A 44,126-nucleotide genomic window follows, 5' to 3' on the forward strand; every position below is an offset into this window, starting at 1 on the left:
ATACCTATATTGTATCTGTGCTTTTATCTTCTTTTTCCCTGCGGAAGACTTTCTGAAAGAATTTAAATTGCGATTTATTCATTTTCTTGTTTCGTTGCTGTTTTTCGGAGCTATCTACTGCATACTGTTTATCACCATCTTTTTGATTAATGCTATTTTTGATCTTGATATCGTCTTTACCGAAAGTATTATTTTCCGCATCACTAATGCAACAGCCACAATCATCGCCCTTACTGTGTTTGCCGTATACCGGTCAAAGCCACTCATACACTCAAAGTTTTTTACCCTAATGTTTCAAAAACTGCTACCGGTTTTGCTCGTGCCGCTCAGTATTCTCGGTCTTATATATCTGATAAAGTATGCGCGTTTCCCGTATTCTACCGAGGGAATACCTTTCCCATTATACTATCTTGTACTCGGCAGTATCGTGATCTGTCTTTTGATGATTCAGCATTTTAAAGACCGGCAAGGTATTGTGCGGCTGATGCTCGGTCTCCTTGGTATCGCATCACTTTTGTTTATTGTCGCTTTGCTGCGCGATCGAGCAATCAATGCTTGGAAGTATGGAGGAATCGGCTTTAGCGTATCCGATAAACCGCCGCTGCACGAAATCGAAATCAACAGCCTTTTAGCGGTGTATTTTTTTTATGCAACATTAAGCGGGAAAAATATAACATCACAGCTCCGCACCGTAACGGCGCTTATCACGATTATCCTCTTTTTGCCGGTAGTAGGCTTTTACAATTTTGCTTATTTTGGACAAAAAGATATCATAAAAATCCACAGCGCTTTAGAGGAATTTATACTGGAACGAAACCGTCAGACTACTAATGATAGTGATAACACACCGCGTTTTGAATATTTTTCTCAACATTATCCTTTAGAAAATGAACCGCCGGAAAATGTTGATCGAATTATCGATACCGGCGAATACGATGCAGTTCTTGTAAAAGTTCAACTGAAGTTAGATACGATCCCCGCTTCTTCTATTCCTCGTCATGCGCAATGCCGGTATAAACAATTCTTATTTTCGATCGAACCGGACGGAAAATCGGTAAAAATAAGCGATGAATCTGATGGACAGATCGTAATGCTTGATTTTTATACACGGATAAAAACCAACAGCACAAAAGCCGAAAAGGTATCGGACAAGACACCTTTCATCTACGAAGATCAAAAGATGAAGATTATCGTTCGCCATGCTTTCTATTCCGAAAACCAATCCGCGCGCATTACCTTCGATGCTTATATCAAAAAGACACCGGTCATGCCGCAACGGTAAGTAACAACTCAATCAGATACGGCAATCCGTATGTTCGTAATTATTCTAAAGTACATAAAAAAAATGCCGATTATTGGAATAGTGGAGGGATCGGTATGGTATCGAATTATGTACCGTTGTCATCATTGTCTTATGCGGCAATGACGAGTATTTCGGCCGGAGGGCGTGCATATCTTCCGGTCGATACAAAACAAGTTGTTTATTCTCATTTTCAATATGTTTCCGGGGTACCGCGCACGAAGGATCAAAACGGTGTCAGTATCGGGAAGCTGAAGATTTTAAATACACTCATCGATCAGCTGGTTAGAATGCGCGAGAATGAACGGGAAAACAAGCTGTTAACGGCTAATCCCGATGAAAAAACGCTGGATGCGATGATTGAATATGTCAACACTAAAATCCATACGGAAATAACGCTTTCAAAGAACACCGGATATACTTCCGCATTGCCGGAATCGGCTTATTTATTGGATCTGACAGCTTAGATACAGAGACGTTTTCTCACAAATAGCGTTAAACGTCTCATCTGTATGTTTTATCTTTTCTAAAGAACTTGCGATTTTTTTCATAAAAGAGTAACATAGCGGACATGGACGTCATCGCGCGGTATCCTGAATTTTCTCCGTTATCCCTTGAAGCTGTACAAGCAATTAAAAACGATTTACGGTTGCTAAAGGACGGTATTTCGGAGTTAACCTTCGGAAGTTTGTATTTTTTTAGGAATTTTTATAAATATAAGATAAGCAGATTTAATGAGCATACCCTGCTCTTTTTGGGGGAAGAGAAGCAAAAACAGTTTTTTTTCACAATTGGGGCACCTCTTCCTATTTCTACGATTAAAGAACTGTACAACGATTGTGCTTACTGGAAATTAATCTCGGAATCCTATTTAAGTAACAATGAGTCGCTTTTCCAAAATTTTAAAGCCTCCCCTGCAGAAGACAGGGACAATTTCGATTACCTGTACACCCGCCTCTCGTTGAGTACGCTTTCCGGCAAGCAATTACATAAAAAAAAGAACCACATAAACGGATTTTTACACAACTATCCGGACTTTACTTTAAAAAAATTGGATTCCGATACAAAAAAAGACGCATATAAAATCTTAGATATCTGGGCAACGGAACAAACCGATCTCCAAGATACCGATTACGAGGCTGCACAACAGGCTTTAGCATTACCGTCGATAGAGAATTTTCTTAGTCTTATCCTCTATGTACAAGGTGTGCCGGTGGCATGGTGTTTAGCTGAATTAGCCGGTCAAGGGTCTATCGCCGTTGTCCATTTTGAAAAAGCACGAACCGATTTTCGAGGCAGCTATCAATACATCAACTATGCCTTTGCACAATCGCTTTCCGAACAAGTCGTGTACATCAACCGCGAGCAAGATTTGGGAGACGAGGGGCTGCGCCATGCAAAAATGAGCTACAAGCCGGAAGGTTTTGTTAAAAAATACCGGCTTGATAAAGGAGCGCTTTGAAACTATGAAGTTAGTCAGCACTCGAAACAGCAACATCACTGTTTCTTTTAAACATGCAATCTTTGATTGTATGCCTGCCGACGGCGGTTTATATGTTCCGTACTCCGAACACGATTTACGATCGTGGATATTACACATGAATGAGCAAACGACCTTTTCGACCATAGCGGGTTCGTTAACAGCCGCATTGCTCAAAGAAGAGATTAGTCCGGTTATCTCCGAGCGGATTGCGGCGGCGGCGTTCCAGGGATATAGCCCACGGCTCCGTCAGCTTGATGACCGCCTGTTTTTGCTGGAGCTGTTCCACGGCCCGACCGGCAATCATCGGGACTTCGGCTTTCTATGGCTCGCCTCTGCATTGGAACATCTGCTGACAATAGATGAAAAAAACGCCATCGTAATTGCCTCCAGTACCGGAGCAGGCGGTAGGAGCATGGCGGCGGCATTTGGAAACAAAAAGCATCTTAAATTGATTATCCTATACCCAAAGGGCTATGCAAGGGGACTAAAACCCGAGCATTTATTCCAAAACGGCGGATCCGTTTATCCCGTAGAGGTTGAAGGTGACACTGCCGCAGTCGAAAACCTTATCCGCTCTATTTACCAAGAGCGGCAGCTCATAGAAGAGTATAACTTAACACTGGCAAATACCGTCAACATCGGGCGTATTCTGCCGCAGGTGTTTTTCTATATGTTTGCGTTTACCCGTATAAAGGCACGGACTGCGGGGGAAATATTCTATGCGGTTCCGTCGGGCAACTACGGTAATCTTGCAGCCGGCTTATATGCGTGGAAATTTTGTTTACCGGTAAAAGGTTTTATTACCGATGCGACGGAAGCGCTGAATTGCGACGAAACCGGAAGCTGCCGCTGTGTTGCTTCTTCAATCCCGCTTGCGGAACGCGGCCCTGCCGACCCTGCTGTTCCTTCCAGTATCGAACGACTTGAACAAGTTTTTACGCTCAGCCCCGCTATTATGAAATCGATTATTTTCCCGGCGCCGGTTTCGGATGCAGAAGCACAAACGCTTATCAGCGATTCCTATCGGCGCTATGGCATCATGTTCGATACGGCAACCGCCCATGCATACTCAGCGGCGCAAAACCGAAATATATTCCGGCAGCGAAGTGGGGAATCTCTCGTGTTGGTCTCGAAGGATCATCCCGCCTTTGAAAGTGAAATTCTTACCCGGATATGCGGCGAATCCCCGATAATACCCGAATATCTGCACGGTATTGATACGCCTATTCCGAATGTGCCGCTCATTAAAGGAACAAAAGAAGAGCTCATCAAAATTCTCAATACAATAAGTGAGGTGCAATAATGCCATACAAATTAGACGGTGCAAAATTCCCTACGTTGGAAGACTTAGTCGAAGCGCTCTATCCGCTCTATGCTGACAAAATGAGCGAAGAAGAATTTAAGAAATATGCGGAAGAAAACGCCGAAAAGAGTTAAGACAGAGTTGTTGTAATCGGTCATTTTTTAGAAATGTTTGGAGATTATAATGAATTACTATCACGATTCCCCCAAGAGAAGCGCTGCATGGTTCATCTTATGCTGCATTACGGCGTTTATTCCGGCTTTCCTCTTTGCAGCGCAAAAGCCTGCAACCGAATCGGCACAGGGAACTCTTTCCGGCGACTACGTTATTTACCGCGATTATTCTTGGAAAGCCCCTACATGGATAGGTTTTTTGTACTATAATGATGAAACCTACGGCGCTTTTATTCGTACCGACGATCCCGAAAATCCCCGTACCGTATCTATCTTGTTTAGCGGAAAAATCGAAAAGGGGAAATTATCGTTAACCGGTCAACAGATTATTTCTTCCATTACGCCTGATGATACGTTGAGTGTTAATTATTTGATGGAACTTTTGCCTAAACTCTATGAACTTAAAACCTTTCCCCGCGCCGGGAAAGCGCCATTCGGCACGGCAACGGTACGTAAACAAATGGAAGAATTCGGCGGCGCAGTTACACTGGACTTTCAGTCTTTTGTTCCGCTCTTTCATCTTAAAACAATAACCGGCGCAAAAAAAGAACCGGTTTTGGAATTAACCGAAATCGGCTCTATTAACGGCAACGGAGAATCCGTGTTTTATGGTTACAGCCCTGCAGAGCCTAAACAGGGAACAAATACATTTACCCTTAATAAAACGGCGAAAAAAGAAACGGTAACCGTTTCGGGCATATCGCTCCATTTAGATAGCCAGTGGAAAAAAATCGCTGACAATTCATTCCTGTGCGGAAATACGGCGTTTTTAACGGTAAGTACGGTCAATATACCACCGGCAGAAAGCGGGAATAAGTTATCCGTACCCGAACAATTACTTCGATTATTGACCGCCTCAAGCCCCTTTGCAAAAGCGTTGCTGCCATATACGACTATCCAAGGAACGCAGACGGCCTTCACCCTTACACAGTCTATATACGATGTCGAATCGAAACAAGTTTCAAAAGATATAAAGCGGTGTATTAAAAACAAAGACGGCAGCTTTATGATTATCAGCCTAACGGTGAATAGCCATGCTTATAGCGCCGAACAAGCCTATTTTAATGGACTTTTTTAGTTTTTGTGCTATACTGCAACAGAGATGATAGGTCATTTACTTTTTGATATTGATAATACGCTCTATTCTGCATCGAACCTGATGGAACGGAGAATCTCCGAGCGGATGTTTCAATTTATTGCCGATTTTCTGTCAGTACCGCTGGAAGAGGCCATAAAACTGCAACATACACGGCGGCACAACTACGGCACTACGCTTGAATGGCTTGAGTGTGAATATCATTTCAACGATAGAGATACTTATTTTGAGGCCATACACCCCGCTTCGGAGATTTCCGAATTGCAGCCTGATCCCAAATTACGGAGTTTTTTAATTTCGTTACAACTGCCGATGACGGTTTTGACCAATGCGCCGATGGCACACGCGGAGCGGGTTTTGGACTTCTTTAATATCAGGGACTTATTTCTCGGCGTTTTTGACATTTCTTATAACCAAGGCAAGGGAAAACCGCAGCCGGATGCCTTTATCAAACCGCTTACTGAGGTACATAAAACAGTTGCGGAAACATTATTTTTGGATGATTGCCCCGCTTACGTTCAAGGCTTTGTTCAAATCGGCGGGCAGAGCGTACTAATCGACGAAAAGGAACAATGTACGGATTTTACCAAGACGTCCGGCATTCCTTCGATTAAGTCGATTTACGAACTGCCGCCTCTCTTGGAGCGACTTTCCGTATAGCGAGGTAGTAGAAACCGGTAAATTCCGGTAATAGGCTCTATAATATTTGTGATTATATAAAGTGCGCCCTAAAAATCCGGTTGGATTTTTAGAGGTTTCTACAATTTTTAGGAGGAAAAAATGGACGGTTTGGTACTAAAAAACATGCTTGAAGAGCTGCGACCGCTATTTGAACGGTATGCAAGTAAGGATAATATTATCACTGAAGAAAATGTACACAAACTGGAAAATCCTCATATCCGTTCAATCTTGGAATCTGCCGTACAGAAGCTCTTATTGGACGGCTCAAGACTATACCCCGAAGCACATATCATCGAATTTTTAAATGCAATCAAAGCCGGAAAGAAGGGAATTATCCTTTCCGAACACTACAGCAACCTCGATTTACCGATCTTCTTATATTTAATGGAACAAACAGGGGATGCGGGAAAAGAACTTGCCCATCGCTCTATCGCAATGGCCGGGATGAAGCTTACCGAAGAAGATCCGCTGATAGCAGCTCTTACCGAAGGGTATGAGCGCATTGTCATTTATCCGAGTAGAACGCTTGCCGGCATTACCGATCCCGTACAACTGGAAGAAGAGAAAAAACGGAGCCGCACTATCAATATTGCCTCAATGCGGACATTAGAAGAAGTGCGGAAAGAAGGAAAAGCCGTTATCGTATATCCGGCAGGCACCCGCTACCGCCCGGGAAAGCCCGAAACAAAACGGGGTGTCCGCGAAATCGACTCATACATCCGAACCTCCGATGTGATGATGTTGGTTTCTATTAATGGTAACTGTCTACGCATTTCGGATGATCCCGCCAATATGCTTGGCGATATTGTTTGCCAAGACAAGGTTGTCATAGAGGTCAGTCCCGTTATCGACTGTAATGAATTCCGTGAGCGTGCCAAGCAACGCTGCCATGAAGGAGACGACAAAAAACAGGCTGTCGTCGATCTTGTTATGGAAGAGCTTGAAATTATGCACAACCGAAACGCATAGTGTAGCCGAATTTCTCCTTACTTGACAGGAAACCGGAAAATCATTATCGTACAAGAAGATACTAAGGATATAATCCATTGGAGGTGATTCTGTAAGTGGCAAGTATCGTTATCGATGATTCCGAAAACCTTGAAAAAGCGATTAAGCGTTTTAAGCGCCAAGTTGAAAAAGAGGGAATTATCCGCGAGTGGAAAAAGCGCGAATACTATGAAAAGCCGTCTACTATTTTAAATAGAAAGAAGAAAGCTCTTCAGCGCAAATTAATGAAAAAAAACCGCAAGTCATATGATTCAAAATCATACTAATTTTTAACAATCATCAACAAAGCCGGTTTATCGATTCTAATTTTTATTTATAATGAATTGATAATCGGCTTTGTAATCTTTCTACAAAAAAGCCATCCATATATTTTCAAACACAGTCGGATGTGTTTGCTTGTTGTGATTGTTTTAATCCATAAAATCGCCTATACTATTCTCAACCATCCTCCAAGCTTGTAAAAGGACTTTATTATGGAATATTCAATAGAAAAGTTTGAAACCGGCTACCTTATGGTTAACACATGGGTGTTCCCGTTGAACGAAAAGAGTGTTGCCGTCATCGATCCTGGCGGATTAAGTCCCGAATTATCCCAGTATTTAGATAAACTTCATCCTACTCACCTTGAAATTATGTTGACACACGGACATTTTGACCATGTCGGCGGCTTACCGGCCTTAGTAAGAAAATATTCCGATTACCGCTTGTGGATTCACGAAAAAGATGCCGCATATCTTGGAGCGGCCGGTACGGAAACCCATTTTAAAAGCTTTGCTCCGCTCCATGTTCAAAAACTGATTGAACCGTTGGAAAAGCATCCGCTCCCCGACCCGACAGATTTTTATAAAGAGGGCGATAATGTAAACGGCTTTACCGTGCTGTACACCCCCGGGCATACGCAAGGCTCTATTTGCTTGTGGAGCAAAGAAGCCGGTATTCTTTTCAGCGGTGACACTCTTTTTTACGGTTCCCGCGGCAGAACCGACCTACTCGGCGGTAATGAGATGCAGATATGCCAATCACTCAAGCGACTTTTTACTGAATTACCGGGAAGCACGCAGGTGTATCCGGGACACGGCTCCAATACGACAATCGAATTTGAAAAGAAATATCAAGGGGCGTACGTGTAAAGTTGACCTTTACCGCATGACCTTGTTGAGGAGTTCCTGATAGCTGTCAACTACATCATAAACAACCTCACCACTACTGATTGCTTTGAAATGTTCACGGGCACAGTGAATTTTTGACTCCTCAATCAGGCGGAGCTGCATTGAGGACATGGAACCTTTCGTTTCAGCAACAAAATAGATATGCTTTACGGTTCCTTCGTAAAATGCAATCGCCCAGTCAGGATTGTAGTGGCCGACCGGTGTGGAAATATAGAAACCATCCGGCAGCTTGACATAGACGGCAACATCTGTGTTGGTATCCAGATCAGTCGCAAAGTCATGCTCATTACTGGAATCAAATACGATATGATCGTACAGATGCTTCTGCACTTTCATTGCGTTTACGCCTAACTTACCTTTCATCGTCGGCTCGGTGAATATCTCCGTACTATAGTGTTCATCCAGAATACTATAGGTAATATGCTGAATAATTGCTGTGGCCTTCTCGTCGTTGATGAGCGCCGCCGCCTTGATAATAAATTCTTCCGGATTATCTTTGAATTGATCAAATACTGTTTTTTCAATACCGGCCAGAATCTTCACAACAGCTTTTCTTGTCAGTCCGGTTTCTTCAACGAGTTTACCGATCAAGTCGTATTTTACGCTGGAGGAAGCGTGAATCTTTCGCGAAGCATCGTAAACAGCAGATTGCTCTTTTACAAAAGACTCTCCACTTAACAGTGCATCCTTGGATTTTATTTCTTCTATCGTACCGGTCTCAACCTTGAAGAAGATTTTTGATACGCGCAGCTTGCGGTTCAGACAGGTAATTGCTTTCTGTACCAGCTCATCAGTGTCAAAGTCAACAACATAAACGGACTTGGGACTGATACGTTCCCAAAGCGCCTTGAATTGCGGCATAGCAAGTTTATCGGGATCAAGTTGAAGTTCCACGTTTTTGTCACGGGCATTTTCAAGTTTCATCGCGTTACTGTCATAGATAGAATCCACGATCTCCAAAACGGCATCAGCACAGTCGGCTACTTCCTCAGCGACCTGAATGCTGCCGTTTGCCTTGTCGGCGTAGTATTTATCTGTAAGAGCGCCTTTCTTGTCAACATAGCCATTAACGACCATATCAAAGTAGATAGCCTGCGCCATGTCATTGTCAACCACCTGCTCATTCCCATTTATATCTCTGATGACCTTTTCCTTAAATAAATCTGCAGTAATAGCCACAGGGCGTCCAGCCACAGCATCCGCGAGCTCGCTCTGCAAGCCTTTGGCGAAACTGTCATAGCTTTCACTGGCAATAACGGTCAGTACGTTAATATTGTGTACATCATTCCCGAGGATATTGGCATCCATTCGTTCACCGTCTTGATTGACACAAAGACGCAAGCCCCGGCCAACCTCCTGCCGTTTGCGCACGTCACTGGAAGACTGCTTCAAGGTACAAATCTGGAATACATTTGGGTTGTCCCAGCCTTCCCGTAGGGCTGAGTGGGAGAAAATAAAGCGAACAGGGGAGTTCTTAGGATCGCGATCCAATAGTAGCTCCTTGTTCTTCATAATCAGATCGTAAGCGTCAATATCGTCAGAAGTCTTTTCAGTTTTGTCCGAAATCTTACTGTCGGTCAGCTTGCCTTTTTTATCAATGGAAAAGTAACCGGCATGAGTGTCTTGCGGCTTGATAGAATCCAGATAGTTCATGTATTCATTGTCGCCAAATTCACGCTGTATGTTTGCAAGAATATCAGTGTATTCCTCCTCAAACATATCGGCATACATACCATTGTAGGGCTTGCCGGACGCATCATACTGCTTGTATTTAGCAACCTCATCAATGAAGAACAGAGAAAGCACTTTGATGCCTTTATGGAATAATTGCCGCTCCCGCTCAATATGAGAAAGAATCGTTTCCCTGATCTGAATACGGCGCAGCTGCTCCTCGCTGACCTTACCGACAACGTCTCCAGCGAAAATTTTGATGCCGTTCAGGAACTCAACGTGATTGTCACGGCCATCAATGAACTTCACAACAAAGTTGTCTCTGTATTCCTCCATGTTGTTTGAGTTATCATAGAGGTTGAATCCGATACCAACCTTCCTCGTAACTTTCCGGACACTGACAGCCCCCTTGTAGTCAAACTGAATGGTAGCGGTTGGGTCTGCTTTAGAAAGGTTGATGCTTTCCAAATATACATAGCCCTCAGTCGCGGTGCTTCCGGTTTCAGTAATGCCTTTCACAGAAATTTTTTTTACAAGCCGCTTATTGTAAGCTTCCATGGCGTCCAAACGATAAATCATGTTATAGAGGTTGTCGGACTTGTGAGTAGCAGAATAACGCAGCGTCAGAAGCGGGCAAAATTCCTTCAACCGCTCTTTTGTTTGCTTGCCTTCCACAGATTGCGGCTCGTCAATAATCATAACCGGATTTGTCTTTGCGATAATCTCAATCGGTCGGCGGCTTCGGAACTCGTCCAGTTTCATGTAGATACGCCGGGCATCTTTTCCCCTGGCATTAAAAGCTTGAGAATTGATGATCATTACATTGACTGAACTATCAGAGGCAAAACGATCAATCTCCGTGAGCTTGGCAGAGTTATAGATAAAAAAGCGAATTTTCTTTCCATATTCTTCCGCAAAATGCTCCTGCGTTACCTGAAAGGACTTATAAACACCTTCGCGGATAGCAATACTGGGAACAACTACGATGAACTTGCTCCAGCCGTAGTGTTTGTTCAGCTCGTACATGGTTTTGATATACGTATACGTTTTTCCGACGCCGGTTTCCATTTCAATTGTAAGGTTATATCTGCCTTCGAGCTTTGGAGACGGCGCAATCTGATTCGCTCGCTGAATCTTTTGCAGATTCTCTAAAATACGTGCATCAGAAAGCGCCGGTATAATCCGTTCATTGCGCCATCCGGTAAATTTTTCTTCTTCGTCAAGTTCAATCTGATAGCTGCCATCGCCTTTATCCATCATATACGAAGGAGTAAGATATGGTTGTCCCGCAAACACGTCAACAACCGCTTTTGCAGCATCAGCCTGGAACTTCTGATGCTTAAATTGTAATTTCATGCGGAAGCTCCTTTCTTAAATGACCTTCACACGTTTGGTAATATCGTTTGCATCCTCCGGCATATAAAGCTTGAAAATTTCAAACACATTGATTTTTTCAGGACTGGATGCAAAGCTGGAATCGCGGAAGACAGCGCGGAGCGGCTTGCGTTTGGCAATTTCTTTAACCACGCTTTCGGGAATATTGGCATCAAAGCAAGCAATGAGGTCGCCACCGTTATAGGTGTGGACAGCGCAACCGTCGATCTGCTCGGACTTGTATGGCAGAGACAGCGGCAAGCCCCAATCAAGCAAGCAGCCAAATAGTAGATCGAGATCGGTACGGTCATCCTTGATGTTGGATTCCAGACCTGCGAGCATGTCCTGACTGTATTCTTTCGGGGAGTAGTAAACGTCTTTCATATTGGTATTGTCCAGCTTGAAGACACGGAAGCCGATGTCAAGGTCTTGTGCAGTCTTAGGGTTTTCAGACTTAATCTTGTCTCCGGCACGGCGGATACGTTCTTTGCCGACTTCGCAGATGGTATGAGGGACGCCAATAAAGTCCAACAACTTAACCGCGTTTTGAGCAACCTTTTTAGCAGTTTCGTCGGATTCCTTCTGTGGATCAATCGTTTCAGGAAGCTGGACAAGGATAAACTTGCGATGCTTGTTCTCTTCAGCATCAGCTAAAAATATTGCATGCGCAGTTGTTGCGGAACCAGAGAAAAAATCCATAATTATATCGCCATCATCAGTTCTGCAAAACTGGATAATACGCTGGATGATCTCTTCATCTTTCGGATTTTCAAACACTTTGTCACCCATTAAAGCTGCAAGACGTTTAGAAGCAGCGCGCCCATCCTGATAAAACACACTGTATGGAACACTATATTCTCTATCTTTCAGATAAGACTTTAAGGTGGGGACGCCATGTTCATCTTTTCCAAAGTCGACCCGCCCTTGTGCGATCCACTCTTTCATGGTTGCTTCATTGGTTAGCCATCCACGCGATGGGATTTTTACTGGTTTTTGGGTAACAGGATGAAAAACCTGATATTTGGGGCCGCCGCCGCCAGGCCAGGAGATATTATCTGCGAAGAAGATACCCTGCTCATCTACTCTGTCATAATGCGAATGATCCTTTGCAGGATGTCCGTCAGCCAGTGTTTTGTACCATTTTCGCAACTCTTTTTCGATCGAGCTGCAATCATTACCATACGTTTGTTTCAGACGCTCATATTCAGCATAGATATCTGTAAGGCCATGTTTCTTTTCACGCCATAAAATCTTGTGTTCTTTTATCCATAGCGCATCTTTGAAGTAACACAGAATATATTCATGGGAAACGGAAATATATTTAGAATCGTTTTTTCTACCAGCAGACCAAATAAGCTCGGCGATAAAATTACTCGCGCCGAACACTTCATCACAAATTGACTTTAGCGTACTTACTTCGTTCTCATCAATGCTTATGAAAATAACACCGTCTGATGTAAGAAGATTTCTCGAAAGTAGCAAGCGAGGGTAGATCATTGAACACCAATCTGAGTGAAATCTGCCGTTGGTGTCTGTGTTCTTGAACATTCTATTTCCAGCATCATCTATTGCCTCGCTTTCTTCCGAGTAATCATCAGACGCCATAGCAAAATCATCTCGATAAATACGATCCTTTCCTGTATTGTACGGCGGATCAATATATATCATTTTGACCTTGCCGAGATAACTTTCCTGCAAAAGCTTGAGAACTTCCAGATTATCGCCCTCAATATAGAGGTTTTCGGTAGTGTCCCAGTTTTTGCTTTCTTCCAGACAGGGGCGCAACGTTTTGCGGATTGGCTTGTTGGCTTCCACGATAGCTGCTTTCTTGCCAACCCAGGTAAACTCGTACGTTTCGGCACCGTCCACTACATCAGGAGAGAGCATCTGTTTCAGTAACTCAAAATTGACTGCCCGCTTGTACACCTTTTTTTCCGGCGTGCTGCGTTCCTCGTCCAGCATTTCCGTGATGCAGTTCGGGAACAGGGCTGCAATGCGGTCTATGTTTTGTGCCGTCATATCCGGCGATTCCATGTATAGTTTATTCATTAGAAATTCCTCCGTTATTGTCGTTTCCGAATATTTCTGTCTCTAAACGCCTATATACATCCATATCCGGTGTAATTAACGGAGCAATGGTATCACGAATGAATGTATCCGCATTGTTTCCACATTTTGTAAGTATAAGACGCTTTTTTAATGCGTTATAAATCTCCCCGCAAGCAGACTTGTAGTCATCCGGCGCATTTTTCCTGCTTGTTGATGCAGCAAGTGCTTCGCATTTTTCACGTATACATTCCTCGTATTCTTCAGGCTTCCCAACTGAGTTACATAATTTTCTGATTACTTCATCATCAAGCAGATAGGATTCAAGGTTTCGTTCTCTTAATACTTTAATACCCTTTTTAGCAAGGTCGTAAATTTCTCGTTGACTACGGTCATCACGATCAACTATTTTAATGACTTGAGTATTTTTAAGTAGTGTCCCTATAATCTCTCCATGCGTTTTCTCAATATTTTCTATGTCATTACATGAGCCGCCGGAAATGAAGAACGCTTCCGGGTGAGTATCCGCAAAAATAGTGGTGTAGACCGTCTTGTCAAAATCCTTGCGTTTTCCACCATTAGGGTCGCCTTCACAAAACACGATTATCTGCGGCAGTATCAGTTTTGCAAAATCTCCAAAAGCAAGTTCGTAAAACTTATCCATGACCGCTTTTCCAATCCTTGCAGGACGAATTACTTGATCCGTATCAAAATCCCTCCCGCCAAAGTCCAAAAAGGCAACAGTACCCGGCTGTTCTTTTTCGATTTCTTCTGCTTCTTGAAGCATGCCAATTGAGTGTGTCGAAATCCATAATTGTGATTGACCCGGGATAAGCACATACAACTCTCGCAACACCTTCCCTTGCAGTTTGGTGTGCATGTGAGTTTCGGGTTCATCAATACAGTAAATAGCGTCAGGATAGTATTTAGACTGAACAACCATATCCAGTATCAGATCGAAAGCAGCTTTTTCTCCTGCCGAAAGGTTGCAATAGCTGAAATCTTTGGTGATTCCTTTTGTAAAATAGAAGGATCCGTTTTGAAGCGGATCACCGACCGATGAAAGCTCCAAATCTTCGAACACACGTTTAAGGGCTGTTTTGATTTTTCCAATCAATTCATCACGCAGCGTAGCAACGGTTTTGGTATCATTCTTATTATCAAACACGCCTACGATGGTATTGGTAATAAGCCTCTGATAGTTTGCAGAAACCGTTTGGTCGTTCTCGATAAGTGATTTCAAGCGGATTGAGTTGGTAGGGACTTGCTGTCCCTGCATGGAATCTATTTTAAAATCAGGCTCGTTTCTATATGCGCTTCGAAAATAGAAATGTCCTCTTATATTGTCATTGTTACCGACACTTTTTGGTAGCGTCAAATCGTAGAAGTCAATGCTCACAATTTTTGACGCATGATCGAACCATCGCTCATAGTTGAAATCATCGGTATTGCCGGTTTTGCTAAGATAATGGTAATCGCCGATATTACTGTATCCGGCGTATTTATAATAATGGTTCATTGACTCCATAAACGATGTCTTTCCCGAACCATTCTGACCAACTAAGACCACCAGTTTAGCTGTTTTAGGAATGTCCTCAACCAGCAGATGGGTAAACCGCTTGAAATTATTCAGTTCAATTTTTTTTATCTTCATTTGATTCTTTTAACCTCATTTCTTAACAGAGGACTTGTAATGATTCTGAACCCAGTATAGTGAGTATAGATATTATACAATCGAATTAGCTAAAAATAAATACAATGTAATTCATAATTTTTAATTAACCTTTCTGAATTAAGTTTGACATCTGCTGTTGCAACTGTAGATACAGAGATATTGAAAAATATCCTGTACGATTGCTCTCGATACAAGCCCTGCATCCCGTTTCTATATTCGGCCGTCAACAACTTTCAGAATCTGTGCCGCGGTTTCAGTCTTGAGAAATTTTCGCAATCCGGCAGACTTTTGAGCGCGTTGTTTAACGATTTTCATAATTGCTGCGAGGTCATTGATATAGCCTTGGTTGTTAAAGGCTGAAATTTGTTGCAGCATTTCATATTTCTTTTCGGCAAGTTCGATGAGCATACTCTCCAGCTGGGCTTGCATCGGCTGACGAAAAGCCTCGTAAATAAGTGCCGTGATCGCCCCATACTGCTTTGCCAAATAATAATCGCCTTCGAATCGGCTGTTACGGGTGTTATGCGCCGGAACCGTATTTTTTGCATTGGTTAATAAAATAATGATAAGATGTTCGACAGGATCGATAATGGTAAGTGTTCCCGTCCAGCCGGTATGCCCGAAGGTTCCGGCAGAGGCAAGGGGAGAAAAAGCCCAAGTATATTCCTGCGCTCCCTGCCGCCGCCACCCGAACCCGATGCTTGAAACAAGCGCCTGTTGCGCCGTAAAATATCCTGCAACGGACGGATCAAAAAAACGCTTGACACCATATCCGCCCTTATTCAGCATTACTTGAGCAAGTACTGCAATACTTTCCGCATTTGCAAACAGCCCCGCATGCCCGCTAATCTCTTCCATCGCCGTATATGCTTCCGAATCGTGAACAGTTCCATGAATGAGTTCAGTTGTTTGCGCACTATTAATAGCAGCTTGGGTGCGCGGTTTTGCACGGATTTCCGTTGCTGCAATCTCATCGAGTATAAAACCCTGTCGGAGCGGTGTAAAACAAATTCTATCCAACTCAAGCGGGCGGTAAAAATTGTCGGCAACATATTCGGCAAGCCCCATCCCCGTTACCTTTTCAATAATATAGGTGAGTAGCATATAATTGATATCCGAATAGAGCACCGTTTGCCGCGGCAGATACACCAACGGGGTTTCCATAATCAAGTCAAAGGTATGTTCGCGGTAGCTTTTTTCTGAAACATTTTTAAGTTTCTTAATTTTCTGCGAATACGCCCTTCCGGCGGGAAGCCCCGATTGATGAGTAAGAAGATCAAAGATTGTAATATCGGCTTTGCCTTTTATTTTACTTTTCTTAGCATCAACAAATTGCGGGAAAAAATGGTGAACGGTATCGGTGAGCGCAAGGCGCCGTTCGGAAATCAGTTTTTGAACGGCGAAATTAACCGCATACATCTTTGTATTGCTTGCAAGGTCAAATAAAGTCTTTTCCGTTACCGGAATCACTTCGTCAAGCGGATTCCCCTCGCTGTCAACCCTGCTGATGGCGCCGTAAGCGCTGTTCTTAATCATCATGCCGTCTTTAATAATGACAAGCTGAGCGCCGGGAAACCCCGCTTCCGTTTCAGCAGTCAGGAGTTGATCGACTATTTCGAGCGTTTCGGCTGAATACGGTGCATCTTTCTGTTGTTTTTTTAAAGCCTCCTGCGAATTGGAAAGCGGCAAAATAACAGGGTAGGGTATCTTTACCTGTAATGAAGGTTGTTCTTGTGCCATACCGTTTCCGGCAGGAGTAAGCGCCGCAATATAGAGCATATTTCTACCGTTTTTGATATACGGTGATGCATCAAAGCACATCGGTTTACCCGTACAGATGGATTGTGTCGGAACTTTTTGATTATTGATGTACAAATCGAAAGAAGCAAGCCCCTGTGCCCAAAAATAAATATAAGCCTGCCCTTTATACGCGGTAAACGCAAGATAGTTATTCGGTAAAATAGAATCGTCGTATTCCTTCATCGGAATCGGAAACGTCTGTTCCGCTTGCATTTGTGTATCTGCAGAAAATACTGCTTCAATCATTCCGGCATCATCGGTAGGCAATACGCTGTCGTGTTTACGGGCAGAGGCAGAAGCGCATCCCAAAAGGCTCAACAGAAAATATGAAATAACAACCGATACAGCAAACGGCCAAAGGAACAATCTAAGGGAAAATCGGGAAGGCTTCATATCCGGCATCCTTTAACCGGAGCCCCATATCTCCGGCAGCGTTCTCTTTAACAAGTACGGCGAAATAAACAGTGCCGCTGGGACGCATTTCTTCTTTTATAATGGGAGTAAAATGTTTTTTTTGCAAATCAGTGGCAAGCGCTTCCGCATATTTTTTTGTCTTATAAAATCCAAGCTGATAATAGGAAGGCTTAGCCTGTGTTTCGGAACCCGCTGCCGGTTTTGAGGGTTGAGCAGAAGCAGCCTCAGTTTTTGATGCAGCGCTCGATTGCGGTGAAGCTTTTATCGCTTCCGATGACGTGCCTGTTTTAGAGACTGTGCTTGTTTTAGAAGCGGTGCTTCCGGCGGCCGGTTTTTGCGCAAGTCCGCTCCTTGGCATTAAGTACCAAAAAGTTGACGGCTGTACGGTAACGGTTCCATTCACCGCCGCCGCTTCCATACCGGCAGGGTACTCTTTCAGCAGCCGCTGCTTTGCATCCTCATCACCATTGACCCACCAGAGTGTAAACAGCAATGCAGGATGATATTCCGAAAAAGCCTTTTTCTTAGTATAGGCGGTAATGAGGGGTACAGCTCGATCAGCCCGGTCTTCGGCGAGCAGTCTCCACGTATCATACACGGCGGCTCTCCGGTAATATGGATCTTCATCGCTCACCGGTAGCGCGGCGGCGATTTCACTTAACAGGCTTCGGGCAGAATCCATACTGCCGTCGCAAAGCAACACACGAACCGCATCCAATAAAAGCGCAGTTTTTTTATCGGTAGTATCGAACCCCGCCGCCTGCCGGTAACAGTCCGCCGCATTGGAATAATTCCCGTTATGTTGTTCATACTCTGCCAACAGCGTCAGCGCTTGAACTTTTGCCTGAGCATTCGGGAGTGTCGCCAAATTCTTTTCAAAAAATTGCCGGACAGCCGCATCTGTCTTTTGTGCAAAGGCTTTTTGCGCCAAAGTTTGCACAGCGGGCTGCAATGCCGGTTCCGAAGATTCCGCAAAGGCTCCGGTACCGGCATTTATCATCATCATTACTCCGGAGATAATGATAAAAAAAAGATATGGTTTTCTAAATCCTAAACAGCAGCTACGCATCCTGCTTTGCCGTCCCGTTCTCTTCGGAATGTTTCTTTTTCCCGAACCAACGGCGTTTTTCAGGTTTTAATTCAACTTTTTCAACATCATGGTACAAAGCCGCTTGCTTTTCAGCCTTCTTCATTTTATGACGGCTACTGATAAGAAAGGGCAAAACCGCAATATTCCCAAGCAAAAATGCAAACAGCATACTTAAAAAAATCGGCACATCTTTAAATACGTAAAAAATGACGGAAATATCGCAACGGTTCGATAGATTAAAGCCCATAAACAGCACAAGCATCAGCATTACAATAATAAAATACACTAACTTTCCCGGCATTATATCCTCCCATGGAATTCCTTATACGACAGGGACAGCCCTAAACGTTTTCCCTTTTACGGATTGTAATTGAACTTTCATAAAATGTCCAATATGTTTCGGATCACACTTTTCCGCAAGCACAGTCATCTCCCCCTGTTCGGTATGTCCGAACAATTCATCGGGATTATTTCTCGACTGCGATTCAACCAACATCATAACGGTTGAACCAACCCGTTGCTGCATTTTAAGATCGGTAATATGTTGCTGTAAATCGATAACCTGTTGCAGCCGGTTAATCCGCTCGACATCGGGAATCCGGTCGGGAAAATCGTACGCTTTGGTTCCTTCACGCGGGTTATAATGATACATAAAAGCCGAATCAAACTGCACCGTCCTCATCAAGTTGAGCGTTTTTTCAAACTCTGCCTGTGTTTCTCCCGGAAACCCGATTAAAATATCGGTTGTCAGTACAATATCCGGTATCCGTTTACGGAGCTTTTCAACAATAGTAAGGTATTGCTCAACAGTATAGCAGCGATTCATTCGCGCAAGAATTTCGTTGGAGCCGTTTTGTACCGGCAAATGGAGCGATTTACATATCCGCGGATCCGCCGCCATCACCTCAATCAGCTCATCCGATAAATCTTTCGGATGACTTGAGATAAAGCGTATCCATTTAATAACGTCCTGTTCGGCACACGTCGCTGAAACGGCACGAAGCAAAGACGGAAAACTCACCGCTGCTCCCGTGGCAGGGTCAACTCCGTGATACGAATTGACGTTCTGCCCCAACAGCGTAATTTCCCGAACATTCTTTCCGCTTAAAAACCGAATCTCATCCAAAATGCTTTCAACCGGACGGGAAATTTCCCTCCCACGGATATACGGCACAATGCAGTACGTACAAAAATTATTACAGCCGTTCATAATCGGGACAAAGCTTTGAAAAGCCCCTTCGGTATACGAACATTTGGAAAAATGATAGCGCTGTTCATTGCTGGACTGCGGACTAAGCGCCGTCAGCTCAGCGATACCTTCCTTCGTGCCTGCCCAAAGCGTTTCCCTTTCAACTGCATCGAAGATTGCTGTAAATTGATCCCGTTCAAACATCCCGACGACATAATCAAGCAGCGGGAATTTTTCCTTTATCTGATCATGCAGCCGCTGTGCCATACAGCCCATTAAGACAATCGTAAAATTCCGCTTCTTTTTCATTGCAGAAAAAAGACCGAGCCGCCCGAATACGCGGGTTTCGGCGGTTATCCGCACCGAACAGGTATTCACAATCAGCAAATTGCAGTGCTGTATATCTTCGGCAGCCTCCCAGCCGCGTTCCCGCAAGAGCTGTTCCAATGCCGCAGACTCGGCAAAGTTCATTTGACATCCATACGTTTCAATAAAGTATTTCAAAATATGTATTCCTAAAATTATCTATAAAATAAATAAGGCAGCTCTCAACACTGAGTTTTTTAGCGATGCCTAATATAAAAAGTTTTCCACCTTACCGACGATTTAAAAAGCGATGCAATTTTAATGCAAGATTATCATATTTCCAACGGAGGACGCTCCCTTTTTCAAGGGTTTTGTTTGCAATAAGCGGAAATTCGGCAAGCACCAGCGGTTTCCCCTCATCTTCCGTAAAGAATTGCACCTTTCCGATTTTTTCTCCTGCTGTAATGGGAGCGGCGAGCGCACCGGGCACGAGTATACGCAAATGAATTTCAGCGGTATTCTCTGCTGTACCGTTTAATTCAGTACCGGAAAGAGGAACGGTAAAAGCTCCGCCATTTCCGCCCGGATCATCCGGCAGCGGCAGCAGCGCCGTTCTGTTAGCCTGTTCTTTTGCCCCGACAACGGGAATAGCCGGAATATCCAATGGAAAATTCTGTGCATATCTTGTGGAAAAGTGAGAAAACGCCCATTCCATCAATATTGAGCAGTTCTCTTCCCGTAGTGCCTTCCCTTCCGCCATACTTTTACCGGCGCCGCCTAAAATAACCGCAATAAACCGGATACCGTTCCGCTGTGCGGTAAGCGCAATATTAAAACCGGACTCATAAATAAACCCCGTCTTAATGCCGTCGCATCCGTCCAGTTTACCCAACAGCGTATTTGTCGCCGGCTGGCGGATAATTGTTTGCGCTTTAAGCATATTATGCGGCTGCGGATAGCTGAATTCCCGCAGCGAGTGAAACTGTGCAAGGTGGTCGGGGTATTTCCGCACATACACTGCACAAAAACGGGCAAAATCACGGGCGGTTGTGCGGTTATATTCACTCAAGCCGTTTGCATCCTCAAAGCGCGTATTTTGTAAACCGAGCGCTGCGACGGCTTCATTCATCTGCCGAACAAAGGTCTCCACAGAGCCTGCCGTATAAATTGCAAGCGCCACCGCCGCGTCATTACCGGAAACGACCGCCATACCCCTCATCAGCTCCTCAACGGTTACCCGCTGATTTTTTCCCAAAAACATTAGCGATGACCCCGATGGAATATTTACCGCCCACGATTCTGCAGGCGGCGTGATAGTATCGGTCAAGCTGATTTCTCCCCGCTCAACAGCCTGCATCACCGTGTACATCGCAACCAATTTTGTTAATGAAGCAGGAGGAATACTTTGATCGGGATTTTTTTCGAATAAAAGAGCTCCACTCGCAGCGTCCATCACAACAGCGGAACGAGCGCTTATTGCAGCCGGTTGCGGAATACCTTGCGTACAAGGTGCAGGATGTAATAAAGGAGGTGTATAAAAAGATCTGCGAGCTTCGTTTCCAAGGGAATCGCGAGCAGCGGTTATATCTGCGCCGAAAGCCGCGTCCTGTCGAGCTTGTTCTTCCGGCAGGATAGTCAGTAATTGCGTACCGCGAACATACAGCGCAATGCCCGAAGCGACAATCCAACCGGCCGCTACGGCAACGGCTATGAGAATATAAAAACCGATTCTATGGGATTTTGTATTAGTCATGTACAATTATTATAGAAGCTGCAATCTTTCAACAGCGCAGCGTTAATTTAATAGACCGGCAGGGTTAAGCGTTGCTCCGTTCCGATAGACGGTAAAATGAAGGTGCGGGCCGGTGCTCATTCCGGTATTTCCGACCGTTCCAATCTTTGAAGACACGGAAACAAAGCTGCCTTTGGAAGTAAGAATTGTATTAAGGTGTCCGTATAAAGTTTGATATCCTGAATGATGGCGGATCATAATGTAATTTCCATACACGGTACTGTATCCGGTCGCAATAACCTGCCCGTTTAATGCCGCATAAACAGCGGTTCCTTTAGGAGCTGCCATATCCATACCGTTATGAAAGCTTCGCTGACCGCTGAGGAATGGATTATCCCGCCAGCCGTAACGAGACGTGATATAATAACTGCTATGCAACGGCCTTCGGAAAAGATCACCGTTGATTTCCTGCAAGGTAGCCCAATCAAGTTTGGCATCGGGCAAAAAGATAATAGAGGCCGTTTCTATCGTGTTATCGGTAAGCGTATTTATTGTTGCAAGTTTTTCCAAGGAAATTTTATATTTGTCGGCAATAGATTCAGGCGTATCGCCTTTTTTTACCGTATAGGAAATACCATCAATAGATGGTATCTTTAATATTTGACCGATTTGAAGTGTCCGCGTATTTTTGAGTTTATTAAGGCTGATAATCGCATCCTGACTTACCCCGTATTCGGCAGCGATGGTGCCGACTATATCACCTTGTTTAACCGAATATGCCCGATAATACAAGGACTGAGGAGCAGGAGACACCTCATGTTCTTCCGGTAATTCAGCAGGCAGAGAGGTGCCGCCGCCTACACCATGGTCAAAAGCGTCATTTTTGCCGCTATCGGACAACCATAAAACGAGGAATACGGAAGCGAAACATATAATACCAAAAATAAAAATACGCGTTACTTTCATTTTAATAATCACTTAGGCCTATTATAGTAATTATACCTGGCATTGTAAAAAAATCAAGGGAACTTTTGCAAATATGCGGGGCATCTACTGCGTTACTGCGCAAAAATTAATCCTCAACGTATCAAAGATACGCCTGCGGTTAATTTTTGCTCGCGCCTTGTATCTGCCTCGCCTATTTGCAAAAGCGCTGGATATGCAGACCACCACGTACGGCGTAACAATGAGGTCAATTTTTGGACTTGCCACGGATACTCTTCCTATATGATACAAGGTAGTCGATAAACGAGCCGACCGACAATAGGGCGGCAATCCAGTAAATACCTTTGTTGATAATAATCATCATATCGGTAACGATTTTTTCTGCAAGCGAAAATGCAATTAGCAGTTCAATAAGCAGCGTAAAACCTTCGGCAAGAATATAGCATACCGTTTTAGTCTTACCTCCTTTTTTCGCACCGATGGTAATACCGTTGCCCCGTGCAAGCATCCGTAAAAATAAAATATTCAATTCGCGGTATAAAATAATGATAAAAACAGGAAGCGGCACATAACCGGACAGCATAAATGCCAACAGTACGGTCAGATTTGCAAATACATCTGCAAAAGGATCGAACAACTTACCGAAATCGCTCACTTGTTTCAATTTACGGGCATAATACCCGTCTAAAAAATCGGTAAACTCCATATAAATAAACAGCGGTATAAGAATAAACATCACCGTTTGTTCCGATATTCCTACATAGCGCGGAAGATAATAAATACAAATAAAAAGAGGAGCAGCAACCATTCTTGTTGCGGTAAAAAAATTTGCAATATTCATAATTTGACTATCCAATATCGACACGGCTTTATCACATTATCTGCTTGTTATACCGAGCCTTTCTGTTATTGATTATCGGCAGTAATTCACAAAAAAAAAGCCGTCTGATATCAAGAGACACCTGTTGATATCAGACGGCTTTTTTCGTAATTTTTTACGCTTACTTTGCCGGTTTTTCAGCTGCAGGGGGTAGGATTTCCAATAATTCAACTTCAAAAACTAACGTTGAATTAGGCGGAATAACCTGCGAAACACCGCGTTCTCCATAAGCAATTTTAGAGGGGATATAAAGCTTATATTTTGAACCGACTTTCATCAGCTGTAAACCTTCCGTCCAACCCGGAATAACGGCATTTAACGGAAATTCAACGGGATTCCCACGGTCGTAGGAGCTGTCGAAAACCGTACCGTCAAGTAATGTTCCTTTATAATGTACTTTTACCGTGTCGGTTGGCAAAGGTAAGGGGCCGGTTCCTTCGGTAATAACTTCGTATTGCAGGCCGCTTTCGGTTGTCTTTACACCGTCATTTTTTGCATTTTTTTCAAGGAATTCTGTTTCTTTTGCCAAGTTTTCCGCTGCCTCTTTTTTATGAGCAGCTTCGCTTGCCCGCTGTAATACCTTCTGTGCAGCAGCAACATCTACTTCTTTGTTCTTTTCGACATCCTTTAAACCTTTCACCAATTCACCGTAATCGACATCCAGTTTAAAGTCTTTAAGCGATGTTCCCATCATAACACCAAACGCATACCCGACTTCTTTTTTCGTCGGAGGAGGAAGCTCTTTTCCTTCCTCTGTTTTTGTTTCTTCCGCGTTAGTGCCTGCTGCCGGAGCAGCAGTCTCGGCTGCCGATTGCTTTTTACAGCTTACTGTAAAAGAAAACACAAGAAGTGCCGCAGCAATAATCGATAGAATCTTTTTGTTCATTTTTCACATCCATAAATAATAAAATTAGGTTTTATGACGATACTAACAATGACTAAAAAAGTCAATGTTTTATGGTAGAAATGGAGAAAAAATGCGGCTACTTATTGTTTGTATTATATATGCTATCGCAGTCACGGTTCTCGGTTCAATTGCCGTCAAAACCTTTTTAAATATAAAAACGAAAAATGACCCGCTGCAGCGGCAGTACTTTTTTACCGCACTTATCTTCTTATTTCTCTTCATCATTTCTTTTATTGCAATCCTTTTAAAGCTGAAAGGCGATATACTTATCGGCAACGGCTCAGGTTCAGATATCTTTATAGGGTATTCCGATAAAACCGGCTATGGTCTTATTGGTTTTATCATCTTAATTATCCTTGGAATAGCAGCAATCGTCTTATTTGATCGGTTCTTCCTCAAACGGAGATCAAAAACCGAGCAAGAATACCGCACACGTCGAAAATTAGCAATCGCTATCGTCATAATTCTGATAGGAACGGTCGCAGCACTGAAATTGATTTGGTAATAAGCACGGTTTTATTCGTACGGAGGATTTTATACCGCCGTTTTTCTACCGCCACGGATGGCGGTGGCTCCATACAGTAGCGATGTTTTGGTATATCCACAACATCGCAATCAAAACTATACACGGATGTATGGTTTTGACAAAGGCTCCGCGCCGAGGATGTTGATTGAAATTTTATCTATGAAACTTGAACGGATTCTTGAAATCATTATCTACTTATTAAATCATGAAAAAGTCTCTGCAAAATACTTAGCCGAGTATTTTAATGTATCGGTGAGGACTATTCAGCGTGATATGGCGAGTATCGCTGAAGCCGGTATACCGGTGTATACATTAGGCGGAAGGTACGGCGGTTATGCCGTTTTAGAACATTATAAAATAAAGAACCTCACCGTCAAAAACAGCGAACAGCAAATCATTGTCAATGCGTTGGAAAGCCTTGCAACGTCATACACAAACGAGAGCTTAAACTCTTTAATCAAAAAATACAATGCAATTATTGAAAAAGGAGACGGGCGAAAAGTCTTTTGGGATTTTAGCGTTACAAAAGAAAATAAAAAAGTACAAGATTTCAATCTGCTGTTGGAAAAAGCGATAAGCGATAAAAAATATATCGCATTCGATTACCGTAATTCAGAAGGAAAAAGTTCGCATATTTGTGCGGAACCGCTTGCCATTCATTACAAATGGTATGCGTGGTATTTGTTTGCATACCTTAAAGAAACAAAAGAGTATCGAACTTTTAAAGTTGCACGGATTCAAACGCTTGCCATTTCAAAAGAAACTGCCGTTGCAAATCACGGTGATATACAGCAGAGGATGAGAGAAGCCGAACTTGCGTATTACAAGACCTGCATTGATATAGAAATCGTTTTTTCCGAAGCGGAAATTCCACTCATCGAAGAGTATTTTCCCGACTCCGTTATCGAAACACTGCCGTCTCAAAAATATAAAACCCATATCCGTGTTCCTGCAAAAGAACGGTTGTGGAAGGCCTTACTCCTCAGCTTCGGGAATGCAGTTACCGTCGTATCTCCAAAAGATTATCAAGCGGAACTTGTAAAAACAGCAAAAAGTTTTTTAGCTAATTACGATAATACTCAATTTTGCTTATGAAATGAATAAACACGCTAACGTGCTCGGAGGTGCTTTATGTTATATATTATTTTACTATTAATGTTCCTTTCATTCGCCGGCGGCGGTATTATAATTAGAGAATTAAAAGCATACGACTTAATAGCGGGGTACAATACTATGCCGGATGAAGAAAAGGCACAATATGATATTGAATCGGTCGCAAATCAGTTAGGTATACTATTATATTTTTTTGCGTTATTAGCTGCGATTGTAATGATATTGTTTTATTTTGCTCACCTTTCTTTACCAATGAAAGAGCTAATAATGTTTTGCTATGTAGCAATTATTTTGTTTATACTAGGTATAGCTATGTTAGTATTTAATAAAAAAAATATTCGTAAAATTCTTCCGGTTTTCATTATTTACAATGTTGTTATGATAGCATCATTAATACCGACTTTCTTGAAGCTGGTAAAAAAACTTTTGTAAAAAAATGTAATTTTTTTATCCAATTACGACAGATAGCTGTCGCCGTGCTGTGATAGTATTTGGTGCAATTTATTTTAAGGCAGATACGTAGTCAAGGAATGCCCATCTGTGGATATTCCTGAACTGCGAGTTTTGAACGGAAGGTTCAAAACATCGCTACTGCCGGAAAGAGTGTACAGCGTAATGAAAAGATACCTTCCACTATTAAAAGCCTATTTTAAAGGTTCCCTTATGAATCTACTGGAATATAAGTTTGATTTTATAAGCGGCGGAACTTTTGAGCTGGTGTGGCTGTTTATGTATATCATTTTTATAGACACGATTTTTATTCATACCAACACGATAAACGGGTGGGATAAATATCAAATGCTGATGTTGACTTTTCAGGGCGGCTTGACGGACTCTGTGTTTACTTTTGCGATAGTATCGGGATTAAAAAGACTGCCCGAAATGATCAATACCGGTACCTTGGATTTTATATTATTAAAACCGTTAAATCCACGCTTTAATATTTCATGCCATGCATTCGACATTCCACAAATAAAAAATATCGCCATAAACACTATCGGTTTGATATATTGCCTTATACATTTGAATATTCCTATCACACCGTTAAAAGGAGTGATGTATATTCTGCTTTCACTGAATGGCCTTTTTTTAATTTATTCGATTATGTTTATATTGATGAGCCTTGCTTTTTGGTTTATGCGGATGGATATTGTTATGGGGATAGGCTCGGAATTAATTACTATTGGAAATAAACCGATGCAGATATATCCGAAAGTGATTCAAAAAATTTTAACCTTTGTTATTCCCTTGTTTGTTTGCTTTAATTTCCCTGTTCTGTTCATCGTTAAACAATTATCTGTACGCGCTATTTTCTATGCTTTTATCTTAAATGTACTATTTTTGTTATTATCGAATTTTATTTTTAAAAAAGGAGTAAAGCGTTATGTCGGATCAGGCAGTTAGAAGCGAAAAGATTATTGTTGCAGAAAATATTTGCAAAAGTTATACGTATTATAAAAAAGAGGCAGGGCTGAAAGGCAGTATTAAAAACTTGTTTAAACGTGAAAAATTGTATAAGCCTGCGGTAAAAAATCTTTCTTTTCAAATTAATCAGGGCTCGATAACGGGGTTAATCGGTTTAAACGGCGCGGGAAAAACGACGACCCTTAAAATGCTATCCGGTTTAATACTTCCGACGACAGGAAATCTGAGTGTCTTGCAATATAATCCCTTTGAAAAGAAAGAAGAGTATCTGCGGCAAATTTCGATGGTGATGGGGAATAAAAGTCAACTTTGGTGGGATCTGCCCGCCATCGATTCTTTTGAACTTAATAAAACAATTTATGAAATTGAAGAGGCCGAGTATCAAAAAACGCTGCACACAATGATTGAAATACTCGGTGTAGAAAAACAGGTAAATGTTCAGGTGAGGCGGCTGTCGTTGGGGGAACGGATGAAGATGGAATTGATAGCGGCTTTAATTCATAAACCGAAACTCATTTTTCTTGATGAACCCACAATAGGCCTTGATGTCATTACGCAATACAACATACGGGATTTTTTAAAGCACTATTGCAGTACGTATCATGCGACGCTTATATTAACAAGTCATAATTTTAACGATATTGTTTCCCTTTGCAGCGAATTGATTTTGATAAATAACGGAGAAAAGATATACTCGGATTCTTTTATTAATTTTAAAAACACCTTTCTCAATCAAAAGTATTTTATCCTCAAATTAAAATTTCCGACAGCTGAAAAAATAATAACCATGCTTCAACAAAAAGGAGTCGGCACTGCAGAAAAAACAGCTGACGATACGGTAAAAATTTCTGCGGATTCAACTGAAAGTTTGGATATACTAAAAAATATTTCCAATGAGTTTATTGAAGATTTAAGCGATATTACCATTGAAAATATATCCATGGAAGACGTTATCAGAAAATTGTACAGGGCAGATGAGTGATTTTTTAAGACACTATTTTTAATTCACTATAGGAAAAAATTATGAATACCTATTATAAAATTTTTAAGATAAGCTTAGCAAATCAATTGGAATACAGAGCTAATTTTATTTCAGGATTTTTGTTTTCGCTCGTTCCTTTTACCGTTAATGTCTTATTGTGGCTTGCCGTTACTGCTCAGAGCAGCACCATTCCTCTTGAAGCAAACGGAATAGTGTCGTATTACTTTTTAACGTTAATTACATACAATATTACTTCGACAACTTCCGTATTCAAAATTTCAGATGATATAAGACTCGGTTCTCTCAATCAGTATCTGATAAAACCGTATAACTATGCATTGTATCAACTTGCCGTCGATTTACCGTATCGTTTTGTTTTTATTGTTATGAATGCCCTTCCGATTACGGTTTTATATTTTGTGCTGCACGGATATTTTATATTTATGTTGTCCGTATGGAAAATTGTCTTTTTTGCAGCTTTTTTAGTTACAGGGTATCTTATCAACTTTTTAATTGATTTTTTGATAGCACTCTATAGTTTTTATTTTTCTCGAGTTTCTTCACTGTATACCTCAATACGGGTACTTAAACATATTTCCGCCGGTATTATTTTCCCGCTCGTTCTTTTACCAAAATCCGTATTTACCTTTTTAAAAAACCTCCCCTTTGCCTTTATCTCTCATATTCCGGTAAGCCTTTTACTTGATGATATGCCGATGCATTCCGCTCTTTTTTCTTTATGCAAAGCATTCGGCTGGATAACAATCCTTGGTATATCGTGTACAATGGTGTGGAAAAGAGGGATGAAAGTCTATTCTGCCTATGGAGGATAGTGTTTCAGGAACAATTTATCATATATCTCTTCAATATTGATACCCTAATCTTGACATTGTAAAGATTTTTAGCTATCATCTTAACAATGTCAAGATTAGAGAGGAAGGTGTTTATGTGTGAATCGAATCTGCCGTATCATCGCAAGGATCTAAAAAATCTATTAATTGAAAAGGGTATCGAAATCGTCAATACCGAAGGCTTGCAATCTTTTTCGCTAAGAAAAGCTGCCGCAGCTTGCAAAGTCAGCCATGCTGCTCCCTACAGTCATTTTCACAACAAAGAAGAATTACTTAATGCAATGCAGCTGCATATCACCAAGCGTTTTTCAAAAGCACTCAAAACGGCTATCAGTGAAAATAAAGATACTGCCGGATTGTTAAAAAATCTAGGTATAGCCTATGTTTCTTTTTTTATTGAAAATCCCGCCTATTTTCAGTTTTTATATTCCAAATCCGATATAAAGGTGGATTTAACGTTATCTATACCAGATGAGGAAAATTATAGCCCTTATATTCTGTATAAAAATAACGTTCTGTCATTACTCAAGCAAAATAAATATCCGAAGGAAAAACAAAATGATATTTTAATAACAATATGGGCTTTTATACACGGGCTTACAGCGTTGGCGACAATGAAAAATGTCTACTACGACAAAAACTGGAAAGAAAAAATCATCGATTTTATGGATTTACTTGAACCGTCTTTTTTAAAATAACGGCGCATGGAATAGTATATGAACGGAATTTATTTCAGTGGAACGGGCAATACAAAATATTGCATGGAAGTATTGACAAAAACGACAAATGGCAAAGCTGTCAGTATAGAAGCACCCGAAGCGCTCGAAGTCTTACGCATATCGAATGAAATTGCACTGGGTTACCCCATTTATTTTAGCGATATTCCGCGTATTGTAAAAACATTTATTTTTGAACATGCCGATATGTTTTGCGGAAAGCACGTTTTTGTTATTGCGACGATGGGACTTTTCAGCGGCGATGGAGCGGGCATTGCAGCACGGCTGCTTCAAAAATACGGAGCCGTCATTATAGGAGGTCTACACATACGTATGCCGGACTGTATTGCCGATGTAAAACTATTGAAAAAAAAGCCGGATGAAAATACCGCACTCATATCGGCAGCGCAAAAAAAGATTATACAAACGGCGGAATGTATAAAACACGGAATATACCCAAAAAATGGTTTATCTTTTTTACACAGAATTGTAGGTCTGTTCGGACAACGCCTATGGTTTAAACGACATGCAAAAAAACTGAGCGAACGACTCAATGTCCGAATGGAGCGCTGCATCGGCTGCGGAATATGCGCGGCAAATTGCCCTTCAAAATCATTATATATCGAAAACAATAAAGCTGTATTTTATCCCGGAAACTGCACGATATGTTACCGGTGCATAAACAACTGTCCCGCAAAGGCGATCACACTTATAGGTACGGATGTATTCGAACAGTGTCGTTTTGAAAATTATATAAAGGAAGATATACTATGAAAAAAATATTTACTATATTTTTCTGTATGACGTTTCTCGGTTTGGTGTATTCCCAAACAACGCAGAACGAAACGCTTTATGACGTAGAAATCGTCATCACCGATATAACAGAAGATTCGGGAACGTTAGTTATAAGTATTCATAATTCGGCTGAAAGTTTCAACAAACGGCTTCCATATCAAACCGTCAAGCTAACGGCATATAAAGAAAAAGCGGTTTATCACATACAACTAAAAAGCGGTGATTACGCTTTTTGTGTTTACCATGATATCAACAACGATGGAAAATTAAATACAAATGCAATAGGTATACCAAAAGAGCCGTTCGGATTCAGTAATTATAACGGAAAAGGCTTCCCTGGAAATTTCAAAAAACATAAAGTTTTTATAGGAGATGCAATGACAATAAAGATCCCTTTGGTTAAACTGAATTAAATGTCACTTTTTATTCAATACGAAGTTGATATACGAATCTTGTATAAGTTAAAAAAAACTGATATGATTTTTCATTCGGTATATTCAAAAAGATTATTTGTGAAACAAGTCTGTTTATTAAATAAATCATTATACAATAACGATTTATAAAATTTCAGACAGTTCAGAAAAGAAAACCCTTTTAAATTATCACTTTTTGAACTTTCCTTCACGCAGTTTTTGAAATACTAATTTATTTTATATGAGGTGAAATATGATTAGAGGCGGAGATATTGCAAAAGGCACGGTGTTATTACACAAAGGTAGTCCGTATTTAGTGGTCGAACGGGAATTTGTAAATCCCGGAAAGGGAGCTGCGTTTGCACGTGTTAAGATGAAGAATTTAAAAGATGGAGCTGTTTTAACTCAAACAATAAAAACAGCCGATACGGTAGAAGACGCAACAGTAGATACACACAAAGGACAGTATCAATATGAAGACGGGGAAAGCTACCTCTTTATGGACACCGAAAGTTATGATCAGATTTCAGTTCCGTCAGATATTATCAACGATAAAAAATACTATCTGCGGGAAGGAGATGAATACGAAATCCTTATTTGGGAAGGAAACCCTATCGATGTAAAAATTCCGGCAAAAATGGTGTTTGAAGTTGCAGAAAGCGAAAATTATGTAAAAGGTGATACCGTTTCAGGAGCAACAAAGCCCATCACAACAGAAACAGGCCTTGTAGTTCGTGTTCCGCTCTTTATTAAACAGGGCGAAAAAATATTGGTCAACACTGAATCAAATGAATATCAAGAACGTATCAACTCATAACTACTTTCAAAATCAGCAGTTTTAATCAACACTTTAACGAAAAGCCCTTCACATATTTGAGGGGCTTTTTTATTCGTGCGGAGAGTTTAATATTCTATTGCTGTACAATATATGCTCTGTATCAAGGTTATTTATTTTTACAAGTTTCACAAATAGTATCCCAGAATGTTTCACGTGAAACATTTAAAGGATTGTAAGAAAATCTCTATTCATATAATTTTAATTCTTTTATTGCTTTATCGAGGTAATCTTCTCGTTTGTTGCACAGGTGTTGCTTATATCGTTTTTTTCATTAAACTTATCAAATTGATATCTTGACGTACCACACCAATAAATGATATTCTTTAAAAGTTCTGCGGATGTCGTATAACGGCTATTACCCGAGCTTCCCAAGCTCGTGACGGGGGTCCGACTCCCCTCATCCGCTGTTATTTATTCTAATCTCTTTCGCTAATAGATATTCTCAATCTTTCAAAGGCTTTTTGTACTTCTTGCGGTAATTCTGTTTTTACAACATCATCAGTTTTTATCGACGTTTCCAGCTGTGTTGATAGTACGGCAGCTTTTTCAGTCACTTTTTGTTTATCGGGAACCACTTTAGCACTATTTTCAGTATTTCCAAATTGATGAGAAATCTCATAATGTGATGAAACAATAACCGAAATATTCTTAACTTCCAGTTGAGGATATCTTTTTTGAAAATTTCGCAAAATATATTTTTTGTTTAATAAAATCTGCTGACTCCATCCGGGATGATCAACTTCAATAACCGCCGTTTGATGTTTAATATCAAGCAACTTGGAATGGGCAGCTTGCTTCTCTCCAACAATAGACGCCCATGATGAATATACTTCCAATACCTTTGATTGTTCAAAAAGCCCTACCTTATCAAGATAGCTCATAATCAACTCTGAAAGCTTTTTTACGTCATTCTGCACGGAAGCTGCCCTCGGAAACAATGTACACACGGCTTTTTTCGCGTATATAATTTTGATACGGTTCACCCGGAAGGAATGTACAGATAAGCTGATCATAGCGAGGCAAATGCTCGGTAAAATTTTTCCGTTTTTCAGGATCAAGTTCCAAAAGAACATCGTCCATCAGCAATACCGGCAACCGTTTCGTCTTTTCCGTATAAAAATATGCCTGAGCAGCTCTCAAGACAAGAGAAAGCAAGCGTTGCTGCCCCATAGAAGCGGTTTGTACAAAAGGCTTTTTATTACGGATAAAGCGTATCTTATCGCGATGAGGCCCCGACATACTGGTATTCATGGCAAAATCGAGCTGGCGTTTTTCTATTAATGAGATTAACACTTCATCAAAATTCGTCGATTTCCATGAAGGACTGTAATCGATCATCACGGAATCTATCCCACCGATATTTTCATATAACGAAGAGAATATTTTATTGAACGATTCAATAAGTGTACGACGCTTTTCTATAATTTGTATGCCTATAGGAATGAGCTGCGCGTCAATGACATCCAGTATTTCGCTCTTTTTTTCTTTTAATACGAGATTGCGTGATTTTAGTAATTTTGTAAAGTTACGTAGAATATCGATATATGACGGATCATAGAGAGAAAGAGATTGATCGATAAAAAAACGGCGGCGTTCCGGTGCTCCTGTCGCAAAATTCAAATCATCATGGCAAAAGAGAATGCAAGGAATAGTTGAGATGAAATCTTTTCTGTCGTGAATTTTCTTTAAGTTTTTTTCTATGATTTTTTTTTTATCTTTTGAAATAATCGATATGCTATGGCTCCGCTCTTCGTTTTCTTTAAATAAGACGCGAATACTGTATTCATTCGTATTTTTTTTATATATTTCCGCTTCGTTTCTGGTTCTAAAGGAATTTCCATAAGCGGCAAGGTATAACGCTTCCAGTAGGTTTGTTTTACCTTGACCATTTTGACCGACTAAAAAAACTTCAGGAGCGGAGAGGTCAATTGCCTTGTCCTCAAGGTTCCTGAAGTTGTAAAAAGAGATCGACAAAAACGGCACAAATACTACTCCATTTGCATCGGCATAATGATATGAAAGAAATGAGTATCTGTTTCCGGCCGTAACGTGATTGCACGCATCGGATCGGTAAATTCTATGCGGATATTTTCCGAACCGAGTACCTTGAGCGGTTCTTCAAGGTACATATAATTTAAGGCGATGGTTATTTCTTCACCTTCATATTTACAGGGAATTTCTTCGTTTGCCGTTCCAAGTTCATTTTCATTTGATGTGATGGAGAGTGTACCGGCAGAAATTTTTAAAAATATCCGTTTGGATTTTTGCTCTACAAGCAAGGCAACTCTTTTTAAAGCCTGTAAGAAATCATCACATTGGGCTTCAAAATGATGTGCTTGAGATTCGGGAATAACTCGTTCGTAGTTCGGGAATTGACCGTCTATTAAAACCGAAGAAAAGTTATAAGCATTGAAGCGGAAAAATATGTTTTTTTCGCTTATTCCGATAGAAATCATACCTTCTTCCGAAGATCGACGTTGCACAATAGAAAGAATTTTAGGAGGAATAATGCTTCCTTTAAAATCAGGTAAAGCAATTCCGAAATCATGTTGAATAAATGCTAATCTTCTGCCATCGGTAGCTGCAAAGATCAGATTGTTTTCTTTCTTTTCCATGTAGACACCATTCATAAAGTAACGAGTTTCATCATCGGAAACAGCAAAAATCGTTTGAGTTATCATTTCTTTAAATTCTTTTGCAGGAACTTCGAAGAATTGAACGTTTGAAGAATCGGTAAAAGGAGGAAAGTCGTTATCTGATATGGTTTTAAGAGAGAATTTCGCTTTTTTGCTGATAGAACGGATAATGAGTTTTTGATCTTTTTGCTCCGCTTCTATTTCGCCTGAAGGCATTGAAGCGATAATGCTGGTAAATTTATCACAGAATACGGTTGTTGCACCTTCTTCGGCAATATCGACGGGAATTTTTGTTTCAAAGGCTACTTTTATATCGGTTGCACGAATTGTTAAGCTGCCTTCTTTTGCTATAAGCAGAACATTTGATAATATGGATATTGCTGTCTTGTTTGAAATGATTTCTTGAGCAATAGCCATTTCTTTCAGTAAAACTTCTTTAGTAAATGTAAATTTCATGATTTCTCCTAAAAAGAGGTTATCTTTATTATAATATAAATTTAGTAATAGTAATAGTAGGCACTGTGAATTTCTTGATATTTAGGTTAAAGCATTGGTTAGCCGTTAGTTAGCGCTTGAATAATGATGTTTGAATTGTTCACAATTTGTATCGTTATGCACAGCTGAAAAAGATGTACACAGTAGCATAGGTCTTATAAACAAGTTTTACATCGATTATGCAGAGGTTATGAACAGTGGAGAAAATAAGGAATTGACTACCGAAATAGCTTGACTGAAAAGCTCTGCTACTGAAAACTTTTTGAGATATACAGAATTGGCGGTTTTTACTATACTAAGCTCAGTATGATAAAAGCGTTTACGGTAGGAAAAAACATATTTTCATCGCAAGAGCACGTGTTGATTATTGCGGAGATTGGAACGGGGCATAACGGCAGCTTGCAAAAAGCGAAAGAGTTGGTAGCAGCTGCTAAAGAAAGTGGAGCAGACGCGGTTAAATTTCAGATTGTGTATGCAGATGAAATTTTGCATCCCGATACCGGTTTTGTGAATTTACCGACCGGAAGGATTCCCCTCTATGAACGCTTTAGAGAGCTGGAATGCAGTTTTGATTTTTACGGTAAATTGGCTCAGTACGTGCATAAGCTTGGAATGCTTTTTTCAGCTTCGGCATTCGGGCTTCGTTCCGTCGATGAATTGCGGCAGCTTAATCCGGCTTTTATAAAAATTGCGTCGCCGGAACTCAATCATTTTCGGCTGCTTGAGCGTGTTGCTTCATTCGGACTGCCGGTTATTCTTTCGACCGGTGTTTCTCGGCTTGGCGATATTGAACGTGCCATAAGCTGTTTGGAAAGTAACGGGTTATCTGCCGATATGCGGGCGTTGCTTCATTGCGTGACGGCCTATCCTGCGCCGGAAACGGATTATAATACGGCTGTGCTGCAATCCTTGGCGATGTTGTTTAACAGTCCCGTCGGTATCAGCGATCATTCGCTTGATCCTGCTGCAGTTCCGATAGCGGGGTTATTGAGCGGCGCCTGCATTCTTGAAAAGCATATTTGTCTTTCCCGCAGCGATGCCGGTCTCGATGATCCTGTTGCGTTGGAACCCGCACAGTTTTTGCAGATGTCAAAAATAGTAAGAGAATTAACCGGTAAATCCGATGAAGATATTTTTAAGGCGGCACAGAGTTACGGCTATTCCAAGGATTTTTTGCAGCGCATTACCGGTAACGGTGAAAAAAAACTTGCTGCTGCAGAAAAAGATAATTACGGTAAAACGAATCGTTCGCTGCATTATGTAAAAGATTTACAGAAAGGCGCCGTGCTGAAAAATAGCGATATTGCCGTTTTACGAACCGAAAAGAATTTAACCGCCGGAGAGTCTCCTGAGTATTTACATTATTTTATCGGATCGGTTTTGCAGAAAGATGTTACCGGAGGTTCTGGCGCCGTATTTGATGATATTATAGAAAGGAAAATACGATAATGTCTGATTATTACGAAACTCTTGGCAGTTTGCTGCGTGATAGGCTTGGAACGGATGAAGATCCCTTTGAACAAGCGGTAGAAGGCCGGCAGGGTAGATACCGAAGCGCCGGAAATAAAATTGAGCGGCGTGTTCCTAAAAAAAGAACGTACAAAGAACCTGAACAAAAGGTTGAACCGATACGTGTGCCTGTTCCCGATGCTTTAACGGAAGATTTTGCCGTTTTGCAAGTGCTTCCGGGGGTTCCGCTTGATTATTGCAAAAAAGCATGGAAACACTTATTGAAAAAATATCATCCCGATGTCATTGCCGAGGAATCTGCACGGCAACAAGCTGCGTCCATTGTCCGAAGAATAAATCGTTCGTATAAGCGTATCGAAATATGGTTTTCAACCGGTAAGGTACAGGGTTATGACAGTTTATGAGTTGCGTGCATAACTATTTATTTCAGAGAGTATTGTTACCGGCAGTACGTTTGTGTTGGGTATTCTTTTTTCTTCTTTTACCGGTGCAAGGTCTGATTGCAGAAAATATTTTTTATGAATTTGGGCCTAAAACGGATAAGGTCATTGTCTTTACCGCATCGGTAGGTAGTGATAATCAAGCGACTGCTATAACCCTGCAACTGCAAAAATATGCACAACAATTATCCGCTGATGCGCCGGATACCCATATCATTGTTGCTATTACGAAAAATGATATTTCCGAATTACCGGTTGACATTCCCGTAAAGCGGTACGAGGGGACTAAGGCGTTAATTCAGACTTTGATCACATATCCGAATGCCGCTGTATGTCTTGTTGCCCCCGATAAATCTGATAGCGCGCGGATTATTACGGGAACATCGAAAGGGACAACCCCTGCATGGTTTCTAAAAGCGGTATACGCTTCTTTGGAACAAAAAAATATTCCTATTGACTTTTATACTAACGCAGTTGTGTTTCACCGTCTCGGTTGGCTGCCTGATGACCCTGCTTTACGGCTCTATAATGAGGCGAATATTCCAGCAATAAAAATAGAAACCGGTGCGGATTTATCGGATTTTTTTTCTTCGGTTGCGCCTGCAGTTATTCAGAGTATGAGTAATGAATGGGATACTCATTATTTTGTTTTTAAACTGCATAAAAAGCTTGTTATCATCAACGAGCAGCATATAGTTATAACGCTTATCGTATCGTCAATACTCTTTTTATTATGGTTGATGTTTTTTAGCTTTTTATTCGGAAAAAAACGGGATCAACATGTAAAAGATTTATTTAAACTGTGGTGGATGCCGATCTATTTTTTCTTGGTCAATTGGCTCGGTTTTTTCTTAGGCTCCAAGATAACGGAAGCACTTTTTTATCTGCGTTTTTCGTCTGTGAGCGAACTGAGTTCATTTCCGTTGACGGCGCTATTGATTAAATATGTGTTTGCACTGTTTTTTATGTTTACCGTTACCGCATTTAATAAATTTATTCCGCTTCCGGCAAATCGTTTTATTTACGGATTTATTGCTCATGTCGTTTGTTTATTAAATATTTTTATTTTTTCTTTTTTTTACCTTTCGTTTTCAATCATCTTTATGGTCATTTATTTTGTTTCGGTGGCTGCCTATCATTTTAAAAATATCGTACTGCAAATTATATTTATTATGTGTCTTTTTTTACCACTTCTGCCGTTTGTGACGCATATTATTCTTTATCGTGAGTATATGTTTCATATCATATTTTTTATCAACCTTGCATCAGCCTGTATTTTTGTTCCGTTTGATCTGTTTTTAATCAGGCTTGGTCTTAGTATTGATAAGAAAAGAAAAATTACTAAACCGTTTTTTAGGATACCGATTCAATGTAAGGTTATGGGCGGGCTGTTTCTCGTATTAATGCTTTGGGTATTCGTTATGCCGGCAACGAGGAACACCGTTCATAATCGCTGGATGTTAATTCAACACCTTAACGGTGATGAAAGCAGTGTTGTAAAAAAATATATCGATTCTCCGACGGAAGAAAAGATAATGGATTACACCCGCGGCAATACACAGGGTTCAGCGGAAACCGCGGATAGTTTTTTAACTGTTCGTACCTCATTTGAAAATTACTTTGAGCGTAGCATCGGGACTATTACCATTGATTCGCCGTTAAAAATTGAAGCTTTTTCCGTAACATTGAGCGCACTGAATGATATTGCAATTTTTGAATCCGATGTTCGATTTGAACAAAATGCTTCCGGGGATACGGCAACGTTTGTGTCTTCTCCTCGTCCGGGTTTTCCTGTTATTATTCATTTTTCCGGTAAAAAGGATGCTGCGCTTACACTTTCGGTTGTGGTGTGGTCAAATGATAATCCGTTTGAAATAAAGTTGCCTGTCGATAATTCCAAAGATGCTGCCGGTAAAACGGAAGCGATACCGTTCCTCTTAAAGATAGAGAAAACGCTGCATATTACGGCACAAGATAAGGGGTAAATAGCGTTGCAAAACTGCATTATCAGTCTTCCGATGCGATGCCGCTGCATTGTTGTTCACTTTTGGCTACTGCTGCTATTGACAGTGAACAAAACCTAAAATATACTCCGTTACATGAAAAGACGGTACCTTCAGATTATCGAATTGATGAAAAAAAATCCGGCGATTACGCAACGAGATATTGCCGGAACGTTAAAAATATCGCTCGCGTATGTCAATCAAATTCTCTTTGCTATGGAACAGGATGGCCTTCTTAAAACAAACGGGCTGCCCGCCATCGGAAAAAGAGTGTTAACCATTAAAGCTCATACCGAATACGATTCATGTAAGGTTGATAATGCCATCATCATGGCCGCGGGTTTCGGTTCGCGCTTTATTCCGCTCACCTACGCCATCCCCAAAGGGTTGCTGGAAGTTTTCGGTGAGCGAATGATTGAACGTCAGATCAAACAGCTGCAGGAAGCGGGCATTACCGATATCACCGTAGTCGTCGGCTACCTGAAAGACACATTCGAGTACCTCATCGATAAATACAATGTAAAACTTGTGTATAATCCCGATTTTGAAAGCAAAAATAATCTTTCAACGCTGTATCATGTCCGCGATAGGCTCAAAAATACGTATATTCTTTCCAGCGACAACTGGCTGCGGAAAAATATGTATCACGCGTATGAGTACGATTCATGGTATTCGTCCGTAAAAGTGAACGAAAAGACTACCGAATGGGTACTGCAGCTTGGTTTACATGACAAGATAATGAAGGTGAAAGTCGGCGGTAGGAACGCATGGGTGATGTACGGGCCGGTTTATTTTTCACGTGCTTTTTCCGATGCCATCCGTCCGATGATTGAAGAAGCGTATCATCGCGAGGATACGGACGACTGGTACTGGGAAGACGTATTGAGCCGTCACTTAAACACGTTGACGATGTTTGCAAATAAGCAGCCTGCCAATCAGGTATATGAATTTGAATCGTTAGAAGAGCTGCGTCAATTCGATACCTCATACATGATTTCTACACAAAATAAATGGATGGAAATGATTTCCCGCGTATTCGGGCAGCCTGAAATGCAGATTAAAAATTTGCGTCCGTTGCGGCTTGGAATGACCAATAAATCTTTCATATTTGAACTGAATAACAACAAATATATTTTCCGTATTCCGGGCGCCGGTACTGATATTCTTATCAATCGGAAACAGGAACATGCGGTGTATAAGGCGATTGAGCCACTCGGTATCTCCGATAAGGTTATTTATTTTGACCAAACGACCGGCGTAAAAATCAGTCAGTTTGAAGAAAATATGCACATAGCGGATCCTCGCAATCCGAACGATCTGGAAGCGTGTATGTGGATAGCCCGTAAACTGCATACTTCCGGTATTACGGTGCGGCATCGTTTCGATTTTAGAGAGCGGATTAATTTTTATGAAAAACAGGCAGAAGCAAAGCACGGCATTCTGTTTTACGATTATGCCGAAGTCCGGGAAAAGATGAATGCCTTGCTTCATTTGCTCGACACGCTGAAAAAACCGGAAGCGCTGACTCATATTGATTTAATCTGCGATAATTTTATTATCAGCGACAGTGAGGTAAAGCTGATCGACTGGGAATACGCCGCGATGTGCGATCCGCTAGCTGACCTTGCAATGTTTTCTATTTACTCTTACTTTTCCGAAGCTCAAATAAACGATCTTATGCATCGCTATTTCCGCCGCGATCCGGAAGGAGAAGAAAAACTGCGAGTCTATATCTATGTTGCGCTTGCAGGCTTCTTATGGGCGCTGTGGACATGCTATAAACAAGCGCTGGGAGAAAATTTCGGTGAGTACGGACTAAAGATGTATCGGTATGCAAAGGATTATTACAAACACGTTATGCAGATACACGGTATACAAACAACAGAATTTTCAGATGAACAAAATAACGAGACAGCAAATGAACAAACACAACATGAGCACTCGGAAGCTCGATAAAAAGCACGGTTTCGGAGAAATCGATTGGGTTATTACGCTTTTGCCGCTCGGCATTGTAACCGGCATTGCAGCATTGCTGATCATCTTCCCGCAGCAATCGATGAAAGTAATCGATACGCTATGGAATATTTTTGTCAACAAACTCGGTTTTTTCTATATATTGCTCGGCTTTGGAGTAGTATGTACCGCGTTTTATCTGGCCTTTTCAAAATACGGCACGATACGGTTAGGTTCGCTTGATAAACCGCGCTATAGTAATTTTGCATGGGGCGCCATGATCTTTACCTCTACGATGGCGGCCGATATTTTATACTGGTCTCTTATTGAATGGGGATATTACTACACGGCCTCGCCATTCGGGAAACATCTGCTTACGACAGCCGAAAAACAAGATTGGGCAGCAACATACCCGCTGTTCCACTGGGGCATAACCCCATGGAGCTTCCATATCGTATGCGCCGTTGCATTCGGCTATATGCTCCATGTACGGCAGCGGAAAAAGCAAAAACTGTCCGAAGCGTGTCGTCCCCTTTTCGGTAAAAAAATCGACGGCATACTGGGAACCGTCATCGATGTCTTTTCGGTTGTGGGACTGTTAGCGGGAACCGCGACAACGTTCTCGCTGGCAACGCCGCTGTTGTCGCTGGCAATCTCCACCATCTCTGGCATTCCCGAATCACGGATGCTTACCTTGGTCGTACTCTGCATTATTGCAGCGGTATACACTTCGGCGGTGCTGTTGGGGATAAAAGGTATCTCTCATCTGGCAAAAATTGCCGTTGTGTGTTTTTCAAGCCTTATTGTCTTTGTGTTTTTGTTCAGCCCTAAGCTCTATATTATCGAAACGAGTATAACCGGCATCGGGAAGATGCTGCAAAACTTTATCTCGCTTTCCACATGGATGGATCCCTTACGGATTTCGGGCGCAGACGGCGCAGGGTTCCCGCAGCAGTGGACAATTTTTTATTGGGCATATTGGATTGCATGGTTTGTCGCAACGCCGTTCTTTATCGGCACAATCTCTGAGGGGCGGACGGTACGGAATACCGTACTGGGGGGACTTATGTGCGGCATCGCGGGAACCTATTGCTCGTTTATCGTGCTGGGGAATTACGGACTCCATTTGGAAACGCACGGATTATTACCGGCAGCCGAACGGCTTGCAGAGGGTATCGCTCCTGCCGAGATTATTTTAAGCATTTTGGAAACGCTGCCGCTTGCGAAAGTCGTTTTAGTGCTGCTCATTATCACGATGATTGCTCTTTATGCGAGCACTTTTGACGCAATTACAATGGTTATCGCATCGTATTCGCAGCGGCAGCTTGAAAGCAGCGAACCTAAAAAAAGCCTGCGGGCTTTTTGGTCGGTTGTCTTTATCTTGCTGCCGGCAGCGCTCATCCTTACCGGCAGTAATCTGAGTCAGCTGCAAAGCTTATCGATTATTGCCGCATTCCCGCTCGGCATCATTATGATCTGTATTATCGTCAGCTTTTTTAAAGATGCAAAGAACGGAAAAACTGGGTAAACGCATCAGACAGTTTTTTTTGTAGTCCCGCAGAATAAATAGGCTGTTCAACCAGAATTTCGCCGCTATGCAGCTCAAATGGTCTCACAGCCTATTTATTCTGCGATTCTTATCGATTCTATCTGATGCGTTTACCCATCTGCTAGAAAAAATGTGCAAAATTTCGGATAAAATTTCGCACAGAAGGAATGTAAACGCATCAGGTCGTTTTTTGAAGCAATCGAAGACAGTTGTACTGAACGGTAAGGTTGATTGGCTTGCATGCAGCCCATGCGTGATATAATTATTTTTACCGCTTCAAGTTCCGCAATGCGCGGCTCAACCGTTCGAGGGTCTCGGTAATAATCGATGCAGGAGCTGCAAGGTTAATTCGTTCAAAACCGCGGCCTTCGTCACCGAAGATATATCCTTCATCTAAGAACACTTGCGCCGTCTGCGTCATAAATTCTTCTAAAGCTTTGTGTTCCATTCCCAGCGCCTTAAAATCGAGCCATTGCAGATACGTGCCTTCGATGAGCGGCGCTTTAATTTCGGGATGGTGCGTTTGGAAAAACTGCTGCACAATGCGCTGATTGGCATCGATTACGGATAAAAATTCATCGAGCCACGCCGCGCACTGTGTATAGCAAATTTCGCAGGCCTTATAGCTCAATGCCGTGAACAATGCTCCCGACCCAAGCTCTTGAGCATTTACAAAAGTTTTCCGCATATTCTCATTTTTAATGATGATATTACTGATTCCCAGCCCGGCAATGTTGAACGTCTTTGAAGGCGCGGTAAAAGTGATTGTCCGTTCGGCAAGATCATCTCCCAACGATTGAAAAACGGTATGCGTATACCCCGGCATGATAATATCAAAATGAATTTCATCCGAAAACAGCCAAAGATTGTGTTTTAATACGATTTCTTCTATTTTATGCAGCTCTTCTTTTGTCCACACTCTGCCGACAGGATTATGGGGAGAACAAAAGAGCAGTGCCTTATTCCGCGGATCCGCAGCGAGCCGTTCCAGTGCTTCAAAATCAATCGTATAACGGCCGCCGTTTTCCTGCAACGAACACGCTGCAACATTCCGTCCCTGCAAGCGTATTGCTCTAAAAAAAGGATAATACACCGGCGACAGCAAAATAACGCCGTCTCCCGGTTCGGTAAAAGCTCTAACTGCATTAAAAATCGCGGGTACGATACCCGCAGTGGGGACAATCCAATCAGGATTAATCGTCCAATTGTGCCGTGTCTTCATCCAATTTTGCACCGCCTCTTTATATGCAGCAGTCGGCCCCGTATAGCCCAACACGGCGTTATCAAGATAGTGCTTGAGCCCTTCCGTTAATTCCGGCGGCATTTTAAATTCCATATCGGCAACCGAAAGCGGCACAACGGACGAATCGACGTGCGGGTTGACCTGATACATCGCATCCCATTTACGTGAACCTGAACCGGCTCTGTTTATCCTTGTTGTAAAATCATATTTCATAGAAAAGCCTCCTCTATAGGGCTGCCCAAAAACTTCAGTTTTGGATAGTTTCCCCTAAACCTATACTGGGAGCGCTTTTTATACAAGCCCTGCTTTCAGTGCGAAATTTCATAGGTATAAGGTGAGCGCCTACAATGGCGCCACTCACCTTAAAAATGCCAGATGTGTTTAGCCTAAAATTTCATATTGTCAAAAAAAGGAAAGTAGTAGTATAATAATCGTC

The 44,126-nt window shown here is 41.7% G+C and carries 40 protein-coding genes and 1 tRNA gene (1 of these 41 only partly in view); 26 read left to right on the forward strand and 15 right to left on the reverse strand.

Annotated features, from left to right (window positions below):
- From E4N69_RS12460 to E4N69_RS12500, 10 genes are all read left to right on the forward strand, one after another.
- Positions 1–1,282: the 3' portion of a hypothetical protein gene (locus E4N69_RS12460; RefSeq protein WP_253824030.1), read on the forward strand. The gene continues 314 nt to the left of window position 1, outside the view; the window shows 1,282 of its 1,596 coding nt (coding positions 315–1,596); its start codon lies off the left edge, out of view; the stop codon is at positions 1,280–1,282.
- A gap of 95 nt (positions 1,283–1,377) precedes the next feature.
- Entirely contained in the window at positions 1,378–1,767 is a 390-nt protein-coding gene (locus E4N69_RS12465; protein ID WP_162664650.1) for a hypothetical protein, read from the forward strand.
- A gap of 104 nt (positions 1,768–1,871) precedes the next feature.
- The gene (locus tag E4N69_RS12470) at positions 1,872–2,762 is read left to right on the forward strand and encodes a DUF2156 domain-containing protein (protein ID WP_253824031.1); all 891 of its coding nucleotides are present in this window, start codon (positions 1,872–1,874) and stop codon (positions 2,760–2,762) included.
- Between the two features lie 4 nt (positions 2,763–2,766).
- Positions 2,767–4,086 carry a pyridoxal-phosphate dependent enzyme gene (locus E4N69_RS12475; protein ID WP_162664652.1) on the forward strand — a complete coding sequence of 440 codons (1,320 nt, stop codon included), beginning with the start codon at positions 2,767–2,769 and terminating at the stop codon, positions 4,084–4,086.
- Positions 4,086–4,220, forward strand: a complete 135-nt coding sequence (locus E4N69_RS12690) for a hypothetical protein (RefSeq protein ID WP_256478592.1) — start codon at positions 4,086–4,088, stop codon at positions 4,218–4,220. Before E4N69_RS12475 ends, E4N69_RS12690 begins: the two co-directional genes overlap by 1 nt.
- 49 nt (positions 4,221–4,269) lie before the next feature.
- Positions 4,270–5,337: a DUF7954 domain-containing protein gene (locus E4N69_RS12480; protein WP_253824032.1), complete on the forward strand. Its 1,068-nt coding sequence runs from the start codon at positions 4,270–4,272 to the stop codon at positions 5,335–5,337.
- A 24-nt stretch (positions 5,338–5,361) separates the two neighbouring features.
- Positions 5,362–6,015, forward strand: a complete 654-nt coding sequence (locus E4N69_RS12485) for an HAD-IA family hydrolase (RefSeq protein ID WP_253824033.1) — start codon at positions 5,362–5,364, stop codon at positions 6,013–6,015.
- Positions 6,016–6,135: 120 nt separating this feature from the next.
- The gene (locus tag E4N69_RS12490) at positions 6,136–7,005 is read left to right on the forward strand and encodes a 1-acyl-sn-glycerol-3-phosphate acyltransferase (RefSeq protein ID WP_253824034.1); all 870 of its coding nucleotides are present in this window, start codon (positions 6,136–6,138) and stop codon (positions 7,003–7,005) included.
- Between the two features lie 95 nt (positions 7,006–7,100).
- Positions 7,101–7,310: a 30S ribosomal protein S21 gene (gene rpsU / locus E4N69_RS12495; RefSeq protein WP_006188264.1), complete on the forward strand. Its 210-nt coding sequence runs from the start codon at positions 7,101–7,103 to the stop codon at positions 7,308–7,310.
- A gap of 207 nt (positions 7,311–7,517) precedes the next feature.
- Positions 7,518–8,174 (forward strand): MBL fold metallo-hydrolase, encoded by a 657-nt coding sequence (locus E4N69_RS12500; RefSeq protein ID WP_253824035.1) that lies wholly within the window; start codon positions 7,518–7,520, stop codon positions 8,172–8,174.
- A gap of 9 nt (positions 8,175–8,183) precedes the next feature.
- Here the strand turns inward: E4N69_RS12500 and E4N69_RS12505 are convergent, their stop codons facing one another.
- From E4N69_RS12505 to E4N69_RS12555, 11 genes are all read right to left on the reverse strand, one after another.
- Positions 8,184–11,240 (reverse strand): type III restriction-modification system endonuclease, encoded by a 3,057-nt coding sequence (locus E4N69_RS12505; RefSeq protein WP_253824036.1) that lies wholly within the window; start codon positions 11,238–11,240, stop codon positions 8,184–8,186.
- Positions 11,241–11,255: 15 nt separating this feature from the next.
- Entirely contained in the window at positions 11,256–13,307 is a 2,052-nt protein-coding gene (locus E4N69_RS12510; RefSeq protein WP_253824037.1) for a site-specific DNA-methyltransferase, read from the reverse strand.
- Positions 13,300–14,958, reverse strand: coding sequence for an AAA family ATPase (locus tag E4N69_RS12515; RefSeq protein WP_253824038.1), 1,659 nt, complete (start codon positions 14,956–14,958; stop codon positions 13,300–13,302). Before E4N69_RS12515 ends, E4N69_RS12510 begins: the two co-directional genes overlap by 8 nt.
- Before the next feature lie 231 nt (positions 14,959–15,189).
- Positions 15,190–17,172, reverse strand: a complete 1,983-nt coding sequence (pbp4b, locus tag E4N69_RS12520; RefSeq protein WP_253824039.1) for a penicillin binding protein PBP4B — start codon at positions 17,170–17,172, stop codon at positions 15,190–15,192.
- Positions 17,147–18,199, reverse strand: a complete 1,053-nt coding sequence (locus E4N69_RS12525; protein ID WP_253824040.1) for a hypothetical protein — start codon at positions 18,197–18,199, stop codon at positions 17,147–17,149. The genes pbp4b and E4N69_RS12525 overlap by 26 nt, the downstream gene beginning before the upstream one ends.
- A 55-nt stretch (positions 18,200–18,254) precedes the next feature.
- Positions 18,255–18,584: a hypothetical protein gene (locus E4N69_RS12530; RefSeq protein ID WP_162664659.1), complete on the reverse strand. Its 330-nt coding sequence runs from the start codon at positions 18,582–18,584 to the stop codon at positions 18,255–18,257.
- Positions 18,585–18,605: 21 nt separating this feature from the next.
- Entirely contained in the window at positions 18,606–19,976 is a 1,371-nt protein-coding gene (gene miaB, locus E4N69_RS12535; protein ID WP_162664660.1) for a tRNA (N6-isopentenyl adenosine(37)-C2)-methylthiotransferase MiaB, read from the reverse strand.
- Between the two features lie 91 nt (positions 19,977–20,067).
- Entirely contained in the window at positions 20,068–21,531 is a 1,464-nt protein-coding gene (locus E4N69_RS12540; protein WP_253824041.1) for a D-alanyl-D-alanine carboxypeptidase family protein, read from the reverse strand.
- Between the two features lie 42 nt (positions 21,532–21,573).
- On the reverse strand, positions 21,574–22,476 hold the full coding sequence (locus E4N69_RS12545; protein WP_162664661.1) for a M23 family metallopeptidase: 903 nt from the start codon (positions 22,474–22,476) through the stop codon (positions 21,574–21,576).
- Positions 22,477–22,702: 226 nt separating this feature from the next.
- Entirely contained in the window at positions 22,703–23,296 is a 594-nt protein-coding gene (pgsA, locus tag E4N69_RS12550; RefSeq protein WP_253824042.1) for a CDP-diacylglycerol--glycerol-3-phosphate 3-phosphatidyltransferase, read from the reverse strand.
- A gap of 160 nt (positions 23,297–23,456) precedes the next feature.
- Positions 23,457–24,221: a BamJ family beta-barrel-assembly machinery protein gene (locus tag E4N69_RS12555; RefSeq protein ID WP_253824043.1), complete on the reverse strand. Its 765-nt coding sequence runs from the start codon at positions 24,219–24,221 to the stop codon at positions 23,457–23,459.
- A 91-nt stretch (positions 24,222–24,312) separates the two neighbouring features.
- Here E4N69_RS12555 and E4N69_RS12560 point away from each other — a divergent pair, with 91 nt between their 5' ends.
- The 11 genes from E4N69_RS12560 (at position 24,313) to E4N69_RS12610 (ending at position 32,307) form a co-directional block, all read left to right on the forward strand.
- Complete coding sequence (locus tag E4N69_RS12560; protein WP_253714693.1) at positions 24,313–24,747, forward strand: hypothetical protein; 435 nt, start codon at positions 24,313–24,315, stop codon at positions 24,745–24,747.
- Between the two features lie 180 nt (positions 24,748–24,927).
- On the forward strand, positions 24,928–25,863 hold the full coding sequence (locus E4N69_RS12565) for a helix-turn-helix transcriptional regulator (protein WP_253824044.1): 936 nt from the start codon (positions 24,928–24,930) through the stop codon (positions 25,861–25,863).
- A gap of 36 nt (positions 25,864–25,899) precedes the next feature.
- Complete coding sequence (locus tag E4N69_RS12570; RefSeq protein WP_253824045.1) at positions 25,900–26,313, forward strand: DUF3784 domain-containing protein; 414 nt, start codon at positions 25,900–25,902, stop codon at positions 26,311–26,313.
- 183 nt (positions 26,314–26,496) lie between these two features.
- Positions 26,497–27,285: an ABC transporter permease gene (locus E4N69_RS12575; protein ID WP_371922389.1), complete on the forward strand. Its 789-nt coding sequence runs from the start codon at positions 26,497–26,499 to the stop codon at positions 27,283–27,285.
- Positions 27,266–28,288, forward strand: coding sequence for an ABC transporter ATP-binding protein (locus tag E4N69_RS12580; RefSeq protein ID WP_253824047.1), 1,023 nt, complete (start codon positions 27,266–27,268; stop codon positions 28,286–28,288). The genes E4N69_RS12575 and E4N69_RS12580 overlap by 20 nt, the downstream gene beginning before the upstream one ends.
- Before the next feature lie 41 nt (positions 28,289–28,329).
- Positions 28,330–29,121 (forward strand): ABC transporter permease, encoded by a 792-nt coding sequence (locus E4N69_RS12585; protein WP_253824048.1) that lies wholly within the window; start codon positions 28,330–28,332, stop codon positions 29,119–29,121.
- A gap of 113 nt (positions 29,122–29,234) precedes the next feature.
- Positions 29,235–29,837, forward strand: a complete 603-nt coding sequence (locus E4N69_RS12590; protein ID WP_253824049.1) for a TetR/AcrR family transcriptional regulator — start codon at positions 29,235–29,237, stop codon at positions 29,835–29,837.
- Positions 29,838–29,855: 18 nt separating this feature from the next.
- Complete coding sequence (locus tag E4N69_RS12595) at positions 29,856–30,629, forward strand: EFR1 family ferrodoxin (protein WP_206182623.1); 774 nt, start codon at positions 29,856–29,858, stop codon at positions 30,627–30,629.
- Positions 30,626–31,063, forward strand: coding sequence for a DUF2141 domain-containing protein (locus tag E4N69_RS12600; RefSeq protein WP_162664677.1), 438 nt, complete (start codon positions 30,626–30,628; stop codon positions 31,061–31,063). Before E4N69_RS12595 ends, E4N69_RS12600 begins: the two co-directional genes overlap by 4 nt.
- Before the next feature lie 253 nt (positions 31,064–31,316).
- Positions 31,317–31,880: an elongation factor P gene (efp, locus tag E4N69_RS12605; RefSeq protein WP_162664678.1), complete on the forward strand. Its 564-nt coding sequence runs from the start codon at positions 31,317–31,319 to the stop codon at positions 31,878–31,880.
- Between the two features lie 355 nt (positions 31,881–32,235).
- Positions 32,236–32,307, forward strand: a tRNA-Gly gene (locus tag E4N69_RS12610).
- A 10-nt stretch (positions 32,308–32,317) separates the two neighbouring features.
- Here the strand turns inward: E4N69_RS12610 and E4N69_RS12615 are convergent.
- The 3 genes from E4N69_RS12615 to dnaN are packed head-to-tail and all read right to left on the reverse strand — an operon-like array spanning position 32,318 to position 34,993.
- Entirely contained in the window at positions 32,318–32,782 is a 465-nt protein-coding gene (locus E4N69_RS12615; RefSeq protein ID WP_253824050.1) for a DciA family protein, read from the reverse strand.
- Positions 32,783–32,807: 25 nt separating this feature from the next.
- A complete protein-coding gene (locus tag E4N69_RS12620; RefSeq protein ID WP_253824051.1) occupies positions 32,808–33,884 on the reverse strand; it encodes a DNA replication/repair protein RecF in 1,077 nt (358 codons plus the stop codon).
- Between the two features lie 5 nt (positions 33,885–33,889).
- On the reverse strand, positions 33,890–34,993 hold the full coding sequence (gene dnaN, locus E4N69_RS12625; RefSeq protein WP_253824052.1) for a DNA polymerase III subunit beta: 1,104 nt from the start codon (positions 34,991–34,993) through the stop codon (positions 33,890–33,892).
- A gap of 345 nt (positions 34,994–35,338) precedes the next feature.
- On the opposite strand from dnaN, the gene E4N69_RS12630 reads away from it, so the two are divergent.
- The 5 genes from E4N69_RS12630 (at position 35,339) to E4N69_RS12650 (ending at position 42,426) form a co-directional block, all read left to right on the forward strand.
- Positions 35,339–36,481 (forward strand): N-acetylneuraminate synthase family protein, encoded by a 1,143-nt coding sequence (locus tag E4N69_RS12630; protein WP_253824053.1) that lies wholly within the window; start codon positions 35,339–35,341, stop codon positions 36,479–36,481.
- The gene (locus E4N69_RS12635; protein ID WP_253824054.1) at positions 36,481–36,906 is read left to right on the forward strand and encodes a J domain-containing protein; all 426 of its coding nucleotides are present in this window, start codon (positions 36,481–36,483) and stop codon (positions 36,904–36,906) included. Before E4N69_RS12630 ends, E4N69_RS12635 begins: the two co-directional genes overlap by 1 nt.
- A gap of 50 nt (positions 36,907–36,956) precedes the next feature.
- Complete coding sequence (locus E4N69_RS12640; RefSeq protein ID WP_253824055.1) at positions 36,957–38,927, forward strand: hypothetical protein; 1,971 nt, start codon at positions 36,957–36,959, stop codon at positions 38,925–38,927.
- 114 nt (positions 38,928–39,041) lie between these two features.
- On the forward strand, positions 39,042–40,901 hold the full coding sequence (locus E4N69_RS12645) for a phosphotransferase (RefSeq protein ID WP_253824056.1): 1,860 nt from the start codon (positions 39,042–39,044) through the stop codon (positions 40,899–40,901).
- Complete coding sequence (locus tag E4N69_RS12650) at positions 40,864–42,426, forward strand: BCCT family transporter (protein ID WP_253824057.1); 1,563 nt, start codon at positions 40,864–40,866, stop codon at positions 42,424–42,426. The genes E4N69_RS12645 and E4N69_RS12650 overlap by 38 nt, the downstream gene beginning before the upstream one ends.
- Before the next feature lie 289 nt (positions 42,427–42,715).
- On the opposite strand, the gene E4N69_RS12655 is transcribed toward E4N69_RS12650, so the two are convergent.
- Entirely contained in the window at positions 42,716–43,903 is a 1,188-nt protein-coding gene (locus tag E4N69_RS12655; RefSeq protein WP_253824058.1) for a MalY/PatB family protein, read from the reverse strand.
- Positions 43,904–44,126 lie beyond the last annotated feature (223 nt).

This window comes from Treponema sp. OMZ 906 (genome assembly GCF_024181185.1).
Taxonomy (GTDB): Bacteria; Spirochaetota; Spirochaetia; order Treponematales; family Treponemataceae; genus Treponema.

Coding starts and splice junctions, on each gene's coding strand:
- E4N69_RS12465 (WP_162664650.1), top strand. CDS start 1,378: ATGGTATCGAATTATGTACCGTTGTCATCATTGTCTTATGCGGCAATG.
- E4N69_RS12470 (WP_253824031.1), top strand. CDS start 1,872: ATGGACGTCATCGCGCGGTATCCTGAATTTTCTCCGTTATCCCTTGAA.
- E4N69_RS12475 (WP_162664652.1), top strand. CDS start 2,767: ATGAAGTTAGTCAGCACTCGAAACAGCAACATCACTGTTTCTTTTAAA.
- E4N69_RS12690 (WP_256478592.1), top strand. CDS start 4,086: ATGCCATACAAATTAGACGGTGCAAAATTCCCTACGTTGGAAGACTTA.
- E4N69_RS12480 (WP_253824032.1), top strand. CDS start 4,270: ATGAATTACTATCACGATTCCCCCAAGAGAAGCGCTGCATGGTTCATC.
- E4N69_RS12485 (WP_253824033.1), top strand. CDS start 5,362: ATGATAGGTCATTTACTTTTTGATATTGATAATACGCTCTATTCTGCA.
- E4N69_RS12490 (WP_253824034.1), top strand. CDS start 6,136: ATGGACGGTTTGGTACTAAAAAACATGCTTGAAGAGCTGCGACCGCTA.
- E4N69_RS12500 (WP_253824035.1), top strand. CDS start 7,518: ATGGAATATTCAATAGAAAAGTTTGAAACCGGCTACCTTATGGTTAAC.
- E4N69_RS12505 (WP_253824036.1), bottom strand. CDS start 11,240: ATGAAATTACAATTTAAGCATCAGAAGTTCCAGGCTGATGCTGCAAAA.
- E4N69_RS12510 (WP_253824037.1), bottom strand. CDS start 13,307: ATGAATAAACTATACATGGAATCGCCGGATATGACGGCACAAAACATA.
- E4N69_RS12515 (WP_253824038.1), bottom strand. CDS start 14,958: ATGAAGATAAAAAAAATTGAACTGAATAATTTCAAGCGGTTTACCCAT.
- pbp4b (WP_253824039.1), bottom strand. CDS start 17,172: ATGAAGCCTTCCCGATTTTCCCTTAGATTGTTCCTTTGGCCGTTTGCT.
- E4N69_RS12525 (WP_253824040.1), bottom strand. CDS start 18,199: ATGATGATGATAAATGCCGGTACCGGAGCCTTTGCGGAATCTTCGGAA.
- E4N69_RS12530 (WP_162664659.1), bottom strand. CDS start 18,584: ATGCCGGGAAAGTTAGTGTATTTTATTATTGTAATGCTGATGCTTGTG.
- E4N69_RS12540 (WP_253824041.1), bottom strand. CDS start 21,531: ATGACTAATACAAAATCCCATAGAATCGGTTTTTATATTCTCATAGCC.
- E4N69_RS12545 (WP_162664661.1), bottom strand. CDS start 22,476: ATGAAAGTAACGCGTATTTTTATTTTTGGTATTATATGTTTCGCTTCC.
- pgsA (WP_253824042.1), bottom strand. CDS start 23,296: ATGAATATTGCAAATTTTTTTACCGCAACAAGAATGGTTGCTGCTCCT.
- E4N69_RS12555 (WP_253824043.1), bottom strand. CDS start 24,221: ATGAACAAAAAGATTCTATCGATTATTGCTGCGGCACTTCTTGTGTTT.
- E4N69_RS12560 (WP_253714693.1), top strand. CDS start 24,313: ATGCGGCTACTTATTGTTTGTATTATATATGCTATCGCAGTCACGGTT.
- E4N69_RS12565 (WP_253824044.1), top strand. CDS start 24,928: ATGAAACTTGAACGGATTCTTGAAATCATTATCTACTTATTAAATCAT.
- E4N69_RS12570 (WP_253824045.1), top strand. CDS start 25,900: ATGTTATATATTATTTTACTATTAATGTTCCTTTCATTCGCCGGCGGC.
- E4N69_RS12575 (WP_371922389.1), top strand. CDS start 26,497: ATGAAAAGATACCTTCCACTATTAAAAGCCTATTTTAAAGGTTCCCTT.
- E4N69_RS12580 (WP_253824047.1), top strand. CDS start 27,266: ATGTCGGATCAGGCAGTTAGAAGCGAAAAGATTATTGTTGCAGAAAAT.
- E4N69_RS12585 (WP_253824048.1), top strand. CDS start 28,330: ATGAATACCTATTATAAAATTTTTAAGATAAGCTTAGCAAATCAATTG.
- E4N69_RS12590 (WP_253824049.1), top strand. CDS start 29,235: ATGTGTGAATCGAATCTGCCGTATCATCGCAAGGATCTAAAAAATCTA.
- E4N69_RS12595 (WP_206182623.1), top strand. CDS start 29,856: ATGAACGGAATTTATTTCAGTGGAACGGGCAATACAAAATATTGCATG.
- E4N69_RS12600 (WP_162664677.1), top strand. CDS start 30,626: ATGAAAAAAATATTTACTATATTTTTCTGTATGACGTTTCTCGGTTTG.
- efp (WP_162664678.1), top strand. CDS start 31,317: ATGATTAGAGGCGGAGATATTGCAAAAGGCACGGTGTTATTACACAAA.
- E4N69_RS12615 (WP_253824050.1), bottom strand. CDS start 32,782: ATGAGCTATCTTGATAAGGTAGGGCTTTTTGAACAATCAAAGGTATTG.
- dnaN (WP_253824052.1), bottom strand. CDS start 34,993: ATGAAATTTACATTTACTAAAGAAGTTTTACTGAAAGAAATGGCTATT.
- E4N69_RS12630 (WP_253824053.1), top strand. CDS start 35,339: ATGATAAAAGCGTTTACGGTAGGAAAAAACATATTTTCATCGCAAGAG.
- E4N69_RS12635 (WP_253824054.1), top strand. CDS start 36,481: ATGTCTGATTATTACGAAACTCTTGGCAGTTTGCTGCGTGATAGGCTT.
- E4N69_RS12645 (WP_253824056.1), top strand. CDS start 39,042: ATGAAAAGACGGTACCTTCAGATTATCGAATTGATGAAAAAAAATCCG.
- E4N69_RS12650 (WP_253824057.1), top strand. CDS start 40,864: ATGAACAAACACAACATGAGCACTCGGAAGCTCGATAAAAAGCACGGT.
- E4N69_RS12655 (WP_253824058.1), bottom strand. CDS start 43,903: ATGAAATATGATTTTACAACAAGGATAAACAGAGCCGGTTCAGGTTCA.